Raw genomic sequence first — 55,205 nt, forward strand, 5'->3', positions numbered from 1 at the left:
CCCCCTCGACGGGGGAGGCTGGGTGGGGGCGCCGTTTGGCCCACATATTGCGGCCAGCCCACCCCCCCCTTTGATCCCTCCCCGCAAGGGGGGAGGGTGTCGACTGCTAAATCGCTGCCAAGGCTGGCCGCCGTGTCGTGGTCACGATGAAAGTCACGATGAACGTCGCGCTCATCAGCAGGACGATGGTCGGCGCGGGGGCTGAGTCGATGAAGAAGCTGGCGTAGATGCCGACTATCGAGCTCAGTACCGATACCGTCACCGCGATCAGCATCATCGGGGCAAAGCGCTTGGAGATGAGGTAGGCGATGGCGCCGGGGGCGACCAAGAGAGCGATGACCAGCACGATACCGACGGCAGTGAGGGCCGCGACGATGGTCAGCGACAGCAGTGCAAGCAGGCCATAATGCAGCCAGCGCACCGGCAGGCCGATGGCGCCGGCCTGTTGCGGATCGAAGGTGAACAGTAGCAGGTCGCGCCATTTGGCGAGGACGATCAACGTGACGGTCAAGGCGATGATGCCGGTCTGGATCAGGTCGCCCGCGCTGACGCCGAGAATGTCGCCGAACAGGATATGGTCGAGATGCACGTCGGTCTGAGTCGAGGTGTAGAGCACGATGCCGAGGCCGAACAGGCCGGCAAACACCACGCCCATCACGGTGTCTTCCTTGATGCGCGAGTTTTCCTTGAGATAGCCGACCGACAGCGCACAACCCATGCCGGCGGCGAAGGCCCCGACGCCGAGGGGCAAGCCGACGATATAGGCCAGCACGACGCCCGGTAACACCGCATGGGAGATGGCGTCGCCCATCAGCGACCAGCCCTTGAGGACGAGAAAGCAGGAGAGCAAGGCCGTCGGGATTGCCACCATAACAGCGATGGTCATGGCCTGGGTCATGAAGGGGAAGGTGAAGGGCCAGAAAGCGTAGGTGAGAAACTCGCTCATGCCGCGATCTCCGCTTTGGCCTTGCGGCGCGATGCCAGCAGCCCGTGCTTGGGGGCCAGGAAGAAGGCGGTGAGGAACACCAGCGTCTGCAGCACCACGATGACGCCGCCGGTGGCCCCATCGAGGAAGAAGGAAATATAGGCGCCAAACAGCGACGACAGCGTGCCCACGGCAATGGCGATCAGGATCAGCCGCGGAAAGCGGTCGGTGAGCAGATATGCCGTGGCGCCGGGTGTCACCACCATGGCGATGACCAGGAATGCCCCGACGGTTTGCATGGCGGCGACGGTGCAAGCAGCCAAGAGGGTGAAGAAAATCACCCGCAGCAGCGGCGGATTGAGCCCGATCGAGCGCGCATGGCTCTCATCGAAGAAGGTGACCATCAGGTCCTTCCAGATGAAGAACATGACGATCAGCGTCACTACGGAAATGATCACCAATTGCAGCGTATCCTCGGGCGTTACCGCGAGGATGTTACCCATCACGATGGTCTGGATATTGACCGAGGTCGGCGACAGCGAAATCATGAACAGGCCGAGGCCGAAGAAGGCCGTGAAGATCAGCCCGATGACGGCATCTTCCTTGAGCTTGGTGCGCTGGGTCAGGAACAGCATCGCCGCCGCAGCGAGGCCGCCGGAAAAGAAGGCGCCGATGGAAAAGGGGAGTCCCAGCATATAGGCGCCGGCGACGCCGGGGACGATCGAGTGGCTGAGGGCGTCGCCGATCAGCGACCAGCCCTTGAGCATCAGATAGGCCGAGAGGAAGGCACAAACGCCGCCGACGAGGGCCGAAACCCACATGGCGTTGATCATATAGTGGTAGTTGAAGGGCAGCAGCAGGTGTTCGATCATTCCTCGATCCTGTCCGACTGCTTGGTGGTCATCTTGCCCTTTTCGCCATACATAACGAGCGGCCGCTCATCGTCGGTCAGCACCGAGATATGGCGCGGATCGTCGTCATCATGCAGCCCGGCACCGGCCAGCACGAAGTGGCGCAGCGCGCCGCCGAAAGTCTCTTCAAGCCACTCGCGGGTGAACACTTCCGAGGTCGGGCCGGAGGCGATGACCGTACCTTTGACCAGCACGGTGCGGTCGCAAAATTCGGGCACCGAGCCGAGGTTGTGGGTCGAGACCAGCATCACCTTGCCCTCGGCGCGCAGGGCGCGCAGCAGGGCGATGATGGCGTCCTCGGTGCCGACATCGACGCCGGTGAATGGCTCGTCGAGCAGGATCACTTCGCTCTGTTGTGCCAAGGCGCGGGCGAGGAAGACGCGCTTCTTCTGCCCGCCGGACAGTTCGCCGATCTGGCGGTGACGATATTCAACGAGGTTCACCCGTTCCAGCGCCTGCGTGACCGTGTCGTGGTCGATTTTCCTGGGGCGGCGCAGCATGCCCATGTGGCCGTAGCGGCCCATCATCACCACGTCTTCGACCAGCACCGGAAAATTCCAGTCGACGTCTTCGGACTGCGGCACGTAGGCGACGAGATTGCGCTTCAGCGCCTGCTTGCCGGGCACGCCGAGGATTTCGACCGAGCCACCGGCCAGCGGCACGAAGCCCATGATGGCCTTGAACAGGGTGGACTTGCCCGAGCCGTTGACCCCGACCAAAGCCGTGATCGAGCCGCGCGGGATGGTGAAGCTGGCGTGTTTAATGGCGGTGGTGCCGTTGCGATAGGCCACGGTGATGTCACTCACCGCAAGGCCGGGCGCGCCAGTGATCTGCGTCATGTCGTTCATTGAGTAAGGCCTTGCACGATGGTGTTGGCGGTGACGGAGAGCAGATCAAGATATGTCGGCACCGGGCCGTTCGGTTCCGACAGCGAATCCACATACAGCACGCCGCCATATCTGATGTCGGTCTCGCGGGCGACCTGTTGGGCCGGCTTGGCCGAGATGGTGCTCTCAGAGAAAATGGCGGGGACGGCGTTTTCACGCACCGCGTCGATCACCAGACGCACCTGCTGCGGCGTTCCCTGCTGGTCGGCGTTGATCGGCCAGAGATAAAGCTCCTTGAGTCCGAAATCGCGCGTCAGGTAGCTAAAGGCGCCTTCCGAGGTGGCGAGCCAGCGGCGCTGCTCGGGAATGGCATCGATGGCAGCACGGATCGGCGCCACGGTCGCCGTGATCTGCGCCGAGTAGGCGGCGGCATTGGCGGCATAGGTCGCGGCATTAGCCGGGTCGGCTTCGGCGAAGGCGGCGCGGATATTTTCGACATAGATCAGCGCATCGGTCGGGGACATCCAGGCATGCGGATTGGGCTTGCCGGCATACGGCCCTTCGCCAATGCCCATCGGCTCGATACCGTCGGTGACAATCGCCGACGGCACGTCGCCGAGATTGGACAGGAACTGCTCGAACCACTGTTCGAGGTTGAGCCCGTTCCACAGGATCAGGTCGGCGTCCTGCGCGGAAATCAGATCGCCCGGCGTTGGCTGGTAATTGTGGATCTCCGCGCCGGGCTTGGTGATCGAGACCACATCGGCCGCCTCGCCCGCCACGTTGCGCGCCATGTCGGCAATGATGGTGAAGGTGGTGACCACCTTGAAGCGGTCCTGGGCGGCGGCAGGAAAAGCCGCAACCAGCGTCGCGGCGACGACCAAGGCAAAAAACTCACGACGGCGCATTACGCACTCCTGATCGAACGCGACCAGAGGTAGGCTAATTGCAAATCATTCGCAATAGCAAATTCTGGTGATGTGAATTTGCCCGATAGCCTCGCAAAGTGCGGCGGCCACCCTTATATCGGTCAATTACGATGGTAGGAGTTCGTCATGGTTGCCTTGTCCATTCTGGATCTCGTGCGGGTTAACGAAGGCTCGAGTCCCAGGGAGGCGCTGGACAACGCCCGCGATCTTGCCGCCCATGCCGAAAGCCTGGGCTACACCCGCTACTGGATTGCCGAGCATCACAACTTTCCCGGCATTGCCAGCGCCGCGACCTCCGTTGCCTTGGCGCATATTGCAGCTGGCACGAAAACCATCCGCGTTGGAGCCGGCGGCATCATGTTGCCCAACCATGCGCCCATGGTCATTGCCGAGCAATTCGGCACGCTGGCGCATCTCTACCCCGGACGTATCGATCTCGGCTTGGGCCGGGCGCCCGGCACCGACCAGATGACCATGCGTGCCCTGCGCCGCTCGCTGACCAATTCCGACAATTTCCCGCAGGACGTCTTGGAACTGCAGGCCTATTTCGCGCCGGCTGGCCCAGAACAGCGCCTGCAGGCGGTTCCGGCAGCAGGGACCGAGGTTCCACTCTGGATCCTGGGCTCGAGCACCTATGGCGCCCAACTCGCGGCCGAACTCGGCCTCCCTTATGCTTTTGCCTCCCATTTTGCGCCCGACTCGCTGATGGTAGCGCTCGAGGTCTATCGCAGCCGGTTCAAACCCTCTGAACAGCTGGCCGCGCCGCACGCCATGATCGGCGTCAACATCATTGCGGCCGAAACCGATGCAGAGGCGCGCCGGCTCGCCACCACCCAACAGATGTCCTTCGCCAATATTTTCCGCGGTGCGCGCGGCCTCAGCCAGCCGCCGATCGACAATATCGACGACTACTGGTCGCCCGCCGAAAAAGCCCAGGCAGCAAATATGCTCGCCAATTCCATCTATGGATCGGCCGATACCGTCCGCGAGGGCATTGCGGCCTTGGTGGCCCGGACCGGTGCGGAAGAGTTGATGATTGTTTCGGACGTGTTCGACCACGAGAAGCGCCTGCGCTCGTTCGAGATTATCGCCGGCAGCCTGTAGGTTCCGTCAGACCGGCAAGTTCGCAGCGCTAGGGTCGGTGGCATCAGGCAAGGTTGACGCATCGCGGGGCCGGTGCCAAATCAGCGCACATATTGGCCCCACAATCCGCGCGGAGTTTCCGTGCCAACTGTGCGACGGTCGATCTGCAGTTTTGGGAACGACGAATGACGGACCGGTCTATCCATATCGCTTTGACCTTCGACGACAACTTCTGGGCACCGGCCTATGCGACGATGCGCTCGATCTGTCTGTTCAGCAAGCGGCGTTCGGATCTGGTGTTTCACCTGCTGCACCGGACGCTGACATCGCAGCACAAGGTCGACCTGGAGGCGATTTCCAGTGAATTCGGGGCGTCGCTGCGCTGGTATGACCTCGATCAGTCAACGCTGTTCAAGGACATTGCGGCCCGCATGCCCGAAAACAAGCGGCTGTCCAATATCGTCTATGCCCGCCTTATCATCGATCAGCTAATGGACCCCAGTATTGCGCGCACTCTCTATCTCGACTGCGACATGCTGGTGCGCGACGACATTGCGACACTTTATGACTGGGACATGCAGGGCGCGCCGATAGCCGCGGTGCGGGACTCGATCGGCGCCTGGCTTACCGCTGGGCGGGACGTCGCCAGCAATCGGGACATATTCGATGTCGCCGAGCCCTACTTCAACGCCGGACTGGTGCTGATCGACGTTGCCCAATGGCGCGCCGCCGATATCATCGGCTACATGGAGCGCGCCTATGCCGAAGGGGTGATGCAGCGCATCTACTACGATCAGGACCTGCTCAATCTGGTGTTTCGTGGTCGATGGCTGCAACTGCCGTGGCGCTGGAACACCATAGATGCGCGGCCGGTGCATGAAGGGCTCGATCCGGCCATCCTGCATTACACAGGCAAAGCCAAGCCGTGGTTTATCATCACCGGCATGAGGCGCTCCGTGGCGTTCACCCGCTTCTACCGTCACGTCATGACCAACAAGATATTCTACGACTTTGCACGTCATCGCCGTAACCGGTGGTGGCGCAGGATGTTGCGGCTGGATCGGTCGTAGAGGGGCGCCGAGGCCGCAATGGCTAGGGGTTTGACGCGCGACGCAATTTGCACTGGCGCGATGGCGGGCAATCTGCCTAACTGACCCGAACCCGCATCGGGCATGCTTGGAGGGGGCATGAAAGCGCCAAGCTTGTCGCTCAGCCAGAGATTGCTGCTGCTGACTGCCGTTGCCCTGCTGCCGGCCCTGGCTATTCTCGGCTTCAATGAATTTACCCTGCGCAAAGCCCGTGAGGCCGAAGTGCATAACTTTGCCCTGCGGCTCAGTGAACTGGCGGCGCTGGAAATGGACCGCGTTATCACCGGCGCCGGAGCGCTGATGGTCGCGGTGGCCAATGTGCCCGTGGTGCAGGACGGCGATAGCGGCTGCGAGACCTACCTCGATCGTCTGGGCGTGCTGCTGCCACAGGTGACGCTGATCAATATTACCGATCTCGACGGCAACAGCATCTGCGCCAACAGCAAAGTTGCAGGCGACCTGCGCCCCGAAGTCAGCACCAATGTTCGCGCAGAACTGCGCTCGGCCTTCTTCCGGGTCGGCGAGTATACCGAGAGTTCGCGCGGCCCGGGGCTGCTGATGGGCACGCAGCGCACCGCTGCCGACGGTACGATCAACGGTTACGTGCTGGCCACAGTCAGTCTCGACTATCTCGGTCAACTGCTCAAGGAGCGCCCGTTTGCCCAAGGTAGCGCCCTGACCATCGCCGACCGCACCGGCATGATCATCGCTCGCGAACCCTTCCCTGAAGATTTCGTGGGTACGCGGATACCGGATGCCTTCATGTCCCGGGTTACCGGAACCGAATCGGGCACCATGCAGGTGGTCAGCCAGGACGGTACCGAACGTATTCTCGGCTATCAGCCCGCCAGTCGTCCCCTGGGCCTCTATGTGAGCGCTGGATCAGGACTGACGGACGCCATGGCGCCGATCAATGACGCGACCGTTCGCGGCGTGATCCTGGCCGCGGTCGGCGGCTTGGTGGCGCTGTTGCTGGCGCTGAGTTTTGGCCGGCAATTCATCCGCCGCCCGGTGCTGCGCCTGCTGCGCACCATCCGTGCCTGGCGCTCGGGCGATCGTGGCGCGCGCACCGGCATGGTCGGCAAGGCGGAATTCCACCAGGTCGGCGAGGCCATCGACGAACTGCTCGATGAATTGAGCCAGCGCCAATTGGCGCAACAGGAGGCCGAGCAGCATCGAGACCTCCTGGCGCGTGAACTCGACCATCGCATCAAGAACTTGCTGGCTACGGTGCAGGCCGTGGCGCGACAGAGTTTCCGCAATTCCGACGTTGCCGAGGAATCCCTGCAAGCCTTCTATGCCCGGCTGGCCGTGATGGCCGATGCGCATAAGCTGCTGACCTCGAGGCATAGCGAGAGCGCTTCGGTCGACGCGGTGGTGGAAACGGCGATTGGGCCATTCTTTGGCAAGGAACACCCGCGCTTTATCGTGTCTGGCGCCGATGTAGAGCTGCATGCCAAGGCGGCGCTGTCGCTGGCCATGGCGCTGCATGAGTTATGCACAAATGCCAGTAAATATGGCGCCCTAAGCAATGAAAGCGGGCAGGTCAGTATCGGCTGGGCGCTGACCGAGGGTCACAAGCTGATCCTGACCTGGCGCGAAAGCGGTGGTCCGCCTGTCGTGCCGCCATCGGGCAAGGGTTTTGGCTCCCGCATGATCGAGCGGGCCCTGGCAGCCGACCTCGGCGCGAGCGTGACCTTCAACTATTCCCTGGCGGGGCTGACCTGCACCATAATCGCAGCTGAGACCGCCCTGCTGGATCGACAGGAGACCGGTTCCAGGCCGTTCCAGCCGGTACGCGCAGTGATGGATCGGACCTGATAAAAAACCACTAAGCCTTGCATGCCGCCGCGCCGGCAAAGGCGCGGCGGCATGCTGGAGGTCAGCTCAGTTGTCGTTGACGCGACGGCGGTATTCGCTGGCGACGTAGATGACGAAAATCGCAAACACCGCGCCGATGCCAACCTGGGTCCAGTCCATGTGGGCGATCAGGTCACTGGCAAAGGCGACGCCATTGAAACTCTCGGCTGAAACTGACCAGCTTTCGATGTAGGGCGTGGCGGGCAGTGCGCCGCGATATTCCACGAAGCGCCAGGTGTGGGTTTCGAAAGGGTGCAAGCCCCCCAAAGTGACCCATTCGAGGGTTGAGACCAGCGCCGGCACCAGCAGCGAAATCGGGATGGCCCAGCGGCCGATGGCTGTGGCCACTGCGCCGACCAGCGCCATCATCGGCAGATACCACAACAGGCCGCAGACGATGGCGACGAGAATGGCCAGCGCCACCTGACCATAGATCACGACGATGCTGCCCAGCGTGGCCACGGTGGCAGTGCCGTTGATCAGCATGGTGACATAGGCCACGCCGTAGAGCAGCAGGCCGCTCAGCAGGGCCACGGCGTAGACGGTGCCCGGCAGCACGGTAATGCCTGCCACCAGCTTGCTCAGCAGCACCTTAAAATCGGTGACCGGCATCGACTTCCAGAACAGCATGGCATTGTTGCGCTTGTCGGCGGCGAAGCCATCGGCGCAGTAAAAGAACAGCACCGAAATCATGTAGAGCGACCAGCCCAGCCCAAAGAACAGGAAGCCCAGTTCATAGACCCGCAACGGCGCAACGGTGAACAGGGCGCCCGAAAAGCGCGCATCGACGCGCCCCACGGTGAACGCGAGAATAGTGGCGCCGAACAGCACCGCTACCAGCAGCAGCGGCCCGATCAGGAAGGCACCGCGATGTTCGATAAACTCGCGATGGACGAGCGCGGTGAACGCCTTCATCGGGCAGCCTCCGGATTGGCGGTCGGACGCTGCATCAGCGCGACGAAGAGATCGGACAGGGTCGGCGTCGAGAGCCGGCCATAGGGTTCGAGCACTGCGCGGTCGATACCATCGAAGATCATCACGGTCTGGCCGAAACGGGTCTCCTCGTAGACCGGGCCATGGGCACGGGCCGCAGCGTGCTGCGCGGGATCATCGACCACCAACTGGGTGAACTTCTCGTTCACGGTTTCCATCTGCATGTGCAGGATCAGGTCACCATCGCGGATGAACATGATGTCGGAAAGCATGAACTCGATCTCGTCCACCTGGTGGGTGGTTATGATCAGCGTACGCTCCTCGGTCATGTAGTCTTCCAGGAGGCGCCGGTAGAAGCGCTTGCGATAGGTGATGTCGAGGCCGAGCGTCGGCTCGTCCAGCACCAGCAGCTTGGCATCGATCGCCATGACGACAGCCAGATGCAGCTGCGCGACCATGCCCTTTGACAGGTGTTTCACCTTCATCTCGGGCTTGATGTCGGTGCCTTCGAGAAAACTGCGCGCCTTCTCGGGCGAGAAATTCGGATGGATATTGGTCAGCAGCGCGAACAGCTCGCGCACCCGCAGGAAGCGCGGCAGGCTGGCGACGTCGGAGATGAAGGCGACGTTTTCCATCAGCTTGGCGCGCTTGGCGAAAGGGTCCTCGCCCAGCACCCGGATGGTGCCTTCGCAATGGGTCAGGCCCAGCATGGCATTGAGTGTCGTGGTCTTGCCGGCGCCGTTGTGGCCGATCAGGCCATAGATGCGGCCGGGCGGAATGTCGAAATCGAGGCCATGCAGGATTTCCTTGCGGCCGAACTTCTTGCGCAGGCCACGGGCGGAAACGATGGGTTGGACGGTGAGTTCGGTCGAAGCGGAAAGGTCGGTCATTGCTCGGCTCCCTGAGCAGTCGTGGACAGCAGCATATTGACGTCGAGGTTCAGCGCCTTGATCTGCGCCGCGATGCGCGGCCAGTCCTCTTTCAAAAACTTTTCGCGTTCATGGGCGAGCAGTTCGGCCCGCGCCCCGGTCTTGACAAACATCCCCAGTCCCCTTCGTTTCTCGACGACGCCGATATCGACCAGGGCTTCGAACGCCTTGGTGACGGTCAGCGGATTGACCGAAAGATCTGCAGCGATCTGGCGAACCGAGGGCAGAGCCTCGCCCTCGCCGACCGATCCGCGCAGGATCATCTCGGTTAGCCTCTGCCGGATCTGCACGAAGATCGGCTGGCCGGTGTGAAAATCATCCATCTATCATGCCTTGGTAGTGTGCTAGTTTTGTAGCACACTAAAGCAATGCGTCAAGCGGGATTTTTCAACGGGCTTTTCTCGACGCCCATGCGGCGCTAGAACCGCGCCATGGCCCGATCATTTCTCTTTGCACAAGACACCGGCGATGCCGCTACGACGCGGTTGATCGCGACGGCGGCGCAGCTCACCGGCTTCATGAAGGGTGAGCCCGGCGCCGCCCGGCCGGGCTGGTACGTACCGGGTGCCGACAATTCCGCTATAGTTGGTGAGTTGCATGCGGCTTTGGCCGCTGCCTATCCGCAGGCTAGCCCGGCGTTTCATGCCGTGCGGCTGTGGACCAACCTGCTGTGGCAGCCGGCCTATCTCGCGGTAGTCGCGGCCCATATCCATGGCGCCATGCCGGACCTCGGCACGCTCAGCCAGCAGAGGCGCGGAATCTATGTCGATGGCTATCGCCTGGTGCCGGGTGTGCAGACCTCAGGCAGTGCGGAAGAGTTGATCGCCGAGGCTGCGCGTCAACTCAAACCGATCACTGCCGCCCTGTTGGAGGAGGTCAATGCGCTGGCCAGGCTCAAGCCGTTGCCGGCCAAGCGCCTGTTCGCAGACCGGATGCTGAGCCTGATGGTCTGGCTGGGCCAGCGCCGCCGCGACATGTCGGCGGAGACAATACAAGCCTATTCAGAGCTATGGCTAGAGAGCTTGGGTCTGAGCGGGCAGGGCACGCTGGAACCGGTTATTGCGCCGTCTGGGCAACACCTGCTGATCGTCAAGCGCAAGGGTTGTTGTCTCGATTACCTGATCGACCCGGACCGGTTCTGTGCTACCTGCCCCAAGCAGGAAGATACCGTTCGCGTGGCGCGGCAGACTGCCAATGCATTGGCGGAGCTGGGCTGACACCTCCCCCAAAGAGCGAGGTGAAGAGCGTCTAATCGAACACTTCATCTGGATAGACGCCCCAGAGCTCCTCCTGGTGCATAAAGCCCGAATAGGTGGTCGAGCGCTGGCTGGGGTCGCTGGCGCTGACTTCGCACCAGGTGCCGTCGCATTCCTTGATGGTGACCTTGAACCCAGGCCCGAGCCGCGCGCGAACGCTGGCTTTGCTCGACTGATTGGCCAGCAGGGCAATCTCCCCATTGGCCATGATCGGTGTCACATAGCCTGCGCGAGTTCCCGCGAGCAGGTTCTGGTGGATCCAGCCTTCGCCACCGTCCATGTCGCGAATCTTGCGCCAGGTATCGAATTCCTGGACGATTTCGACCGGAATGCCGGATTTGAGATAGGTCCAGGCGATATCGTATTTCTGGCCCGGCCCGACGCGAACGTTGATTGGCTCCGACCGCGTGGTGACGAAGCGAGGTAGCGGCAGGCCGCTGGGATTGGTGGCTTGGGCAAATGCTGGCAGGGTCAGCAGCGCCGCCAAAACGGCGGGCCGCGACAGCAGGCGAAACATGGACTGGAAGGGTCGGGCGATGGGGCGGCTCACGGTCTCGTCAAACATGACTTTGCAGATAAATGGATTTGTCCTATCACTACCAAAAGATCCTTAATGGGCGCTGAAGGATGGGTTTTCATTCATCGCCCGCGCCCCCCGATCCCGGAACATATGGCCAGCCCAAAACCCAATATTCTCGTCACCAGGCGCCTGCCCGAAACCATCGAGGCGCGCATGGCGACACTGTTTGAAACCCATGTCAACGAAGGCGACGTGACGCTGACCGGCGATGACATCGTCGAGGGTCTCGACGGCAAGGACGTGCTGGTCTGCTCCATCACCGACCGCATCGATGCAGAGTTGATCGCCCGCCTGCCCAAGAGCGTGCGGCTGATCGCCCAGTTCGGCAATGGTGTCGACAATATCGACATCGAGGCCGCCTGGGCCGCCGGCCTGACAGTCACCAATACGCCGAGCGTACTGACTGAAGACACTGCCGACATGGCCATGATGCTGATGCTGGCCTTGCCGCGCCGGCTCGTTGAGGGCACGCAGATGCTGGTGCGCGATGGCGTATGGGCCGGCTGGTCGCCCACCTCGATGCTCGGTCATCGCCTGCGTGGCAAGGCGCTGGGCATTGTCGGCATGGGGCGCATCGGCACCGCCGTGGCACAGCGGGCCAAGGCCTTTGGGCTGAACATCCACTATTTTTCGCGTAACCGCCGCCCGCCCGGCGTCGAGGATCCGCTTGAAGCCACCTATTGGCACGATCTTGATGCGATGATCGAGGCGGTGGATATCATTTCGCTGCACACGCCTCACACGCGCGAAACCTTCCATATTCTCTCGGCCGACCGGCTCAAGCGGATGCGGCCGGGCAGCTTCGTGGTCAATGTCAGCCGGCCCGAACTGGTCGACGAAGCGGCGATGCTACACGAAATCGAATGCGGTCATTTGAGCGGCGCGGCGCTGGATGTGTTCGAAAATCGCAATGGCATCGACGCGCGGCTATTGGCGCTGGCCGAAGCCAACAAGGTGGTGCTGACCGCCCATATGGCCTCGGCGACGCTCGAGGCTCGCATCGAAATGGGCGAGACCGTCATCGTCAATATCCGTGCCTTCATGGATGGCCACCAGCCGCCGCATCGCGTGTTGCCCGAGAGCAGACATGGGCGGCCATCGCCCGCCTGACCGCCTCGCCGATTGACGGCAGGGCGCCAAGGGCTTAATTCCCGCCAATGAGCAAAGACAACAAACAAACCGGCCCCAACCAGCGCATGCTGCGCGTCGGCGAACTGGTGCGCCACGCGCTGGCCGCCATCTTCGCCCGGGGCGACGTCGACGACGATGCCTTGCGCGGCGCTGTGATCACCGTGCCCGAAGTGCGTATGACCAACGATCTCAAGATCGCCAACGCCTATATCATGCCGCTGGGCGGCCTGCATGCCGAGGAAATCGTCGCGGCGCTGAACCGCAATGCGAAGTTTATCCGCGGCCGCGTGGCGCCACAGGTCAACATGAAGTTCGCGCCCGAAGTGCGCTTCTTTGTCGATGACACCTTCGAGGAAGCCAGCCGCATCGATGCGCTGCTGCGCTCCGACAAAGTCCAGCGCGACCTCGATGAAGACGACGGCGAGACCGAGTGAACGATAAGCCCAAGCGTATCAAGCGCCCCATTTCCGGATGGGTGGTGCTCGACAAGCCATTCAACATGACCTCTACCCAGGCTGTCGGCAAGGTGCGGTGGCTGTTCAGCGCCGCCAAGGCCGGGCACGCTGGCACGCTCGACCCCCTGGCCACCGGCATCCTGCCGATCGCGCTGGGCGAGGCGACAAAGGCCGTGCCGCAGGTGCAGGACGGCACCAAGATCTATCGCTTCGCGATAAAGTGGGGCAGCGCCACCACGACCGACGACGCCGAAGGTGAGGTTGTCGCCTCCTCCGATGTGCGGCCTGATCGCGCCGCGCTCGAAGCGGTGCTGCCGCAGTTTGTGGGTACGATAATGCAGCGCCCGCCGATTTTTTCGGCTCTCAAGATCGATGGCGAGCGCGCCTATGACCTGGCGCGCGCCGGCGAAGTGGTAGACCTGCAGCCGCGCCCGATAGATATAGATGCGATCGAGCTGATCGAGCACGGTTCGGAAACCTCGACGCTCGAAGTCACTTGCGGCAAGGGCACCTATGTTCGCTCGCTGGCCCGAGACATTGGGGAAGTGCTCGGCACGCGCGGCCATGTCAGCCTGCTGCACCGCGCCGCGGTGGGACCGTTTCATGACCAAGACGCATTGACCATCGATCAGCTCGAGGCGCTGTCCCTCGAACAACGCGATGCGTTGCTCAAGCCTGTCGCGGCCGGATTTTCGGACCTGCCGGAAATCCGCCTCGACCCGCAGCAGGCCGCCGCCGTGCGTCATGGCAATGCAGTATTGTTGACCGGGGCCGGCTCGCCGGTGTCGCTCGACGAATGCTGGGTCAGTTTCAAGGGCGAAGTGCTGGCGACGGGGTGGGTGGAGTTTGGCCAGTTCAAATGCCGAAGAGTGTTTAACTGAGCAATAGAAAAAGGCGGGGATTGCTCCCCGCCTTTGCTCTTCCTAGCGCAGGAAGAACACGATGATGATGATCAGCCAGATCGGCACGCCCAGTAGCCAGAGTCCAATGCCACGAAACATGTTGTTGTCCTTTTCTGACTGTTAGAAACGGCGGAAAACGCCGGTCAATACGGTGTTTTCGTCGCGGTGGTTGCCGCCCTTCTGAGCTGCCCAGAATGCGCCGAGGGCCGAGACCAGCAGTGAGGCAGCGATCAGGAAGGCGCCGATGATTGCCGTGTTGCGGGCAATGCGGGCAGCTTCGATTGCTGTCTGACGCGCTTCTTCGACGCTGGCGATAGCCTGGTCGACGCGGGCTTCGGCTTCAGGCTGCGGGATGCCGGTATTGGCGGCAATGACGCTGGCCAGATAGGTACGATCGGCATCGGCAACGACGCCATCGCCAAGAGCTGCCTGGGCGAAGATGCGACCGGCTTCTCCCCGAGCGGCGTCAGCATCGACCGGCTGGGTCGTGCGGAACATGGTGTCGATGAAGTAGGCATTCGGATCGACGGCGTCAGCAGCGCCTTCCGCAACATTGGAAGCAGCCGTGGTCGCGGTAGCGGCAACGTTGCCGACAGCGTTTGCTGCTGCTCCGATGCCGCCGACGGCGATCATCACGCCAAGGATTGCGGCGCCGGCCCAGACCAGCAGCCCATGGGCGCCATCACGCAGGTCGCTTTCATGCTCATCGGCGTCGAAATGGCGGCGGCGCAGGCGACCAGTAAGGTAACCGCCAGCCATGAAGCTGGAAATTTGCACCCAGAGGAACCAGGTTGCGGCAGCGATACCGACGAAAATCGGGTTCGGACCGTCGCCATAGCCGAAGTCGAGGAAGTTCAGCCCGACAGCCGAGCCAAAGCTGATCAGCACCAAGCTGATGGCCGAGGCGAGGACAATGCCGGCAATAATGGCGGGCCAATCGACATAGGACGACTGGTCACGGTTGGTCGCTGATGTCTCGGCGACGATAACGCCCGCGGGCGCGTCAATGGTCATAGTGGCGACTCCTGTGGTTGTTGTTGTTGTTCTTGCCGCCGATGCTTAGGCGAGGCCGATGAACGACAGGATGGCCATGACGATGACAATGAGGCCGACGATATAGATGATGGAGTTCATAGGAAATGCCCTTCTTGGTTGACGCATAGAGTGTTGCATCAACATCGCGAAGGACGATTCGTTCCGGGGTTGCATCAAATTTTTGCACGGCCGCGTGAGCGTAGGTAAACAAAAAAAGGCAGGGATCGCTCCCCGCCTTTTAGATCGATATGAGAGGAGCTTACAGCCCGTCGGTGACCACGCTGGTGAATGCGCCTACTGGCTCGGCCTTGATGATCTTCTGGTCGAGCAGGGCCTTTACCGTGCGCTCATAAGTGGCTGGGTCGAGCTTGGCGTCTGCCGGGTCGACCAGCTTGGCGACTTCGCCGGTCATGTAGAGCTGGTGCTCGAGCGTTGCGGCGCCGGTGTCGTCCATGTCGACAACGATCTGGGCGGCTTCCTCAGGGTTCTCGGCAGCATAAGCCCAGCCCTTCATCGAAGCGCGGACGAAGCGGGTAAAGGCATCGACCTTTGCCGGGTCCTTGAGCGAGTCTTCAAGCACATAGAGACCGTCTTCGAGCAGGTCGTTGCCCATGTCGGTGTAGTTGAAGATGGTCAGGTTGTCGGGGCCGTAGCCGGCATCGAGCGCCTGGCCGTATTCGTTGTAGGTCATCACCGAGATGCAATCGGCCTGGCCCTGGATCATTGGCTGGATGTCAAAGCTCTGCTGCAACACGGTGACGCCGCCAGCCGAACCGTCGGTGGCAATGCCTTCCTTGTTCATCCAGGCAAAGAATGGGTATTCATTGCCGAAGAACCAGACGCCCAGCGTGTGGCCGGGGAAATCGGCGACTGTCTTGATTTCCTTTTCAGCCGGGCAAATCATCATCAGGCCCGACTTCTTGAACGGCTGGGCGATATTGACCAGCGGCACGCCGGATTCGCGAGCAGCCATGCCGGCTGCCATCCAGGTGACGATGATGTCGGCGCCGCCGCCGGCGATCACCTGCTCGGGCGCAATGTTGGGACCACCGGGCAGGATGGTGATGTCGAGGTTTTCCGCGTCATAGAAGCCTTTGGACTCGGCAACCAGGTAGCCGGCGAACTGCGCCTGTGTGACCCACTTGAGCTGCAGCGTCAGCGCGTCCGCAGCGAAGGCGGGCGCGGTCGAAAGCGCCAGGGCGCTGACGAGCAGACCTCCGATAATTTTGTTCATTTGTCGTTCCCTATTTCCCTGTTACGCCCGTCCACCACGGACAGACGGATGCCAGAAGGTGACGCCCCTCTCGATGAGGGCGATCACGCCGTAGAAGGCAGACCCCGCGACCGCTGCAACGGCGATCTCTGCCCAGACCAGATCGATGGCCAGCCGGCCAACGCCTGTCGATATCCGGAAACCCATTCCCACAATGGGCGTCCCGAAGAATTCCGCTACGATTGCGCCGATCAAGGCCAAAGTCGAGTTGATCTTGAGGGCGTTGAATATGAAGGGGCCCGCAGCGGGAAGCCGTAGCTTCATAAGGGTTTGCCAGTAGTCGGCGGCATAGGTTGCCATCAGGTCGCGCTCGATGGCGGAGCTGGCATTGAGGCCGGCAACGGTGTTGACCAGCATTGGAAAAAACGTCATCGCCACGACGACGGCAGCCTTGCTCTGCCAGTCGAAACCGAACCACATCACCATGATCGGCGCGATACCGATGATGGGAAGCGCCGACATGAAATTGCCGATCGGCAATAGTCCAGCCTTGAGGAAGGGCGACCGATCGACGAGGATCGCCACGACCAGCCCGGACAGGCAGCCGATGGCGTAGCCCGGCAGCACCGACTTGATGAAGGTCTGCACGAAATCGGCCCACAGGATCGGCGCTGAATTGGCCAATTGCGCGCCGATCATCGATGGCGCCGGCAACAGCACCGGCGGCACATTGGCGCCGCGCGTCACCACTTCCCAGATCACCAGCAGGGCCATTCCAAACACCATCGGGATCAGCAGGCCAAGCCCGGCATTGTCGCTCAATCGCGGCGCCAATGCCTTGCTCAGACGCTCGACGAACAGCCACGAAAACAGCCAGGCGCCTACCAGGGCCATCCAGAAGAAGGCCGGCGTCGGCCCGAACGCGCCGATCGTGGTCAGCAGGGCCACAGCGCCCAGCAGGGCTAAGGCCGCATCGGCCCATAGCCCGAGCGGCAAGAAGAAGCGGATCAGCGACATGAAGCCCAGCGCCAGGAACGCCTTGAGCAGCAGCCCCTGCTCGAACGGCGTGACGACGCTCAGGGCAAAGGCCGCCGCCGAAAGGCCACCGGCAACCAGAGCGAGGAAAAACTGCAACTGGCTCATGCCGGGCGTGCTCCCATCCGTCGGTTTACCGCAGTTTCGGCAAAACCGACCACCATCACCAGCACGGCGGCCAGCGCTGCGGCGATGAACAGGGCCGCCCATATCTGGATGGTCTGGCCATTATACGAGCCGGTGAGCAGGCGCACGCCGAGGCCGCCACCGGCAGCATTGGAAAGCTCGCTGACCACGGCGCCGATCAGCGAAATGGCGATACCCACCTTCATCGAGGCAAACAGCATCGGCATGGCGGCCGGCCAGCGCAGCTTCCAGAACGTCTGCCATGGGGAGGCATCATAGGTGCGCATCAGGTCGAGTTGGATGCCCTCCGGCGAGCGCAGCCCCTTGACCATGCCGACCACCACCGGAAAAAAGCTCAGATACATCGAGATCAGCGCCCGCGGCACGGTGCCGGTAATGCCGACGGCACCCAGGCCCACCACCACCATCGGCGCTATGGCGAGGATCGGGATGGTCTGGCTGGCGATGATCCACGGCATCAGCGAGCGATTGGAAGCTTCATTGTGGACGATGATTATCGCCAGCAGCACGCCAAGCGCCGTGCCGAGCACGAAGCCAAGCAGCGTCGAAGAAAGGGTAATCCAGCCGTGATAGGCTAGGCTGCGCTTCGAGGTGATCTCCAGCGCCACGGTAGCGTTCCAGATTTCGCCGATTACCTGATGCGGCGCCGGCAGCACCGGCCGATCCTGGGCCCAGGTCTGCTGCGCAAAATCGGTGAAGGGCACGTTGGTCAGTGCGGCGCGCGTGTTCAGCGTATTCTGCCAGTTCGCATTCATGCCGATGGCTGCGACGTACCAGATGACGACGATGGCCAGCAGCACAGTGAGAATGGGCAGGACGCGGTTCAAATGTGATCCTCGTCATAGCTGTGCCCAGCCCGCAGCCCGTCACGCACGCGCGCGGCAATGGCCAAAAATTCCGGCGTTTCACGGATATCCAGCGGGCGTTCGCGCGGCAGGTTGCTCTCGATGATGTCGGTGACCCGGCCCGGACGCGGTGACATCACCACGATCTTGGTGGAGAGAAACACTGCCTCGGGGATGGAATGGGTGACAAAGCAGATGGTTTTTTTGGTACGGTCCCACAGCTTCAGCAGTTCGGAATTGAGGTGGTCGCGCACGATTTCGTCCAGCGCGCCAAACGGCTCGTCCATCAACAGCAGGTCGGCATCAAACGCCAGTGCCCGGGCGATCGAGGCGCGCTGCTGCATGCCGCCCGACAATTGCCAGGGGTACTTCTTTTCGAAGCCTGAAAGGTTCACCAGGTCCATGGTGCGCTTGACGCGCTCGGCCTGCTGGCTCTTCGAGTGGCCCATGATTTCGAGCGGCAGCGCGATGTTTTTCTCTATGGTCCGCCACGGATACAGCGCCGGCGCCTGGAACACATAGCCATAGGCCCTGTCCTTGCGCGCATTCTCGGGGCTCTGGCCGTTGATGGTCAGCGTGCCCGAGGTCGGCTGTTCCAGATCGGCAATAGTCCGCAAAAACGTCGTCTTGCCGCAGCCCGAGGGTCCGATGAAGGAGACGAACTCGCCCTTGTCGATGGTCAGGTTGACGTCGCTGAGTGCGACCACGTCGCCGTCGTTGGTCTTGAAAGTCAGGCCGAGGTTCTGGGCGGAAACGACAGCGGTCAAATCGATCAAACTCCCGAGGCCGGGATGCCCGACCGTTCTACCTTGCGCGGCGCCACGATGTCTTTCCACTGGCTAAGGGCCCGGTTCACAGGGTTTTTCGCCTCGCGGCCGACAAACTTGCCATGGCCCGGCTCGGCATCGATGGAACTCTCGGTGACCGAGACCTTGCCGCGGCTCAAGACGAAGCGCGGCAGGCCGGTGACCTCGAAGCCTTCGAACACATTATAGTCGATGACCGACTGCTGGCCCTGGGCCGAAATGCTCTTCTTGCGCGCCGGGTCCCAGACCACGAGGTCCGCATCGGCGCCAACCAGCACGGCGCCTTTTTTGGGATAGAGGCCCAGGATCTTGGCGATGTTGGTCGAGGTGACGGCGACAAATTCGTTCATCGTCAGGCGGCCAGTATTGACGCCGGCGGTCCACAGCACGGGCAGGCGATCTTCGAGCCCGCCCGTGCCGTTGGGGATCTTGGAGAAGTTGCCGATGCCGTTACGCTTCTGCGCGGTGGTGAAGGCGCAATGATCGGTCGCGACACAGGACAGCGAGCCCGACTGCAGGCCCGCCCACAGCGAATCCTGATGCTGCTTGTTGCGGAACGGCGGCGACATCACGCGACGGGCGGCATGGTCCCAGTCGGCGTTGAAATATTCGCTCTCGTCCAGCGTCAGATGCTGCACCAGCGGTTCGCCATAAACCCGCATGCCCTTTTGGCGGGCCCGACGGATGGCCTCGTGCGCCTGCTCGGAGGAGACATGCACCACATACAATGGTACGCCGGCCATGTCGGCGATCATGATGGCGCGATTGGTCGCCTCGCCCTCAACTTCGGGCGGGCGGGAATAAGCGTGACCCTCGGGTCCATTATTGCCCTCGGCCAGCAGCTTGGCCGTCATCGCGGCGACGATGTCGCCATTTTCGGCATGCACCAGCGGCAGCGCGCCGAGGTCGGCACAGCGCGAGAACGACGAGAACATCTCGTCGTCATTGACCATCAGGCTGCCCTTGTAGGCCATGAAATGCTTGAAGCTGGTAATGCCGCGATCGACCACTTCGGCCATCTCGCGCCACACCTGCTCGCTCCACCAGGTGATCGCCATGTGGAAAGAATAGTCGGCCGAGGCCTTGCCGGTCTTGTTGTCCCACATCGAAAGGGCTTCGAGCAGGCTCTGGTTCGGACTGGGCAGGCAGAAGTCTACCACCATCGTGGTGCCACCGGCGAGGCCCGCGCGCGTGCCGGATTCGAAATCGTCGGCCGAATAGGTGCCCATGAACGGCATTTCGAGATGAGTATGCGGATCGACACCCCCCGGCATAACGTAACAGCCCGTCGCGTCGAGCACCTCGTCACCACTCAGGTTCTGCCCGATCTCGACGATGACATCGCCCTCGATCAACACATCCGCCTTGTAGGTGAGATCGGCGGTGACGATCGTGCCGTTCTTGATGACTTTGCTCATGTGCCTTATCCCAATTCTTCAATGTGCGCGGGGTATCTCGCCGCTGTAGATTTCGCTGATCGGCAAAGCAATGGATCGTGATAACGCCACTCGTTGCGATGACGCGGTTGCCCGTATGCCTCTTATTCCTCGCCCCATCGGGGAGAGGGTGGCCGGAGCGAAGCGGAGGTCGGGTGAGGGGGCGGCATCGATGACACTCAGGATGGCGCACGCGGCCTCATCGCGATTTTCGATGATCTCGTTGTTCCAGAAGCGCAACACTGCATAGCCCTGCGCGTTGAGGTAGGCCGTCCGAACTGCGTCACTCCTGCCGATTGAATGCTGGCCACCATCGGCTTCGACAACCAGTCCGACCTCACGGCAGACAAAATCGACAATGTATGGCCCGATAGGGAATTGCCGGACAAATTTTTGTCCGGCCAAGCTGCGATTGCGCAAAATGTACCAGAGCCGATTTTCGGCAATGGTCGCGTTCCTGCGCAACTGGCGGGGTCGGGTATTCACCAGCTATCCCCCTCATCCGGCGCTTCGCGCCACCTTCTCCCCGATGGGGAGAAGAATAGATCCTGCGATCGCCTAGAACTTTCTCCAACGGATAGAAGGTTGCTCAGCAGCAAGGGAAAAGACATAAGCGGGATGCCGATCACTCCACAATCTCCGCCGTTTCGAGCACGGCGTGGAACAGCACGTCGGCGCCTGCCGCGGCCCACTCTTTCGAAATCTCTTCCGCCTCGTTATGGCTCAAGCCGCCCACGCACGGGCACATGATCATGGTGCTTGGCGCGATGCGGTTGGTCCAGCAGGCGTCGTGGCCGGCGCCCGAAATGATGTCCATGTGGCTGTAGCCGAGCTTTTCGGCGGCGGAGCGCACGCGGGATACCAGCGTTGGATCAAACGCGACCGGATCGAAATGGCCGACGGCTTCCATGGCGTAGCCGACGCCGAGCTCGGCGCAGATGGCTTGGGCTTTTTCCTCAATCTGCTCGCGCATCGAGGTGAGCTTGTCGAGGCTCGGCGAGCGGATATCGACGGTAAACACCACCGTGCCCGGCAGCACATTGCGCGAATTGGGCGAGAACTTCATCTGGCCAACGCCACCGACCGCGCCCGGCTGGTGCGCCATGGTAATTTCCTGCACCGCCTCGATGATGCGGGCGGTGGCGAGGCCGGCATTGACGCGCATCAGCATCGGCGTCGAGCCGGTATGGGCTTCGCGGCCGGTCAGCGTAAATTCGACCCACCACAGGCCCTGGCCATGGGTGACGACGCCTATTCTCTTGTTCTCGGCCTCAAGGATCGGGCCCTGCTCGATGTGATATTCGAAATAGGCATGCATCTTGCGGGCGCCGACCACTTCATCGCCGCGCCAGCCGATGCGGGCCAGCTCGTCGCCGTAGGTCAGCCCCGCCGGGTCTTTGCGTGAATAGGCGTAGTCCTGCGTGTGGATGCCGGCAAACACGCCCGAGGCCAGCATGGCCGGGGCAAAGCGCGCACCCTCCTCGTTGGCCCAGTTGGTGACGACAATCGGATGCTTGGTCTTGATGCCGAGGTCGTTCATCGAGCGCACCACTTCGAGCGCCGCCAGCACCCCGAGCACGCCGTCATACTTGCCGCCGGTCGGCTGGGTATCGAGATGGCTGCCGACATAGACCGGCAGCGCATCGGGGTCCGTGCCCGGGCGGGTCATGAACATGGTGCCCATCTGGTCGATACCCATGGTGAGGCCCGCATCATCGCACCAGCGCTGAAACAGCCGGCGGCCTTCGCCGTCCTCGTCGGTCAGGGTCTGACGATTATTGCCCCCGGCAATGCCGGGGCCAATCTGCGCCATGTCCATGAGGCTGTCCCAGAGCCGATCGCCATTGATACGAAGGTTTTCTCCTGGGGCAGACATATGGGCTAGTTCCTATTTGACGCTGGGAAACGAGAATTCCGCGCCGCCTTTGATGCCGGCGGGCCAGCGGGTGGTGACCGTCTTGAGGCGGGTGTAGAAGTGGACGCCTTCGGGGCCATAGATGGAGTGGTCGCCGAACAGCGAGCGCTTCCAGCCGCCGAAGGAGTGATAGGCGACCGGCACCGGGATCGGCACGTTGATGCCCACCATGCCGACTTCGATCTTGTCGGCGAATTCGCGGGCGGCGTCGCCGTCGCGGGTGAAGATGGCGGTGCCATTGCCATATTCGTGGTCGTTGATCAGCTTGACCGCCTCGGCAAAGTCATTGGCACGTACTACCGACAGGACCGGGCCAAAGATTTCTTCCTTGTAGATGGTCATCTCCGGCGTGACATTGTCGAACAGCGTGCCGCCGACATAATAGCCGCCTTCATAGCCCTGCAGCGTGAAGCCGCGGCCATCGACCACAAGGTCGGCGCCCTGTTCGACGCCTGAGTCGATGTAGCCGAGGATCTTGTCGCGATGCATCGCGGTGACCACCGGACCCATTTCGGCGTCCTTGTCGGTGGCCGGGCCGATCTTGAGCGATTCGACGCGCGGCTTGAGCTTGGCGACCAGGGCATCGGCGGTTTCCTTGCCCACCGGCACCGCAACCGAAATTGCCATGCAGCGTTCGCCGGCCGAGCCATAGCCGGCACCCATCAAGGCATCGGCGACCTGATCGAGATCGGCGTCGGGCATTATGACCATGTGGTTCTTGGCGCCGCCGAGTGCCTGGACGCGCTTACCGGCCTTGACGCCGCGCTGGTAGACATATTCGGCAATCGGGGTCGAGCCGACGAAGCTCACCGCCTTGATATCGGCATGGTCGAGAATGCCATCGACCATTTCCTTGTCGCCATGCACAATATTGAGAATGCCTTCGGGCAGCCCCGCTTCCATGAACAGGTTCCACGACAGCATCGAGGCGGACGGATCGCGTTCGGAAGGCTTGAGGATGAAAGCATTGCCGCAGGCGATGGCCGCCGGGTACATCCACATCGGCACCATAGCCGGAAAGTTGAACGGGGTGATACCTGCCACCACGCCGAGCGGCTGGCGGTCGGAATAGGTATCGATACTCGGGCCGACATTGCGGCTGAATTCGCCCTTGAGCAGTTGCGGAATACCGCAGGCGAAATCGACGCAGTCGATGCCGCGCGCCACTTCGCCCAGCGCATCGTCATGCACCTTGCCATGTTCGCGCGAAATCTCGCGAGCGATATCATCGGCATATTGATCGAGCAGCGCCTTGAACTTGAACATGACGCGGGCGCGCTTCATTGGCGGGGTATTGCCCCAGGCAACCTGCGCCTTTTTTGCCGAAGCCACGGCGTCGTTGAGCTCGCTCAGCGTCGACAGCGGCAGCTCGGCGGACACTTCGCCCGTCGCCGGATTGAACACCGGCACGCGACGGCCGGTGGAGACATAGCGCTTGCCGTCAACTGCATTTTCGATGGTCAGCATGAGACCCTCCCCTTCAGGATAGGAACGATAATTCTATTTTCGAAGATATAGAACAATTGTTCCATTTTACTCAAGCGTCTTGAGGATGTCGGCAAGCGTGCCCACGATGTGGTCGATATGGCTTTTTTCAACGATCAGCGGCGGCGACAGCGCGATAATGTCGCCGGTCGTGCGGATCAAAACGCCGGCTTCGAAGGCCTTGAGGAAGGCCGAAAACGCCCGCTTGGTCGGCTGTCCGGCGATCGGCTGCAGCTCGATCGCGCCGACAAGCCCGATGTTGCGCACGTCGATCACATGGGGCAGGCCCTTGAGCGAATGCAGCGCTTCCTCGAAATAGGGCGCCATTTCTGCGCCGCGCGTCAGCAGGCCCTCTTCCTTGTAGGTTTCGAGTGTCGCAAGGCCGGCTGCCGAAGCGATCGGATTGCCGGAATAAGTGTAGCCGTGGAAAAACTCGATGACATGTTCCGGGCCGCCCATGAAGGCGTCGTGGATTTCCGAGCTGACCAGCACCGCGCCCATCGGGATCACGCCATTGGTCAGGCCCTTGGCGGTGACCATGATGTCAGGCGTCACGCCAAAATAGTCGGCGCCGAACGGCGTGCCGAGGCGACCGAAGCCGGTGATGACCTCGTCGAAAATCAGCAGGATGCCGTGCTTCTTGGTGATGTCGCGCAGGCGCTGCAGATAGCCGGCCGGCGGGATCAGCACGCCGGTGGAGCCAGCGACGGGCTCGACGATGACGGCGGCAATGGTCGAGGCATCATGCAGCGTGACGATGCGTTCCAGCTCGTCGGCCAGCTCCACGCCATATTCCGGCAGCCCCTTGGAAAAGGCATTCTTGGCAAGGTTATGGGTATGGGGCATGTGGTCGACGCCGCCGAGCAGCGTGCCGAACATCTTGCGGTTGGTGACAATGCCGCCCACCGAAATGCCGCCGAAATTGACGCCGTGATAGGCGCGTTCGCGACCGATCAGGCGGGAGCGGGCGCCCTCGCCCTTCACCCGGTGATAGGCCAGCGCCACCTTGAGCGCGGTCTCGACCGACTCGGAGCCCGAGTTGGTGAACAGCACATGATTAAGACCGTCGGGGGCGATATCGACGATGCGGTTGGCCAGCTCGAACGCCTTGGGATGGCCCATCTGGAAGGCGGGGGCGTAATCGAGTTCAGCCGCCTGCCTGGCGATCGCTTCGACGATCCTGGGGCGGGCGTGGCCGGCATTGCAACACCACAGGCCGGCCGTGCCGTCCAGCACCTGGCGGCCGTCGCTGGTGGTGTAATGCATGTCCTTGGCCGCGACGAACATGCGCGGGTTTTTCTTGAACTGCCGGTTGGCGGTAAACGGCATCCAGAAGGCGCTCAGATCGTTCGGCACCACGGCATCGGAAATGGACAAGAAAACCTCGCTCCCCTTGATTCTGCGCTGGTTGGTCTTTTGGCTCTTGACGGCGACGCGTTAAGTCCAGAAATTTTGACCAGTTGGAAAAATGTTAGCACTCCCAAACTTTCTAGCAAGGCGAAAATGCCGCCGACCAAAGTGAAAAGTGCCGAAGTCCCGATCGCTGCCACGCGCCAGCATAAGGCCGACGCCAAGGCAGCGGTGCATCCGCCGGCCAAGCCGCGTCCGATCACGCGCATCCAGCGCGAAAAGCAGGACCTCATTCTCGAGGCCGCGCTCGAGGTATTTTCGCTGCATGGCTTCCGTGGTGCGACGATCGACCAGATCGCCGAAGTGGCGGGCATGAGCAAACCCAACTTATTGTATTATTTTCCGCGCAAGGAAGAGATTCATCGCCGTCTGATGGGGGAATTGCTGGTCACCTGGCTGGCGCCGCTGCGCGAAATGGACGAGAACGGCGATCCCTTCTCCGAAATCCGCTCCTATATCCGCCGCAAGCTTGAAATGGCTCGCGACTTCCCGCGTGAAAGCCGGCTGTTTGCCAATGAAATGCTGCAGGGCGCGCCGCGCATCATCGAAATGATCGAGGTCGACCTCAAGAACCTCGTCGACGAAAAGGCGAAGGTTTTGCTGACTTGGATGGACCAAGGCAAGCTGACCCGCACCGATCCCTATCACCTGATTTTTTCGATCTGGGCCACCACCCAGCACTACGCCGATTTCGACGTCCAGGTCCGCGCCGTGCTCGGCCCTGGCCGTGGTGGCGAAGGTCGCTTCGAGGACGCAGCCCGCTATCTGGAACAGTTGTTCATGTTTGGCCTGACACCGAAAACCCGCGCCTGAGCGTTGATCAGCCAGTTGACATCGCTGCCGCGAATCCAAATACTTAAGCGATCGACTAAGTTAATGGAGACCCGTGATGACCCAGCTTGTGAACGCCCATATGATGCTCTCGCTGGACGGGTTTGGCACCGGGCTCAACCAGACGCGGGAACGCCCGTTTGGTACTATCGATCCGCGACAGCTGGGTCGCTGGATGTTTGAGGACGCCGAAAACAATCGTGCCGAGATCGACGCGATCACCGATCATGGTGCTTTCATCATGGGCCGCAATATGTTCGCTGCGCCCGGACCAGATGTGTGGGAAGAGGAATGGAAGGGCTGGTGGGGCCCCAACCCGCCCTATCATGCGCCGGTATTCGTACTGACCCATCACGCCCGACCGTCGATCGAGATGGACGGCGGCACCACATTCCACTTTGTAACCGAAGGCCCGGAAGTGGCGCTGGCCAAAGCTAGGGCGGTTGCCGGCGAGCGAGACGTTGCCATAGCCGGGGGCGTCAGCACGCTGCGGAGTTATCTGAACGCCGGGGCTGTCGATACTCTCCACCTCAAGATTTCGCCCCTGGTGCTTGGCCAAGGCGAGCGGCTGTGGGATGGGCTGGCGGCTCGGCTTGAACCCATTGGCGCACGCGCCACCAAGTTCACCACCCATATGGATTATCGCGTGGTCAACGCCTGACGCGCATTGCTGGCGGCACGAGATGAGTGTGCCGCTAGCCACCGAGCGCGAATAGCCTCTTCAATATCAGTGGCAGTACCTCGAGGGTAACGCGGCAACGAAACCTTTCCGTAGGCATTGCGTCCACGCCCAACATTGAGGTCTTCCATGCCATCCTGGCTCTTCAGCCTACCCGCTCTTGCCGATTTCGCGCTTTTGGTACTCCGCCTGGTCATTGGACTGATGTTCGCCATGTCCGGCTTTTTCAAGCTGACCAATCCCGAGCGACGCCAAAAGATGCGCGCGTCGCTGCAAAAGGCCGGCGTGCCGATTGCGCTGACGCCGATCCTCTCCAGTGTGGAACTGGTGGGCGGCGTGCTTGTCGTGCTGGGTCTGCTGACCACGGTTGGCGCGCTGGCACTGTTGGCAGTCGGCCTTGGCGCGCTGCTCACCACAGGCATTCCCAAGGCCGAAGGGCAGGGCGTGCACAAGCTGGAGAATGTGTTGTACGCGCCCGAGGCCATTCTTGCGGCCGGTCTGCTGGTGCTTTTGGCCATGGGTGCCGGTGGCTGGAGCGTGGACGCTTTATTGCGTTAGCGCTCGATCCAGGTTCCAAGCTGCCATAATCGCGTCACAATTAGCCCATGTGCGCCGCTAAATCGTGGAAATTTTCAGGGGAACCGAAGAAAAACGCACATAAGTTAAGGTTGACGTGGAACCGTGGCATCATGGCCACATCGGGCAAGATGAATCCATAAACCTGCTCAATCCGCCGCCGTACCGAATAGATTTGCGCTGATCATGGATTCATTTACTCAAGTCGGCCTGGATCATTCATCAACAAGGCCAGATTACCGCCAGAAAATCTGCGACATCTGGGCAACAGGCATAAGGCTGAGGGCCCCAATGCGGATATGGGCACATTGTGGCCGATCATGCCCCTTAGATAACAGCTCACATCAATTGAAGTGAGTTTGGTAATTTGATTAGAAAAGCCGTATCCGTGGTCGCAGTTGCTGCAGCCCTATTCTCCTTTTCCACTGTAGCCTATGCCCAATGTGGCGGTGCTTCCTGGTATGGACCTGGCTTTAATGGCAAGCGAGCCGCCTCCGGACAGGTCTTCAACGAAAACGCCATGACGGCAGCCCATCGCTCGCTGCCCTTCGGCACCAAGGTCACCGTGACCGACCAGAATACAGGTAAGCATATCGAGGTCACGATCAACGATCGCGGCCCGTTCCACGGCAAGCGCATTATCGATCTCAGCAAGGCCGCAGCCACAGCTCTCGGCTTCCGCAATCGCGGCACCACCTCTGTCTGTCTCGCTCAAAGCTGATTTATTCGCGACACCTCCTCCCGTTGTCGCCATAGGCCGCCTCACGGGGCGGCCTTTTTTGTTGCTCGATTAGGTTTCTCGATGGCGGCCCGACGGCACAAATGCAACGTTGCAAAATTCAAAGGAAAACGTTTTCACTCGCCCTTTGCGAGCCGCTGATTCTCGCATAGCTTCGCCCGCATTGATTTTGCGAGTAGTGCAGCCATGAAGTTCGGCCTCGACCTCCCTCCCCAGTTCAAAGTGTTCGGCGCCTTCTTTGTTTATTCGTTCTGCATGGGCTCGATGTTTCCCCGCCTGCCCGACATCCAGCGGGCGATGGGCGTCGGCGAGGGCCAACTCGGCTTGGCGCTGATCGGTTCGGCCGTCGGTACGCTGATTTCGCTGACCTTTGCCGGCCGCTTCATCGAGGCCGTGGGCTATCGTCGTGTGCTGCTGACCGCCATTCCCCTGCTCTCGGTATTTTATGCGCTATCGATGTGGGCCCAGGGCCCGCTGATGTTCTTCCTGTTGCTGGTGCCGGTCGGACTGACCATCGGCTGCATCGAGGTCATCATCAATATCGAGGCCGATCGTGTCGAGCATGCTATCGGCCGTCGCATCATGAGCCGCGCGCACGCCTTCTGGAGCCTCGGCTTCTTCGCCGCCGGACTGGTCGGCTCCTTCATCGCGCAGGCCGGCCTGTCGCCGCAGCTGCACCTGATGATCATGATCCCGGTAATTCTGGTCGCTACTATGGTATTGCTTGGCCGCTTCGAGCCGGCGCCGCATCGGACCGGCTCCAGCACCGACGAAACTCCGCATTTCGCCCGCCCGACAAGTACCATCATGATGCTGGTGGCGGTCTGCCTGTCGGCCATGCTGATGGAAGGCGCCGGCATCGACTGGTCGGCTATCTATATGCGCGATATGTTCGACGCGGCACCATTCTGGGCCGGCATCGCGGTGGCGACCGTCGCCGGCTCGCAGGCCTTTGCCCGCTTCTTCGCCGATGGTCTGGTGGATCGCTTCAACCCGGTCGTGGTGGCCCGCGCCCTGCTGAGCGTGCTCGGTATCGGCGTGCTTCTGGTGTTCTTTGCCCCGCTTGCCTGGTCGGCCTATCTGGGCTTCGCGCTGATCGGCATCGGCTCCAGCGCCCTGTTCCCGCTCGCCATGTCGGCTGCCGCACAGCAGACCGACCGCCCCGCCGCCATTAACGTCGCAGCTCTGGCGCAATTCTCTTTCACTGCCTTCCTGCTTGGACCGCCGCTGCTGGGCTACGTCGCGGAGCATTTCGGCATCCAGTGGACCTTCGGTGTCGGCCTGCCGCTGGTTGTGCTGGGCCTCGCCACCACTCACGTGCTGGCGCCCCGTTCGGCCAGCAAGGTCGTCACGTCATGAGGATCGAGCAGCAACACCGGCTTTATGCCTGCTTCTTCCTGTTCGCCCTGTCGACGGGCGCGCTGATGGCGCGGCTGCCCGATATCCAGACCCATCTGCAGGTCAGCGAGAGCCAGCTTGGCTTGACCATGATCGGCATGTCGATCGGTTCGCTGATCTCGCTGACCTTCGGCGCGGCGATTATCGGACAGCTCGGCGTGCGCACCGTCGCCTTCTTCACCGTGCTTGGGCCTTCGCTGCTGTTCGCAACCATTCCCTGGCTTGGCGTGGCGCCGGCGGTTTTTGGCGTGCTGTTCGTGGCTGGCGTTCTAGCCGGGGCCTTGGAAATCAACCTCAATGTCGAGCTGGATCGGCTCGAAATGCACACCGGAAAGCGCTTCATGAACCGCGCCCATGGGTTCTGGAGCGTTGGCTTTTTCGTTACGGCGTTTGCCGGCGCCGGCATTCGTCAATCCGGCCTTTCGGTCGAAGCCCATCTCGGCATCATCGCCGCGATCATCGTGCTGGTCGGCGGCTACATGATTTCCGGCATCAGGCCGGCTCCGGCGCCCAAGCGCACGATCGGCGAAAATACCCATCGCATCGCCTTTCCCAATCTGGGGCTGGTGCCGCTATGCATAATCGGCTTTGCCGCCTTTCTGGTCGAGGGCGCCGGCATCGACTGGTCGGCCATCTATATGCGCGACGTGTTTTCGGCCCAGCCGTTTGTCGGCGGGATGGGCCTGACGCTGTTTGCTTTCTTCATGGCGGTGATGCGCCTGAGCGCCGATCCAGTGGTCGCCCGGTTCGGCCCGCGCAATGTGGCCATGGTGCTGCTGAGCCTAGCGGCCGTCGGCGTGCTGATGGTCGGCTATGCGCCCGCCCCGGAAATCGCGTTGGCCGGTTTTGCCCTGATGGGCATTGGCTGTTCGGCGGTGTATCCACTGGCCGTCTCGGCCGCTGCGCAGCGCACCGACCGTCCCGCCGCCGTCAACGTAGCCGCGCTGGCGCAGGTTAGCTTCGTGGTGTTCTTCATGGCGCCGCCTTTACTCGGCTTCGTCGCCGAATACCTCGGCATCCGCAATTCCTACCTGATCTGCCTGCCGCTGCTAGTGGCGGGGCTTTGGGCCTCGAGCTTTGCGCTGGGCAAGCGCAAAGTTCCGGATGCGCCTGTTCGAACCCCGGAGCCGATTAAGCCTCATGGCTGATCTGGGGCCGATCGTCGATCTGCGCCAATCGCCGACCGCGCTGCGTGTGCAGCGCGGCGTAATGCGGCTGCTGCGCGAGACCTACGACATGGCCTGCTTCGCCGAAGTGACCCTGCGCAGTGGACGGCGCGCCGATGTGCTGGGCGTCGGGCCCAAGGGCGAAATCTGGATCGTCGAGATCAAGTCGAGCCTGATCGACTTCCAGGTCGACAAGAAGTGGCACGAGTATCGCGAATTCTCCGACCGCTTCTTTTTTGCCAAGCCGCCTGAACTGGATGGAGATATTTTTCCCGACACCGAGGGAATGATTGTCGCCGATGGGCATGATGGCGCGATCTTGCGGGACAGTCCGTTGACGCCGATGGCCGGGGCGCGGCGCAAGGCGCTGATGCTGAAACTGGCGCGAATGGGGGCCAACCGTATCCATATGCTGATGGATCCCGGCCCCAAGTGAGTCCCATTCCGGTAACGCGTTGGCGCATCGTCGCGCTGTTCTTCGTGCATGCGCTGTCGCTGGGTGCAATCCAGACGCGTATCCCCGATATCCAGCTGCTTAACGGGCTGAGCGAGGCGCAGCTTGGGCTTGTGCTGATCGGGCAACCGCTCGGCGGGCTGGGCATGTTCCTGTTTTCCAGCCGCATCATCGAGCGCTTCGGGCCACGAAAAACCATTCTCTACATGCTGCCGTTGGTGACTATCAGTGCGGCGCTGATCACCGTGTTGCCCAGCCCGTTCGCGATGTTCGCGCTGCTAGCGGTGAACGGCGTCGGTTTTTCGCTGACCAATATCGCCATCAATGTCGAAGCGGACCGGATCGAGGCGGCTTCGGGCCAGCGCATCATGAACACCTGCCACGGCGCCTGGAGCATCGGGTTCCTGATGACCTCGCTGCTTGGTGCTGCCCTGCGCGGCTTCGATATTTCGCCCGCCGTCCACCTCTGGACGCTGGTGCCGATTTTTGCCGCCTTGACCTGGTTTGTCGTGGCACCGATGCCGCCGACCCCGCCACGGCCCCATACAGGCGAGGTCAAGAACAGGCTGGCCTGGCCGACGCTGGCAACGCTCGGCCTTGTGGCTTTCGGACTGGGCGCCGGACTGACCGAGGGCGCGGCGCGTGCGTGGTCGATCATATTCCTGCGCGACAGTTTCGACGTCGCCGCCTGGATCGAGTCGCTCGCCCTGCCGGCTTTGCTCATCACCATGGCGCTGGGGCGGTTGGTGGCAGATCGCTGGATCGACCGTTTCGGCCCGGTGCCGGTGGCACGCGTGCTCGCCGGCATCGCCATTGCAGGCTTGGTTTTGCTGGTGTTTTCGCCCAATGCCGGCACCGCACTGGCCGGCCTTGGGTTGGTGGGCCTGGGTATCTGCGTGCTCTATCCGCTGATGCTGTCGGCAGCCGCACGGTTGGGTGACCGTCCGGCGAGCCAGAATGTCGCCGCGACGACGCTGATCTTTCAGTTCGTCAACCTGGGTGCGCCGGTGCTGATTGGGGTGGTGGCGCAGGGGCTCGGCATCCGCGTCGCCTTCGCTATGTTGTTGCCACTGCTGGCTTTAACCTGGGCGATGGCGGGCAAATTGTCGCCTAGCACACCGTCGCCACGCGCTGCTTGATCACGGCAAGAACCTCGTCGCCATCGCGTTTCCACCAATTGTCCTGGCTGAAGATTTCAACTTCCTGCGGGCCGAAAAACCCAGCATTTTCAATCATCTGGCGAATACCGGGCAGGTCGATGACCCCGTCGCCCATCATGCCGCGGTCGAGCAGCATGTCCTTGGTCGGGACCAGCCAGTCGCAGATGTGATGCGCGAAAATGCGGTTCATTTTGCCAGCGCGCGCAATGGCTTGAGCCAGTTTCGGATCCCACCAGACGTGGTAGACGTCGATCGCAACGCCGACGGTTTCGCCGAGTTGCTCGCAGATATCGAGCGCCTGGTCCACGGTGTTCACGCAGGCGCGGTCGGCGGCGTACATCGGGTGTAGGGGCTCGATGGCAATCTTGACGCCGGAGGCATTGGCGTGGGGCAACATGGCTGCGATGCCGTCGGTGACCATCTGGCGGGCCCCGGGTAAGTCCTTGGAACTGCCGGGTAATCCGCCAACCACCAGCACCAGGCAATCGGCATTGAGCGCGGCAGCCTGGTCGATGGCGCGCAGATTATCGTCGATCTGGGCCTGTCGTCCGGCGGCCGATTCGGCGGGAAACATGCCGCCGCGGCAGACGCCGCTGACTGTTAACTTGTTGTCACGCACGATGCGGGCGGCTTCGTCCAAACCGATGGCTTCGATCTGGTCGCGCCATGGCGATATCGCAGTGATTCCGGCCCGCAGGCAGCCATCTACCGCCTCCTTGAAGCCCCAGACCTGACGTGTGGTAGCGAGGTTGAGCGAGATCTCGCGGGTTCGCACTGTGTTAGCCATTGTGTACCCTCATCACCGCATTCATGCGCGCCACTGCCAAGTCTGGATCGCCGAGCACCCGCGCCTTGTCGGCGAGCCGGAACAGCTCGCTCAGATGCTGCAGCGAGCGCGTCGATTGCTGGCCGCCGATCATCTGGAAATGGTCCTGCAGACCATTGAGGTAGGCGAGGAACACGACGCCGGTTTTGTAAAAGCGAGTGGGCGCCGCGAAGATATGCCGGCTGAGCGGCACGGTGGGTTCGAGCAGGTCGAAGAACGCTTTGTTGTCGCCGCTGCCGAGTGCCGCGAGACCGGCCGAGGCGGCTGGCGCGATGGCGTCGAAAATGCCGAGCAGGGCGTGGGAATAGCCTTGCTCGTCGCCAGCGATCAGTTCGGCATAGTTGAAATCGTCGCCGGTATACATCTTGACCGATGCGGGAAGCCGCCGGCGCATGGCGATTTCCTTCTCGGCTGAGAGCAGCGAGATCTTGATGCCGTCGACCTTGTCCGCATTGGCGACGATGACGTCGAGGCAGACGTCCATTGCCCGGTCGTGGTCGATATTGCCCCAATACCCTTGCAGGGCCGGATCGAACATTTCGCCGAGCCAGTGCATGATCACCGGCTGTTTGACCTGGTTGAGGATGCGGCCATAGACCTTGGCGTAATCGTCGGCGGATTTCGCCGCCGCAGCGAGAGCGCGCGAGGCCATCAGGATGACGCGGCCGCCCTGAGCCTCGACGAACCCGACCTGGTCTTCATAGGCGGCGATGATGTCGTCGATTGTCACGTCCGGTCCGGGCGCAAGATGATCGGTGCCGGCGCCATAGGCGATCAGTGCATCGTCGCGGGTTCTGGCCTCGGCCTGGGCGCGGCGGATCAGCTCCTGCGCATCGGTCCAGGTGAGACCCATGCCGCGCTGGGCGGTGTCCATTGCTTCGGCGACGCCGAGGCCGAGATCCCAGAGGCGGTGGCGGAATTTAAGGGTCGTGTCCCAGTCGATTGCCGGGGTCAGCCAGGGATCGTTATTGGCCAGCGGATCGGCCACCACATGGGCCGCCGCATAGGCGATGCGATTGAAGTCGCTGGCGCGATGTTTGACGAAGGGGATGGGCTCGCCGGTCAGTGTGTAGGGTGTGATGGATCGGTCGGCGTTGGGTAGGTTGATAATGGGCATGTTCGACTTTCTCAAAAGTCTCAACAGGTTCGATGTCACCCCGGCTCAAGGCCGGGGTGACATCGTGGGTGGGGTGAGTGTGTGCCACACGATGTGTGTCAGAACTCCAGCTTCGGCACATCGAGCCAGCGGCGTTCGGCCCAGCTCTTGAGGCCGAGTTCGGCCAGTTGTACGCCCTTGGCGCCGGCTTCGAGGCCGTATTCCCAGGGGGCGTCCTCAGCCACGTGGCGCAGGAACATTTCCCACTGCACCTTGAAACCGTTGTCGGCGGGCCAGTTGTCCGGCACTTCTTCCCAATCGGCAAAGAAGTTCATGGTCTGCGGCTGGTCGGGGTTCCACACCGGCTTGGGCGTGTTGACGCGGTGCTGGGTCCAGCATTTGTGCAGCCCCGCAACGGCTGAGCCATGCGTGCCATCGACATGGAAGGTGACGAGGTCATCGCGGCGGACGCGGGTGGTCCAGCTTGAGTTGATCTGGGCGACGATGCCGCCTTCCAACTCGAAGGTGGCATAGGCGGCGTCGTCGGTATCGGCCTTGTAGGCGACGCCGTTCTCGTCGACCCGGTTCGGAATGTGGGTGGCGCCGAGGCAGGACACCGCCTTGACCTCGCCGAACAGGTTATCGAGCACATAGCGCCAGTGGCACAGCATATCGAGGATGATGCCGCCGCCGTCCTGCTTGCGGTAATTCCAGCTTGGGCGCTGCGCCTTCTGCCAGTCGCCTTCAAACACCCAATAGCCGAACTCGCCGCGCACCGAGAGGATTTTGCCGAAGAATCCGCTGTCGGCCAGCATCTTGATCTTCATCAACCCGGGCAGGAACAGCTTGTCCTGCACCACGCCATGCTTGAGGCCCGAGGCGCGGGCCGTCCTGGCGAGATTGACCGCGACTTCGAGATCGTCGGAGGTCGGTTTTTCGCAATATACATGCTTGCCGGCGGCCAGCGCCCGTTCGATCAGCCCGGCCCGCATCAGCGTCGTGCCGGCATCGAAAAACACCGTGTCTTCAGGATTGGCCAGCGCCGCATCGAGGTCATGGCCCCAGCGCGCAATGTTGTGCTTCTTGGCCAGCCGCTCGATCTTGGCGGCGTCGCGGCCGACAATGATTGGATCGACCACGAGGCGGTCGCCATTGGCCAGCGCTATGCCACCCTGGTCGCGGATGGCAAGGATCGAGCGCACCAGATGCTGGTTGTAGCCCATGCGCCCGGTGACGCCGTGCATGATGATGCCAATTCGCCTGTCTGCCATCTCGATTTCCTCCCGCGCCGCGTAGGGCGTGTAACTGATTGGTTACTTAGCTACACGCCGCAAAGGGGAGCCGTCAAGTGTCGTGCGAGGCATTGAGCCACGGACGCTGGCGGAAGCGCCTTTACCCTCGTGAGGGTGACTGCTATCTGGGAAAGATCAGCATTTATGCAGTAACCGCGGCGTTCGCCGCATGAGGGGCAATGGACGAGGCTCTCGCGGATAAGCCGGCGGTAAAGCGCGCCAGGAATTCGGAAAAGACCAAGGCGGCTATTCTGGTCGCCGGTCGGGCCGAATTTGCCGAGCGCGGCTTCGAGGGTGCACGGGTGGACGCCATCGCGGCCCTCGCGGGTGCCAACAAGCGGCTGCTGTACCACTACTTCGGCAACAAGGAAGACCTGTACCGCGCGGTGCTGCTCGATGCTTATCAGGAGATTCGTCGCGGCGAACGGGCGCTGTCGCTGGACCAGTTCGGGCCGGTCGACGCCATGGACCGGCTGGTGCGGTTCACTTTCCGCCATTTCCTCGCCAACCCGTGGTTTCCGCGCCTGCTCGGCACCGAAAATATCGAGAATGCGCGGTTTCTCAAAACCCTGCCGGATATCCAGGCGTTGCATTCGCCCCTGGTCGGGCAGATCAAGACCATCATGGATCGTGGCGCCGATACGGGCATTTTCCGCCGCGATGTCGATCCGGTGCAGCTGTATATTTCCATCGCTGCGCTGGGGTTTTTCTACGTGTCCAACATGGCGACGCTGTCGGTGATTTTTGCCCGCGATCTATCGGCCATCGACATGGTGCAGGAGCGCGAAGCCCAGGCCGTGCAGATGGTGGTGGATTATCTGAAGACCCGGGCGGGGTAGGCGGCGAAGGTGAGTTTTTGTTGGGGTACCCCCCACCTGCCATTCGGGCGTAGCCCTCATGGCCTTCTCACCTAAAATCACGCCACTGGCGTGATTTTGCCTGCGGCCGGTTCGAAGTCCCCCTGATAGGGGAGGGACTTCATCGAGTTTTGGGCGTCATGGTGCCAAAACCACTGGCCAGATTCCTCCCCATTTTCAGGGGGAGGCTAGGTGGGGGTATTGTTCCTGCTGTTCTAACTTCTACTCCAACTCCGGCAGCACCGGCTTGGCTGCCTCACTTATCCGCCGAACCATGTCGCGCAGACGCTCGTCATTCTTCTGCTCGGTGAGCAGGTAAATCCCCATGCGGCTGATCCGGTGCGGGTCGGTCTGCTCCACTTCCACCAGCCCGCGCCGGGCGAAGTCGTCGCGCATGATGTGGGTGTGGCGCAGCACGGCGTCGGTGGCGCAGGTGTAGTCGACGCAAGCGGCGAGCGAATTGGAGGCAAAGGCCGAGCTGGTGCGGTCGAACACCGTCTCGATTCGGGTGCGGCGCTTGGCGCTGTCGAAATAGCGCTGGTGCCGGCTTTCGGGCGGGGAGCTGCTGACCTGCGGGTAGGAATCGATCTCGGCGACGGTCCGGGTCTTGGCTAGCAGAGGGTGGCCCTGCCTGACGAAATAGGCGTGATAGACCGTGCTGAGCGGGATGAATTCGGCCCCGACGCTGGGGCTGAGGCCTTCGATTTCATGGGCCAGGAACATCGAGATATCACCCGAGATCAACTGGTCCATGCAGCGCAACTGGTTGCCGAGGCTGACCTGGGCCGGCGCGTTGGGGAATTCCTGCTGATAGGCCACCACCATGTCCTTGAGGAACATGGTCCACCATGAATAGCCCGAGCCGATGGAAATGCCGCGTTCGCTGCGCTGGCGCTGCTCGGCAATGGCGCCCAGCATGTTGTGATGCAGACGCCGCATCAGCCGGGCATTTTCGTACAGCGTCTCGCCGTAGGGCGTCAGCGTCACCCCGCGCGATGAGCGCAGCAGCAGTTGGACGCCAAGCTCTTCCTCAAGCTTGCGCATGTTGAAAGTGAGCGTCGGTTGGGTGACCAAAAGTGCCGTGGCAGCGGCGCTGATCGAGCCGGCATCGGCAATGGCGAGGAACTGGGTAAGTATCTTGTCCATGGCTGACCATAGATTTTATCTATGGCAAGGGCCAGCATTTCATATTTTTCTTTTGTGCCAAACTGCGTAATGCTGGCCTTGAGAAGTGCCAACAAGGAACAGGTCTGCGCCGCTCCAATCTTCCATACAAGTCAGTTGCACCCGCGCGCAGCGGCGTGTTAGATCGTAACCGGCCAGTTATTTGTTCGCATCGACGACATTCCAATCACGAAAACGAGCAGAGCAGGCGGATTGACAACGCGACTAAACCAAATATCGTTGTAACTAGTTGGTGACTTAGCGGCGGGGAGGCCGCTGTCACGTCGGTTCCAAAATTCGGAACAGCTAAATTTTTTGGGAGGAAAACCAATGACCGTTCGTATCGACCGTCGAAAGTTTCTGATGGGCACTACAGCCTTGGTTGCCGCTGGCGCCGCCGGCGTCATGCCAGCCTGGGCCCAGGCATCCAGCCTGCGCCTGACCTTCTGGGGCGGCCAGGCCCGCGCCGATCGCACCTATGGCGTGACCGATCTCTATAAGGCCGCCAAGGGCACCGACGTCGAGGGTGAATTCCTCGCCTGGAACGATTACTGGCCCAAGCTGGCGACCCAGACCGCGGGTGGCAATGCCCCCGACATCATCCAGATGGATTATCGCTACATCGTCGAATACGCCAAGCGCAACGCCATCGCCCCGCTCGACGAATTCGTTGGCGGCGTGCTCGATCTTTCCAATTTTGACGCCGACCAGCTCGAAGGCGGCAAGGTCGATGGCAAGCTCTATGGCATTTCGCTCGGCGCCAACTCGGTTGCCATGCTGATCAACACCGCGGCCTTCGAAGAGGCCGGTATCGAGGCGCCCACCAATGCCTGGACCTATGACGACCTGATCGCCATCGGCGAGGCCTTCAAGACCGCCAATATTCGCGGTGGCATGAAGGCCATCATGGACGGTTCCTACTCCGAGCCAATGCTGGACAACTGGCTGCGCCAGCGCGGCAAGGCGCTTTATACCGCCGAGGGCAAGCTGGGCTTCGACGAAGCCGATGCCGTGGAATGGTATGCAATGTGGGCCAAGCTGCGCGAAGCCGGCGTTTGCGTGCCCGCTGAAGATCAGGCGCTCGACACCGGCCCGCTCGAAACCACCATGCTGGTATCCGGCAAGGCTGCAATGATCCCGTCCAACTCCAACCAGCTCGTCGGCTTCCAGGCCATCGTCCAGGACAAGCTGGCCATGGTCGGCTATCCGCGCATCGCGGCCGGCGTTGGCGGTGGTCACTATCGCAAGCCGTCGATGTTCTTCTCGGTTGCCGGCTCCTCCGCCAACAAGGAAGCGGCAGCAGAATTCCTCAACTTCTTCATCTCCGATCCCGAAGCCGTCAAGGTCCTCGGCGTCGAACGCGGCATTCCCTGCATCGCCGCATCGCGTGACGTCGTGGCGCCAACCCTCGACGAGCAGAGCCAGATCGCCCTGAACTTCGTCGCAAATCTGGGCGACCTGCTTGGGCCGTTGCCGCCATCCCCGCCGGCCGCTGCCGGGGAAATCTCGGAATCGCTGCTCCGTACCCTGGGCCAGGAAGTCGGCTTTGGTGCCAAGTCTCCTGAACAGGCTGGTGGCGAGCTGATTACCGGCGCCAACGACATCCTCGGCCGAGTTTAAAACCATGACCGCGCGCTCCCTTGAATCGGGCGCTCCCGCAAGGGAGCGCGCGGCCTCTCCATCCCTGTGGTCCCGGATCTGGCAAAACCATGCCCCCGGCTACCTGTTCCTGTTGCCCTGGCTGATCGGCTTTTTCGGCCTCACCATCGGGCCTATCGTCACCTCGTTCTATCTCAGCTTCACCGACTTCGACCTGTTGACCTCTCCCGACTGGGTGGGTGCCAACAACTATGTCCGCATGTTCACCGCCGACCCCAAGTTCTGGGCGTCGATGCGGGTGACCGTGATCTTCGTGATCTTCTCGGTGCCGCTCAAACTGGCCTTCGCGCTGGCCGTCGCCCTGCTGCTCAACCGGGGCATGCGCGGCCTGCCGCTGTATCGCGCCCTGTTCTATCTGCCGAGCCTGCTCGGCGCATCGGTGGCCATCGCCATCCTGTGGCGCCAGATTTTTGCCCGCGACGGCCTGGTCAATGATTTCCTCTCGGTCTTCGGCATTGCCGGTCCGAGCTGGATTTCCAATCCGCAATATTCGCTGTGGACCATCATCATCCTGGCGGTCTGGCAGTTCGGCTCGCCGATGATCATCTTCCTCGCCGGCCTGCGCCAGATTCCGCAAGACATGTATGAGGCGGCCAGTCTCGACGGCGCCGGCAAATGGCGGCAGTTCATCAAGATCACGCTGCCGCTGCTGACCCCGGTGGTGTTCTTCAACGCCATCATCCAGACCATCGAGGCGTTCAAGAGCTTCACGCCGGCTTTCATCATTTCGGGCGGCACCGGCAATCCGATCAATTCGACGCTGTTCTATACGCTCTACCTGTACCAGGAGGCCTTCGGCTTCTTCCGCATGGGCTATGCCTCGGCGCTGGCCTGGGTGTTGCTGGCGCTGGTCGGCATGTTTACGGCGTTCTCGTTCCTTACCAGCAAGTACTGGGTGCACTACGATGAGTGATGTTTCCAACAGGCTCACCGTGGTCGGCGAGCGTCAATTGACGCCAATGCAGCGCAAGCTCATCTCGGTGCTGACCCATGTCGCGCTGCTCGCGGTCTCGGTGCTGATGCTGTATCCGCTGCTGTGGTTGCTCGCGGCCTCGTTCCGGCCGGAAAACGAGATTTTCACCTCGGCCAGCATCTGGCCGTCGTCGTGGAGCATCGACTCCTACATCCGCGGCTGGAACGGACTGCGCACCAGTTTCGGCACTTTCTATATCAACAGCTTCATCATCTCGGGCCTGTCGGTGCTGGGCAATGTGATGGCCTGCTCGATGGCGGCCTACGCCTTTGCCCGGCTCGATTTCAAGTTCAAGAACTTCTGGTTCGCCATGATGCTGATGACGCTCATGCTGCCCTACCAAGTGACGCTGATCCCGCAATATGTGCTGTTCCGCCAGCTTGGCTGGGTCAACACCTTCCTGCCGCTGGTGGTGCCGAAGTTTCTTGCCGCCGACGGGTTTTTCATCTTCCTGATGGTGCAGTTCTTCCGCGGTCTGCCGAAAGAGCTCGACGAAGCTGCCCAGATGGACGGCTGCTCGCCCTGGCGCATCTATTGGAAGATCATCATTCCGCTCTCCATGCCGGTGCTGGCGACCGCCGCCATCTTCACCTTCATCTGGACCTGGGACGATTTCTTCGGTCCGCTGATCTACCTCAGCGAAATGAAGACCTACACGGTGATGCTGGGCCTGCGCACCTTCACCGACAGCACCGGCGAAAGCGATTATGGCGGGCTGTTTGCCATGAGTGTGCTCTCCATCGTGCCTATTTTCCTGTTCTTCCTGTTCTTCCAGCGACTGCTCATCGAGGGCATCGCCACCACCGGTATGAAACGCTAGACCCATGACTGACATCAAATTCGCCGCCATTGGCATCAATCACAGCCACATTTATGGCCAGGTCGATTGCCTGCAGGAGGCCGGGGCGCAGTTCGTCTCGTTCCACGCCGTCGAGGACGATCTTGCCGAGGCGTTCGGCGCGAAATACCCCGAGGCGAAGCGTGTTGCCGATCCGCGGGCGATCCTCGAAGACGCCAATGTAGCCGTGGTGATCACCTCGGCCATTCCGGCTGACCGCGCGGCGATTTCCATTGCTGCCATGCAGCATGGCAAGGACGTGCTGACCGACAAGCCGGGCATGACCACCTTCGCCCAGCTCCACGAGCTGCGGCGCGTGCAGGCCGAAACCGGCCGCATCTATTCGGTGCTGTATTCCGAGCATTTCGAAGTGCGCGCCACGGTGGAAGCCGGCAATCTGATTGCGCAGGGCGCCATCGGCAAGGTGATCAATACCGTTGGTCTCGGGCCTCATGCCATCCGCAACAACCAGCGGCCGGACTGGTTTTATGATCGCCAGCGCTACGGCGGCATCCTCTGCGATATCGCCAGCCACCAGTTCGAGCAGTTCCTGTTCTTTTCCGATGCCATGGATGCCGAAGTGACCGCGGCCACAGTCGCCAATCGCGGCAATCCGGACCGGCCGGGGCTGCAGGATGTCGGCGACGTCCACCTCAAGACGCCCAATACCTCGGGCTATATCCGCGTCGACTGGTTCACCCCGTCGGGTCTCCCCACCTGGGGCGATGGGCGCCTGACCATTCTCGGCACCGAGGGCTATATCGAGCTGCGCAAATATATCGACATTGCCGGCAAGCCGGGCACCGATCACCTCTACATCGTCAACCACGAGGGGCCGCGCCATATCGACTGCTCAACAGTCGATCGGCCGTTTGGCCGGCAGTTCCTCGATGACGTTCTCAACCGCACCGAAACCGCCATGCCGCAGGAGCGGGCCTTCAACGCCATGAAACTGGCGCTGACGGCGCAGCAATTGGCCGAACGCGGCACGGAGTGGGCGCAATGAGCCGTATTTTCAACGTCGCAGTCGTCGGTGTCGGCATCGGCCGCAGCCATATCGTCGAGGGCTATGTGCCCAATGCCGACAAGTTCAAGGTGCTGGCGCTATGCGATCTCAACGTCGAGCGCATGACGCCCATCGCCGATGAATTTGGCGTCGAGCGTCGCGTCACCAGTTTCGATGATGTCCTCGCCATGGACAATATCGACGTGGTCGATATCTGCACGCCACCGGGCCTGCACTATTCCATGGTCATGGCCGCGCTCAAGGCCGGCAAGCATGTGATCTGCGAAAAGCCGCTGGTCGGATCGCTGGCCCAGGTCGACGAGGTCATTGCCGCTGAAAAGCAGAGCAAGGGCATGTTGATGCCGGTGTTTCAATACCGCTTCGGCAATGGCATCGAGCAGGCCAAGGCGATCATCGACGCGGGCATTGCCGGCAAGCCCTTCATGGGCACGGTCGAAACGCTATGGCGCCGCGAGGCGGATTATTACGCAATTCCGTGGCGCGGCAAATGGGCCACCGAACTCGGCGGCGTGCTGATGGGCCACGCCATCCATCCGCATGACCTGTTCACTTATTTGATGGGCGACATCGATCGCGTTTTTGGCCGCGTTGCCACTCGCGTCAATCCAATCGAAGTCGAAGATACCATTGCTGCCTCGCTGGTGATGAAAAGCGGCGCGCTGGCCAGCCTGACGGCAACGCTGGGCTCCGCCGACGAAATCACCCGCATCCGATTGGCGTTTGAAAACGTCACCATCGAAAGCGATCATGCAGCCTATAATCCGGGCGAAAAGCCCTGGACCATCAAGCCGCGCAATGACGAGACCGCCGCCAAGATCGACGCGCTGCTCAAGGACTGGAAGCACGTCCCGTCGCGCTTCCAGACCCAGATGGCCCGCTTCCACGACGCGCTGATCGGCGCGGCGCCGCTGCCGGTGACCAGCGCGGACTCGCGCCGTTCGCTCGAACTGGTGACGGCCTTCTATCATTCCTCCGCCACCGGAGAAGACGTACCCCTGCCGATCGGCCCCGGCCACCCCCTCTACGAGAGCTGGGTTCCTGCCCAGTTCCGCGCTGCTTAGGAGATTCCATGGCGACCAGCATCCAGCTTCGGCAGCTCGTAAAAGCCTATGGCGACATGGAGGTCATCCACAATATTGACCTCGATATCGATCCGGGTGAGTTCACCGTATTCGTCGGTCCCTCGGGCTGCGGCAAGTCCACGCTGTTGCGCATGATCGCTGGTCTCGAACCGATTTCCGGCGGCGACCTGGTGATCGACGGCCAGCGCATGAACGACGTGCCGGCGGCCCGTCGCGGCATCGCCATGGTATTCCAGTCCTATGCGCTTTACCCGCATATGAACGTCTATCAAAACCTCGCCTTTGGCCTCGAAACCGCCAAGGCGCCCAAGGCCGAAATCCAGCAGCGCGTGCAGCGTGCGGCGGACATTTTGCAGATCGTGCCGCTGCTGCAGCGCAAGCCCAAGCAGCTCTCCGGCGGCCAGCGCCAGCGCGTCGCCATCGGCCGTGCCATCGTGCGCGAGCCCAAGATTTTCCTGTTTGACGAACCGCTGTCCAACCTCGACGCCGAACTGCGCGTGCAGATGCGCGTCGAGATCGCCAAGCTGCATAATGATCTGGGTAACACCATGATCTACGTGACCCACGACCAGGTCGAAGCCATGACCATGGCCGACAAGATCGTGGTGCTGCGGCTCGGCGTCATCGAACAGGCCGGCGCGCCGCTCGAGCTCTACAACAATCCGAAGAACCTGTTCGTCGCTGGCTTCATCGGCTCGCCCAAGATGAACTTCCTGACCGCCACAGCCGATGGCAGCGGCATTTCAGTGGCCGGCAATGCGCTGGCTCTGCCGCGATCCGCGGCAGGTACGGCGACGCTGGGTGCGCGTCCCGAACACATTACCCTGCAGCCCGGAACCGGCATCAAGCTGGCCGACGTGCGGGTCGATCTGGTCGAAAATCTCGGCGGCCAGACGGTGGTTTATGCCACCACGGCCAACGGCCAGCCGGTCAACATCGTATTGGAAGGCCAGCGTCCGGTCGAGCTGGGTTCGACGGTAACGGCCTATATCGACCCGGCGCGCGTGCATTTGTTCAATGCCGATGGCAATGCGCTCTAGGTTTTAGGAGGCAGGAACCCCTCCCTCCGTTCTCCCTCGGGCTTGACCCGAGGGCCGCTCCTCATTCGGCGCAAATGGTTATTGGCCCTCGGATCAAGTCCGAGGGAGAAAGAGGTCGGTGCGACGCCCTGTGCCGTAGCCCAACGGACCTATGCGGTTGAGTTGGATCGAACCCTAATCCTTCAGTTCATCTTCGACATCGGTCTCCGGCCGGTCGCCGCCGCTGGCCTGCTCTTCGTGCCATGCGCCCTTGGCATCCTGATACTGGATCGCCTCGTCATTGCCACCGACCTGTTGCCGGCGAGCGGCAGCCGCGGCTGCGTCATGGGCAGCCTGATGGCTAGGGAAGGTCTCGGAGAACACGTCTCCGACCTTGTAGGCAAAGCCGCCATCGTGCTCGACGACATCATAGGTAACATGGGACATCAGTATTCTCCTTGGTCGTTCAAAACACGCTGCGGGCGCAGAGGTTGCCCGGCAGGCACGGTGACCATACATGGGTATGGACAGTGACGGGGGCCAGAGTGGCGGATCAGGATCAGGGCACACGCGTGGCGCTCAAGCTCGACATCGTGGTCATCGGCGCTGGACAAGCCGGGCTGAGCGCGGCCTATCACCTCAAGCAATTGGGTCTGCAGCCGGGCCGTGATTTTATCGTGCTCGACCGGGCGCCCCAGGCGGGCGGCGCCTGGCAATATCGCTGGCCGTCGCTGACGCTCTCCACCGTCAACCGGGTGCACGACCTGCCGGGCATGAGCTTTGCCAAGATTGCCGGGGGCGACGACACGGTCAAGGCCTCGGTCGCGGTGCCGCATTATTTTGCTGCCTATGAGGGCCATTTCGGGCTGCAGGTGCTGCGACCGGCCACGGTCGGCGTGGTTTGCGAGCGCGGCGAGCGGCTGCGCGTCGAAGCTGACCGCGGCCTGTTTTCGGCGCGCGGCATTATCAACGCCACCGGCACCTGGGAGAAACCGTTCATCCCTGATTATCCGGGACGCGAGAGTTTCGCGGGCCGACAGTTGCACACCCACGATTTTTACCGCGCCGAAGACTTTGTCGGCCAGCATGTGCTGATTGTCGGTGGCGGTATTTCGGCGATCCAGCTGCTCGACCAGATTTCGCTGGTCACACGAACAAGCTGGGTGACCCGCGCGCCGCCGTGCTTTCGCGAAGGCCCGTTCGATCAGGATGCGGGTCGCGAGGCGGTGAAGCTGGTGGAGGACCGCGTGCGCGCCGGTCTACCGCCCAACTCGGTGGTGTCGGTGACGGGGCTGCCGCTCAGCCCGGCGATTATTGCCATGCGCGATCGCGGCGTGCTTGAGCGGCAGGAGATGTTCAGCGAGATCACCCCGACCGGCGTGCGCTGGGCTGATAGGCACTCGCTGGATGTCGATGTGATCCTGTGGTGCACCGGTTTCCGCTCGGCACTCGATCATCTGGCGCCGCTGCAACTGCGCGAAGAATCCGGCGGCATCACCATGACCGGCCGGCTGGCAACGCAAGTGGCGCGCGACCCACGGGTGCATCTGGTGGGCTATGGACCCTCGGCGTCCACTGTTGGGGCAAATCGCGCCGGTGGCGCGGCGGCACGGGAGCTGACGCAATTTCTGGGCGCGGTGGACGACTAGGAGTCCGATATTTGATTTGTCAAGTCGTGAATCTTGCCGCGACATGCTGTCGCTCCAGATGTTATCCATGACAAGCCGCATGGCTTATGAAGCCTTGTGCAGGCCGGAACTCCGGCTTCTATGGGAACCTGTTGATGCACAAATTTGCGAAAGTGCTTGTCCTGACCGCAGCCGCCATTCATCTGGCGGCCGCCCCGATCGCCTACTCGACACAGTCATACGCCCTTGCCGGCGATGTTATGCTACCCGCCCCCTATATCTCCCGCGCGCTCGGTGCCGTACTGCTCCCGATCGATGACACCGTACGGTCGATATTTGCTCTTGCTGCGGCCGATACCGGTGTTCTGGTCATTGCGACCGAGCCCGGCGGCGTGGCCGATAGCCAGGGCATACTGCCCGGTGATGTCATCTCCAGGGTCCGCGGCCACGCCATCGTCAGTCCAATCGATCTGGACGAGGTGGTGTATTACTGGATCCTACAGAACGATTTTGATTTCGGCTTCGACTACTATCGCGATGGCGTGCTGGCCGCGACGCTGTTCACCATCACGCTGGATCTTTACGAGAGCAGTTTTGATATGGCGAGCGTCTCCAGTTGGAGCTCTTGGACCACTGAAACCAGCTTCTCCTATGAGGAATTTTACGAGGAGTATTCGGTCGAGATGACCGAGAACTATGAAAGCTCGGAATCCATCATCGAGGAAACCGTCAGCAGCGAAGAATATGCCGCCGAACTCACCAGCGAAGCAGCCGAGGAGGATTCCGAAGGTGCTGACAGCGACGGTGATGGCATCGACGATGCAGAAGACACCGACGATGATGGTGACGGCATCGACGACGCCGACGATAACGACAGCGACAATGATGGCATGGACGATGCCGAAGATACCGACGACGATGGTGACGGCTTCGATGACGCAGATGACACCGATGACGATGGCGATGGCATCGATGACGCGGACGACTCCGACGATGGCGGCGACGACGAGTAATCGGCTTTGCGCATCAAAGTGCTTTGACTAAGCTATCGGGGCGGGTGCAAGCCTGCCCCATTTGTTTGAACGGCGGCCTATTCGATGAAAACCTACCAAATGCCCCATAGCGGGCGCAGCGTCTCCAGCGTCGTGCTCGGCCTGATGCGCATTCCAAAGATGAGCGACGGCGAAATCCAGGCGCTGTACGGCGCGGCCCGCGATGCCGGGATCGATGTGTTCGACCATGCCGATATCTATGGCGGCGAGCGTCATCTGTGCGAGAAGCGCTTTGGCGATGCGATCAAGCTCGATGCGGCCGAACGCGACGCGATTTTCATCCAGTCCAAAGTCGGCATTCGCAACGGCTTCTTCGATTTTTCCAAGGAGCACATTCTCAAGACCGTCGACGAATCGCTGGCGGCGCTGAAGACCGATTATCTCGACCTGCTGCTGCTGCACCGTCCCGATACGCTGGTCGAGCCGGAAGAGGTCGCCGAGGCGTTCGAGCAACTGGTCGCGGCTGGAAAAGTGCGCAGTTTCGGCGTGTCCAACCACACGCCGGGACAGATCGAGGTGCTCAAGACCGCGGTCAAGCTACCCCTGGTCGCCAATCAGGTGCAGCTCTCCATCACCCATGCGCCGCTGATTGCGCAGGGCGTTGCCGCCAATATGGCCGGACTCGACCAGTCGATCTCGCGCGACAATGGGCTGCTGGATTATTCGCGCCTCAACAACATGCTGCTGCAGGCCTGGTCGCCGTTCCAGAAGGGCTTCTTCGATGGCGTCTTCCTCGGCGATCGCGAGAATTTCGCCGCGCTGAATGACGCCATCGATGCGCTGGCCAAGCAATATGGCGTCACCCCGACCGGCATCGCCGTGGCCTGGATCACCCGCCACCCCGCCAATATCCAGGTCGTGCTCGGCACCACCAACCCGACCCGCGTTAAGGATTCGGCGGCCGGCTCGGCCGTACCGCTGACCCGCGAGGAATGGTACCGCCTGTTCACCGCAGCCGGGCACACGCTGCCGTAGCAGAAAAAGAAAAAAGGCCAGACTTGCGTCTGGCCTTTTGATTTTCGGGCCGATCAGCCGACGGCGCGGGGATCGACGTCGGCGCTATAGTCGACGCCGCCGAGGCCGAAGCCGAACAGGCGGAGGAATTCTTCGCGATATTTCGGCAGGTCGGCCAGTTCGGCCAATGTTTCGGTGGTGAGCGCAGCCCAGCGCTTGGTTAGTTCGGCCTGCATGGTCTCGGACAGTTCCCAGTCGTCGACGCGAATGCGGCTTTCCTCGTCCACCAAGAGCTCGCCCGCAAGCTTGTGGCGGAACAGGCGGTCGATCTGCTGGATCGGACCTTCGCCCAGGCCCATTTCGTCTTCGACCTTGATCAGCAGGGTGCCATACAGCGGCACCACCGGAATGGCGGAGCTGGCCTGGGTTACCACCGCCTTGAGGGCAACGACGTGGGCTGCATGTGCCCCGTGCTGGCCGCGAATGACAGCGGCGGCGCGATCGAGATCGCCCTTGGCCTTGCCCAGCGTGCCCTTGTGATAGATCGGCCAGGTCAGTTTGCTGCCGAGATAGGTGTAGTTGAGCGACTGGAAACCGTCAGCCAGCACACCGGCTTCGGCCAGCGCGGCGATCCACAGCTCCCAGTCCTCGCCCCCCATGACCTTGACGGTCGCCGCAGCTTCTTCCTCGGTGGCGGGCTCGACCGAAATTTCGGAAACTTCGCCGGTGCCGGTGTTGAGCGTTTTGGAGGTGACCGCAGCGCCATAGGGCTTGATGGCCGAGCGATAGCTGACACCGTCCTTGGGATCGGTACGCACCGGTGAGGCCACCGAATAGACGATCAGGTCGACCTGACCGAGACTCTGGCGGATCGCCTCAATGGCTTCGGCCTTGACCGCGTCGGAAAAAGCGTCCCCCTCGATCGTCACGGCCACCCGGCCAGCGGCCTTGGCGCGGATCTCGAAAGCACGGTTATTGTACCAGCCGGCACTTGCCGTCTTGCCTTCAGCGGGCGGTCGCTCGAACGACACGCCGACCGTATCGGCATCGCTGCCGAAGGTCGTGACGATGCGCGAGGCGAGGCCATAACCGGTCGAGCAGCCGAGCACCAGCACGCGCTTGCGCGATGATTCGATGAGACCCTTGACCACCACGTGATCGATCTGGCGCTGCACATTGGTGGCGCATCCGATCGGGTGGGCGGTGGTGCAGATGAAACCACGGATTTTCGGTTCAATAATCACAAGGCAACTCCACACTGGTTTATTGCCGGCAGCGCGCCGGGCTTTTAACATAGCGGATTTCTAATGCGATGCGGATCAGAGCACCAGTGTCGCAGCAAAGCAAATTGCATGCGGCGGGCGTTTTAAGGCCATCAGGCGGCCTTGTTGTCATGATCGGTAAAAAACGAAAGGCCGAACCCGAAGGTCCGGCCTTTTGATCGTTTCTTCCTGGGTAGGAAGATTGGAGCGGGCGAAGGGATTCGAACCCTCGACCCTAACCTTGGCAAGGTTATGCTCTACCCCTGAGCTACACCCGCGCTCCGTTTGTTGCCGGGACAGTCTTGTTGTCTGGCGACGAGGCGCTATATGCCCAATCGAAACCCCGATTGCAACCCACAATTTGACCAGACCGTCATCTTCGTGCCGCGTTGTGGATAGAGGGGCTTGTCACACCACCATTTGCGGGCGCAAGAAGGTCCGCAAATTTCCCAGTTTGCCTCGCTGAAGGGTCCAGTTTTCCTCATGTCCACTCCGTTCAAAGGCGTTGCCGCAGCCCCCCAGTCCAGCGTTCCTGTCGGCGCGCTGATCAAGGATTCCACCGACGCGGCATTCAAGACCGACGTCATCGATGCGTCCCTTGATACCCCGGTGCTTGTCGATTTTTGGGCGCCCTGGTGCGGTCCGTGCCGTGCACTGACCCCGGCGCTCGAAAAAGTCGTCAATGAAAAGGCCGGCGCAATCCGGCTGATCAAGATCAATATCGACGAAAATCCGCAGATTGCCGGCCAGCTCGGCATCCAGTCGATTCCGGCGGTGTTCGCTTTTTCGGGCGGTCGCCCGGTCGACGGCTTCATGGGCGCCATGCCCGAGGGCGAAGTGCGCCGCTTCGCCGACAAGGTGATTGCCGCCGGGCCGGTGGCTGCGCCCGCCGAACTCTCGATAGAAGACAAGATCGCCGAGGCCGTAACTGCCGCCGAGGCTGCGCTGGCGGCTGGCGACCTCGGCCAGGCCGCGCAGATCTTCGGCATGGTGATCCAGCAGCAGCCGGATCACGCCGTTTCCCTGATCGGCCTCGCCAAGGTTTATCTGGCTGCCGGTGAAGCCGATCAGGCCCAATCGACGCTGGATATGGTGCCGGAGGCCGAGCGCAAGGGCGATGCCTATACGACCGTCGCCAATTCGATCCGCCTGCTCGCCGAGGCCGCCAATCTCAGCGAAACCACAGCGCTCGAAGCGGCGGTGGCCGCTGATCCAGATGACCACCAGGCGCGTTATGATCTTGCGCTGGCTTTCAATGCCGAGGGCAAGAAGGTCGAGGCCGCCGAGGCGTTGATCGCCGTGTTCAAGCGCGACCGTACCTGGAACGACGACGGCGCACGCAAGAAGCTGCTGGAATTTTTCGATGCCTGGGGTCCGCGAGACCCGGCGACCAACAAGGGCCGGCGCATGCTCTCGGCGGCTCTGTTCTCGTAGGAACACACGACAAGCGAAGGCGACAAAATGCCAAAACGTCCCGCCAGCCCGGCCGACCTGCCCAAGTCCGTCCCGATCTTCCCGCTGTCGGGCGCCTTGTTGCTGCCTTTCTCGCATCGCCCGCTCAACGTATTCGAGCCGCGCTATATCGAGATGGTCGATGCGGCGTTGCGGAGCGACCGCATGATCGGGCTGATCCAACCCGAGGATACCAGCGAGGAAAGCCCCAAGGGCCGCAGCCCGCTGCAGACGGTGGGTTGTCTGGGGCGGATTACGCATTTCGAGGAAAGCGGCGAAGGCCGCTATTTTATTATCCTCGAAGGGGTGACCCGCTTCCGGCTGGCGCATGAACTGACGGTGATGACACCCTATCGCCAGGGCGTCATTGCCGGCGAGGATTATGCCAGCGATTTCACCCGCGACTTCGGCGAGGACACGGTGGACCGCGAGCGCTTCGTCCGCATGATGCGCGACTATGCCGAATTTGCCAGTATCGAGCTTAACTGGGACGAGATCGAGCGCACCGGCACCGCGGACCTGGTCAATTTTTGCTGCATGGTCGGCCCCTATGGCCCAGCCGAAAAGCAGGTGCTGCTCGAGGCGCTAACCCTGGAGCAACGCGCCGAAACGCTGATCGCTATGACCGAATATGAAATCGCGCGCGGCGCCGCCGGCAGCCCTTCGCCGCTGAACTAGGCATGGTCGCCACCCCGTCGATCAATCCGCGCCATGTCATCGACGTGAAGTCGCTCGAAATGCTGGTCTGCCCGCTGACCAAGACGCGGCTGACGCTATCGGCAGACAAGACCGAACTGATCTCGGTTGCCGCGCGCCTGGCTTTTCCGATTTTGAAGGGCGTGCCCTTGCTCAGCCTGGATGAGGCGCGAAATGTCGATCCGGAGGAGATCAGGCGGCTCCCGGAGTTGAAGGGGTAGGGGTCCCTTCCACTCATCCGAGCTAAACAACCCCCACCCTTGATCCCTCCCCACAGGTGGGAGGGAGACGATGAACACGGCCTTCAGGTCTGGCGCCTCCCTCCCCTGAATGGGGAGGAATTGAGGGTGGGGTGATGGGAGCCCCAATGCCTAAATCGGCAAGCCGCTGAGTAGCTTCGGCCCCTTGCCTGAAATACCCGACGCCGTGCGGATCAGCGCCGCCTTGACCGGGCCGGCCCGATCCACCAGCCCCAGCCCGAAATCGCGGATTGCCCGCACCGGGGCTACGTCGTTGGAAAACAGCCGGTTGAGCGTATCGGTCATTGCTGCCATGCCGGCGGTATCGAGGCGGCGCCAGGCCTGATAGCGGCCCAGCACGTCGTCGCTGCCGTGATCGAGGCCCAGCCGGATCGCGTCGACAACCACTTCGGCCAGTGCGGCAACATCCTTGAGGCCGAGATTGAGCCCCTGGCCGGCGATCGGATGCACCACATGGGCCGCATCGCCCACCAGCGCCAGCCGCGGCGCCACGAAGTCGCGCGCGATCTGCAGGCGCAATGGAAAACCCTGCAGTTTTTCTTCCAGCGTCACGGCGCCCAGCGTCGAGCCCATCACAGCCTCGATCTCGGCGGCCAGTGTATTATCGTCCATGGCGAGGAAGCGCCGGGCGTCGTCCGTCCGCTCGGTCCAGACCAGTGACGAGCGATTGCCCGGCAGCGGCAGGCTGGCAAACGGACCCGCGGGGCGGAAGTGCTCATAGGCAATGCCGTCATGCGGCAGTTCATGAGCGATGGTGGTGACCAGCCCGGTCTGGCGATAGTCATGGCCGGTAACGCCAATGCCCGCCATGCCGCGCAAGACCGACTGGCCGCCATCGGCCGCAACCACCAGCGGCGCTGCGAGCACGCGGCCATCGGCCAGAGTCAGCCGGCCGGCATTGCCCTCGGTGACGAAGCCGGTGATTGTTGCCGGAGCGATAACCTCGATCTTGCCGGCGATGGCCTCAAGCAAGGCTTGGCCGCTGATGCTATTGGGCACCATGTGGGCGAATGGCTCGCCCGGGACTACGTCACCGTCGAAGGCCAGGAATAGCGGGCGGGAAATATCGCCTTCGCCAGAATCGGTAATCCGCATGGCACTGATCGGCTGGCTTGCCGACAGCATGCCAGGCCAGACGCCGAGCGCATCGAACACCCGGCGCACGCCGGCGGCAATTGCCGAGGCACGGGCGTCGCGCGGCGCCGACAGTGGGCGCCGATCGACGAGCCCGACCCTGATGCCACGTGCTGACTGCACCAGCGCAAGGGCAAGCGTCAGCCCCACCGCGCCGCCGCCAACAATCAACACGTCAAATGATTCAAGGTTGTCGTTCATGCCGCGATCTCCTTGCCGGCATTTGCTCCCGCAGGGCGGCTTGACGCAAGCGCACCAAACGCCGCGGTCTGTGCCTTATTTGTGCCCAGATCGCCCCGGATTTGCACAATAAATGTGCATCAACCTGCTTCGGCGACGGCGGATTTGCTTAGGCTATTTTTAAAGCATTGAAAATGCATGAAATTTCGGCGTGTAGCCGAGTTGGCACGGGTCTTGAGTCTATCGGAGCATTCCAGACCAAGCGCCAAGTCGCAAAGGGGCTCACATGAAACTGGTGATAGCAATTATCAAGCCATCACGCCTCGAAGAGGTTCGCCAGGCTCTCAACTCACTCGACGTTCACGGCATGACCGTGACCGAGGTTAAGGGCTACGGACGCCAAAAGGGCCATTCCGAAATCTACCGCGGCACCGAATATGCCGTGCATTTCCTGCCCAAGCTGAAAGTCGAGATCGCCGTTGATGACGCGCTCGCCGACGCCGTCAGCACTGCCATCCGCGATAGCGCCCAGACCGGTCGTATCGGCGATGGCAAAATCTTCGTGCTCGATCTGCTCGCCGTCACCCGTATCCGTACCGGTGAAACCGGCGCGGCTGCCCTCTAAGCGTCATCGGGAGAAAATAGATGAAGACGTCAAAAATCCTGGGATGCACCGCTCTTGCTTCCCTCCTGCTGGCCCTGCCGGCATTCGCCCAGGAGGCCGTCGCGCCTGCTGTCGAAGCCGTGGGGGAAGTCGTCCCCGTGATCGACAAGGGTGACGTGGCCTGGATGCTGGTATCGACCATGGTCGTCATCGTGATGACCGTTCCGGGCCTCGCCCTGTTCTACGGCGGTCTTGTCCGCGCCAAGAACATCCTGTCGGTGCTCACCCAGGTGTTCCTCGGCTTCTCGATGATCTCGATCCTGTGGGTGGCCTACGGTTACTCGCTGGCTTTTGCCGGCCCGACCGAAGGCGGCCTTTCGGCATTCGTCGGCGACTTCTCGAAGTTCTTCCTCAACGGCGTAACGCTTAAGTCCACCGCTGCCACCTTCTCGGCCGGCTTCGTGCTGCCTGAAATGGTCTTCGTGGTGTTCCAGCTCACCTTCGCCTGCATCACCTCGACCCTCATCATCGGCGGCATCGCCGAGCGCATGAAGTTCGGCGCGCTGATGGCGTTCCTCGCCATCTGGTTCACCTTCTCCTACATTCCAATGGCCCACATGGTCTGGTCGAGCCCCGGCCTGCTGTTCGGCCTCGGCGCTTATGACTTCGCCGGCGGTACCGTGGTTCACATTAACTCCGGTGTGGCCGCACTTGTCGCCGCCATCGTGCTTGGCCCGCGTCTCGGTTACATGAAGGAGCCGATCGCTCCCCACAACCTGGTCTGGACCTATGTCGGTGCCGGCCTGCTGTGGTTCGGTTGGTTCGGCTTCAATGCCGGCTCCAACCTCGAAGCCAACGCCTTGACCGCCGTCGCCCTGATGAACACCGTCCTGGCTCCGGCCGCCGGTGCACTGGCCTGGGCACTGGGTGAAAAGATCACCCGTGGTCACTCCTCGACCCTGGGTGCTGTCTCGGGTGCCGTCGCCGGCCTCGTCGCCATCACCCCGGCTGCCGGCTTTGCCGGTGTCGGTGGCGCCATCGTGCTCGGCGCCATCGCCGGCGTGGTCTGCCTCTGGGCCGTCGTCAACCTCAAGCCGCTGCTCAAGTATGACGACTCGCTCGACGTGTTCGGCATCCACGGCGTCGGCGGCATCGTCGGTGCTCTCGGCACCGCAGTCGTCGCCATGCCGTCGCTCGGCGGTTACCCGCTGGGCGTTGCCGAGGAATACTCGGTCGGCAGCCAGTTCATGATCCAGCTCACAGCCGTGGCAATCGCCATCTCCTGGTCCGGTGTCGTGGCATTCGTCGCCATGCTGATCGTCAAGGCGATCTTCGGCGGGGTCCGCGTCCCGGAGTCGAGCGAAAGCGATGGTCTCGATCTCTCGAGCCACGGCGAACGCGCCTACAACAACTAAGCTTGATTTCACCCGGCGGTGGTCACCTGCCGCCGGGTCCCTTTAATGACCAAAAAATTGATCGTGGCGTGCGGCTCGTGTCCCTCTTGGCCCGCCACAGAGGCTTCCCACTCGCAAAACTGCACGGGCCGCACTCCACGATCAATTTACCTCGAAACGCATCGCTTCGCGCAGTCTCGCTCCTCCCTCGCGACCCTAACAGCAAACTCGGCCCGCCCTTCCAGGCGGGCCTTTTCTATGGGGTTACCCTCATACGGCATCGTCAAATTGGGGCCAAACCACCCCCACCCTTGATCCCTCCCCACAAGGGGGAGGGAGACGATGAACACTGAAAATCCAGCTGGCGCCCCCTCCCCTGAGCAACCGTGTTTGATGTCAATCGCTTTTGCCCTTCCATGGTGCATCGTTGGCGATGACGGCGTTGGCTGTGGTGATGAGTTTGCGCATGGCGGCGACGATGGCGAGCTTGCCGGGTTTTCCCTGGTCGCGCAGGCGCTGGTAGAAGTCTCGGATCGGGGGATTGGCGCGGATGGCGGAGAGGCTCGCCATGTAGAGGGCGCAGCGTACCGAGAGACGGCCACCGGCAATATGGGCCT

Annotated in this window: 55 protein-coding genes, 1 tRNA gene and 1 pseudogene; 30 read left to right on the top strand and 27 right to left on the bottom strand. The window is 61.8% G+C overall.

Annotated elements, in window-relative coordinates; genetic code table 11:
• Window positions 1-106: 106 nt before the first annotated feature.
• Genes WH91_RS10720 through WH91_RS10735 form a run of 4 tightly spaced genes read right to left on the bottom strand, consistent with a single transcriptional unit; the run spans window position 107 to window position 3,571 of the window.
• On the bottom strand, window positions 107-946 hold the full coding sequence (locus tag WH91_RS10720) for a metal ABC transporter permease (protein ID WP_046171012.1): 840 nt from the start codon (window positions 944-946) through the stop codon (window positions 107-109).
• On the bottom strand, window positions 943-1,797 hold the full coding sequence (locus WH91_RS10725) for a metal ABC transporter permease (RefSeq protein ID WP_046171013.1): 855 nt from the start codon (window positions 1,795-1,797) through the stop codon (window positions 943-945). Before WH91_RS10725 ends, WH91_RS10720 begins: the two co-directional genes overlap by 4 nt.
• Window positions 1,794-2,684 carry a manganese/iron ABC transporter ATP-binding protein gene (locus WH91_RS10730; RefSeq protein ID WP_046171014.1) on the bottom strand — a complete coding sequence of 297 codons (891 nt, stop codon included), beginning with the start codon at window positions 2,682-2,684 and terminating at the stop codon, window positions 1,794-1,796. Before WH91_RS10730 ends, WH91_RS10725 begins: the two co-directional genes overlap by 4 nt.
• Window positions 2,681-3,571: a metal ABC transporter substrate-binding protein gene (locus WH91_RS10735; RefSeq protein WP_046171015.1), complete on the bottom strand. Its 891-nt coding sequence runs from the start codon at window positions 3,569-3,571 to the stop codon at window positions 2,681-2,683. Before WH91_RS10735 ends, WH91_RS10730 begins: the two co-directional genes overlap by 4 nt.
• Window positions 3,572-3,718: 147 nt before the next feature.
• Here WH91_RS10735 and WH91_RS10740 point away from each other — a divergent pair, with 147 nt between their 5' ends.
• The 3 genes from WH91_RS10740 (at window position 3,719) to WH91_RS10750 (ending at window position 7,584) form a co-directional block, all read left to right on the top strand.
• Window positions 3,719-4,696 (top strand): LLM class flavin-dependent oxidoreductase, encoded by a 978-nt coding sequence (locus WH91_RS10740; RefSeq protein ID WP_046171016.1) that lies wholly within the window; start codon window positions 3,719-3,721, stop codon window positions 4,694-4,696.
• Window positions 4,697-4,860: 164 nt separating this feature from the next.
• Window positions 4,861-5,745 (top strand): glycosyltransferase family 8 protein, encoded by an 885-nt coding sequence (locus tag WH91_RS10745; protein WP_046171017.1) that lies wholly within the window; start codon window positions 4,861-4,863, stop codon window positions 5,743-5,745.
• A 117-nt stretch (window positions 5,746-5,862) separates the two neighbouring features.
• Window positions 5,863-7,584 carry a sensor histidine kinase gene (locus WH91_RS10750; protein ID WP_046171018.1) on the top strand — a complete coding sequence of 574 codons (1,722 nt, stop codon included), beginning with the start codon at window positions 5,863-5,865 and terminating at the stop codon, window positions 7,582-7,584.
• 66 nt (window positions 7,585-7,650) lie between these two features.
• On the opposite strand, the gene WH91_RS10755 is transcribed toward WH91_RS10750, so the two are convergent.
• Genes WH91_RS10755 through WH91_RS10765 form a run of 3 tightly spaced genes read right to left on the bottom strand, consistent with a single transcriptional unit; the run spans window position 7,651 to window position 9,808 of the window.
• Window positions 7,651-8,538 carry a hypothetical protein gene (locus WH91_RS10755; protein WP_046171019.1) on the bottom strand — a complete coding sequence of 296 codons (888 nt, stop codon included), beginning with the start codon at window positions 8,536-8,538 and terminating at the stop codon, window positions 7,651-7,653.
• A complete protein-coding gene (locus tag WH91_RS10760; RefSeq protein WP_046171020.1) occupies window positions 8,535-9,446 on the bottom strand; it encodes an ABC transporter ATP-binding protein in 912 nt (303 codons plus the stop codon). The genes WH91_RS10755 and WH91_RS10760 overlap by 4 nt, the downstream gene beginning before the upstream one ends.
• Window positions 9,443-9,808 carry a GntR family transcriptional regulator gene (locus WH91_RS10765; RefSeq protein WP_046171021.1) on the bottom strand — a complete coding sequence of 122 codons (366 nt, stop codon included), beginning with the start codon at window positions 9,806-9,808 and terminating at the stop codon, window positions 9,443-9,445. Before WH91_RS10765 ends, WH91_RS10760 begins: the two co-directional genes overlap by 4 nt.
• Window positions 9,809-9,916: 108 nt before the next feature.
• On the opposite strand from WH91_RS10765, the gene WH91_RS10770 reads away from it, so the two are divergent.
• On the top strand, window positions 9,917-10,702 hold the full coding sequence (locus WH91_RS10770) for a siderophore ferric iron reductase (protein ID WP_046171022.1): 786 nt from the start codon (window positions 9,917-9,919) through the stop codon (window positions 10,700-10,702).
• Between the two features lie 31 nt (window positions 10,703-10,733).
• Here the strand turns inward: WH91_RS10770 and WH91_RS10775 are convergent, their stop codons facing one another.
• Window positions 10,734-11,291: an SH3 domain-containing protein gene (locus tag WH91_RS10775; RefSeq protein WP_244542291.1), complete on the bottom strand. Its 558-nt coding sequence runs from the start codon at window positions 11,289-11,291 to the stop codon at window positions 10,734-10,736.
• Window positions 11,292-11,411: 120 nt separating this feature from the next.
• Between WH91_RS10775 and WH91_RS10780 the strand changes: the two genes are divergently transcribed.
• From WH91_RS10780 to truB, 3 genes are read left to right on the top strand one after another with little or no spacing between them, the layout of a single operon-like run.
• On the top strand, window positions 11,412-12,431 hold the full coding sequence (locus tag WH91_RS10780; RefSeq protein ID WP_046171023.1) for a 2-hydroxyacid dehydrogenase: 1,020 nt from the start codon (window positions 11,412-11,414) through the stop codon (window positions 12,429-12,431).
• Between the two features lie 47 nt (window positions 12,432-12,478).
• Window positions 12,479-12,886 (top strand): 30S ribosome-binding factor RbfA, encoded by a 408-nt coding sequence (rbfA, locus tag WH91_RS10785; protein ID WP_046171024.1) that lies wholly within the window; start codon window positions 12,479-12,481, stop codon window positions 12,884-12,886.
• On the top strand, window positions 12,883-13,788 hold the full coding sequence (truB, locus tag WH91_RS10790) for a tRNA pseudouridine(55) synthase TruB (protein WP_046171025.1): 906 nt from the start codon (window positions 12,883-12,885) through the stop codon (window positions 13,786-13,788). The genes rbfA and truB overlap by 4 nt, the downstream gene beginning before the upstream one ends.
• Before the next feature lie 141 nt (window positions 13,789-13,929).
• On the opposite strand, the gene WH91_RS10795 is transcribed toward truB, so the two are convergent.
• From WH91_RS10795 to aptA, 10 genes are all read right to left on the bottom strand, one after another.
• Window positions 13,930-14,823, bottom strand: a complete 894-nt coding sequence (locus tag WH91_RS10795; RefSeq protein WP_052952751.1) for a hypothetical protein — start codon at window positions 14,821-14,823, stop codon at window positions 13,930-13,932.
• A gap of 280 nt (window positions 14,824-15,103) precedes the next feature.
• Window positions 15,104-16,078 (bottom strand): ABC transporter substrate-binding protein, encoded by a 975-nt coding sequence (locus WH91_RS10800; protein ID WP_046171026.1) that lies wholly within the window; start codon window positions 16,076-16,078, stop codon window positions 15,104-15,106.
• 21 nt (window positions 16,079-16,099) lie between these two features.
• Entirely contained in the window at window positions 16,100-17,074 is a 975-nt protein-coding gene (locus WH91_RS10805) for an ABC transporter permease (protein WP_425285330.1), read from the bottom strand.
• A gap of 122 nt (window positions 17,075-17,196) precedes the next feature.
• A complete protein-coding gene (locus WH91_RS10810) occupies window positions 17,197-18,066 on the bottom strand; it encodes an ABC transporter permease (RefSeq protein ID WP_046171027.1) in 870 nt (289 codons plus the stop codon).
• The gene (locus WH91_RS10815; protein WP_171910544.1) at window positions 18,063-18,851 is read right to left on the bottom strand and encodes an ABC transporter ATP-binding protein; all 789 of its coding nucleotides are present in this window, start codon (window positions 18,849-18,851) and stop codon (window positions 18,063-18,065) included. Before WH91_RS10815 ends, WH91_RS10810 begins: the two co-directional genes overlap by 4 nt.
• A gap of 5 nt (window positions 18,852-18,856) precedes the next feature.
• Window positions 18,857-20,308, bottom strand: coding sequence for a dihydropyrimidinase (gene hydA / locus WH91_RS10820; RefSeq protein ID WP_046171029.1), 1,452 nt, complete (start codon window positions 20,306-20,308; stop codon window positions 18,857-18,859).
• Between the two features lie 18 nt (window positions 20,309-20,326).
• Complete coding sequence (locus WH91_RS10825; protein WP_082102111.1) at window positions 20,327-20,812, bottom strand: endonuclease domain-containing protein; 486 nt, start codon at window positions 20,810-20,812, stop codon at window positions 20,327-20,329.
• Between the two features lie 139 nt (window positions 20,813-20,951).
• On the bottom strand, window positions 20,952-22,202 hold the full coding sequence (locus WH91_RS10830; protein WP_046171030.1) for a Zn-dependent hydrolase: 1,251 nt from the start codon (window positions 22,200-22,202) through the stop codon (window positions 20,952-20,954).
• 12 nt (window positions 22,203-22,214) lie between these two features.
• Window positions 22,215-23,708 carry a CoA-acylating methylmalonate-semialdehyde dehydrogenase gene (locus WH91_RS10835; protein ID WP_046171031.1) on the bottom strand — a complete coding sequence of 498 codons (1,494 nt, stop codon included), beginning with the start codon at window positions 23,706-23,708 and terminating at the stop codon, window positions 22,215-22,217.
• A gap of 66 nt (window positions 23,709-23,774) precedes the next feature.
• Window positions 23,775-25,103, bottom strand: coding sequence for an omega-aminotransferase AptA (aptA, locus tag WH91_RS10840; RefSeq protein WP_483088809.1), 1,329 nt, complete (start codon window positions 25,101-25,103; stop codon window positions 23,775-23,777).
• A gap of 126 nt (window positions 25,104-25,229) precedes the next feature.
• Between aptA and WH91_RS10845 the strand changes: the two genes are divergently transcribed.
• The 8 genes from WH91_RS10845 (at window position 25,230) to WH91_RS10880 (ending at window position 32,118) form a co-directional block, all read left to right on the top strand.
• The gene (locus WH91_RS10845) at window positions 25,230-25,949 is read left to right on the top strand and encodes a TetR family transcriptional regulator C-terminal domain-containing protein (RefSeq protein WP_082102112.1); all 720 of its coding nucleotides are present in this window, start codon (window positions 25,230-25,232) and stop codon (window positions 25,947-25,949) included.
• A gap of 76 nt (window positions 25,950-26,025) precedes the next feature.
• Window positions 26,026-26,628, top strand: a complete 603-nt coding sequence (locus WH91_RS10850; protein ID WP_046171032.1) for a dihydrofolate reductase family protein — start codon at window positions 26,026-26,028, stop codon at window positions 26,626-26,628.
• Between the two features lie 147 nt (window positions 26,629-26,775).
• Window positions 26,776-27,204 (top strand): DoxX family membrane protein, encoded by a 429-nt coding sequence (locus tag WH91_RS10855; RefSeq protein WP_052952753.1) that lies wholly within the window; start codon window positions 26,776-26,778, stop codon window positions 27,202-27,204.
• A gap of 406 nt (window positions 27,205-27,610) precedes the next feature.
• Window positions 27,611-27,943: a septal ring lytic transglycosylase RlpA family protein gene (locus WH91_RS10860; RefSeq protein ID WP_244542296.1), complete on the top strand. Its 333-nt coding sequence runs from the start codon at window positions 27,611-27,613 to the stop codon at window positions 27,941-27,943.
• 204 nt (window positions 27,944-28,147) lie between these two features.
• A complete protein-coding gene (locus WH91_RS10865) occupies window positions 28,148-29,320 on the top strand; it encodes an MFS transporter (RefSeq protein WP_046171034.1) in 1,173 nt (390 codons plus the stop codon).
• Entirely contained in the window at window positions 29,317-30,507 is a 1,191-nt protein-coding gene (locus WH91_RS10870; RefSeq protein WP_046171035.1) for an MFS transporter, read from the top strand. Before WH91_RS10865 ends, WH91_RS10870 begins: the two co-directional genes overlap by 4 nt.
• Entirely contained in the window at window positions 30,500-30,961 is a 462-nt protein-coding gene (locus WH91_RS10875) for an MmcB family DNA repair protein (RefSeq protein WP_082102113.1), read from the top strand. Before WH91_RS10870 ends, WH91_RS10875 begins: the two co-directional genes overlap by 8 nt.
• Window positions 30,958-32,118 carry an MFS transporter gene (locus WH91_RS10880; protein WP_052952754.1) on the top strand — a complete coding sequence of 387 codons (1,161 nt, stop codon included), beginning with the start codon at window positions 30,958-30,960 and terminating at the stop codon, window positions 32,116-32,118. Before WH91_RS10875 ends, WH91_RS10880 begins: the two co-directional genes overlap by 4 nt.
• On the opposite strand, the gene WH91_RS10885 is transcribed toward WH91_RS10880, so the two are convergent.
• The 3 genes from WH91_RS10885 to WH91_RS10895 form a co-directional block, all read right to left on the bottom strand.
• Window positions 32,090-32,926 (bottom strand): sugar phosphate isomerase/epimerase family protein, encoded by an 837-nt coding sequence (locus tag WH91_RS10885; protein ID WP_425285329.1) that lies wholly within the window; start codon window positions 32,924-32,926, stop codon window positions 32,090-32,092. The genes WH91_RS10880 and WH91_RS10885 overlap by 29 nt on opposite strands.
• Window positions 32,919-34,082 carry a dihydrodipicolinate synthase family protein gene (locus WH91_RS10890; RefSeq protein WP_046171037.1) on the bottom strand — a complete coding sequence of 388 codons (1,164 nt, stop codon included), beginning with the start codon at window positions 34,080-34,082 and terminating at the stop codon, window positions 32,919-32,921. The genes WH91_RS10885 and WH91_RS10890 overlap by 8 nt, the downstream gene beginning before the upstream one ends.
• A 98-nt stretch (window positions 34,083-34,180) precedes the next feature.
• On the bottom strand, window positions 34,181-35,332 hold the full coding sequence (locus WH91_RS10895) for a Gfo/Idh/MocA family protein (protein WP_046171038.1): 1,152 nt from the start codon (window positions 35,330-35,332) through the stop codon (window positions 34,181-34,183).
• A 200-nt stretch (window positions 35,333-35,532) separates the two neighbouring features.
• Between WH91_RS10895 and WH91_RS10900 the strand changes: the two genes are divergently transcribed.
• A complete protein-coding gene (locus WH91_RS10900) occupies window positions 35,533-36,192 on the top strand; it encodes a TetR/AcrR family transcriptional regulator (protein ID WP_046171039.1) in 660 nt (219 codons plus the stop codon).
• Between the two features lie 240 nt (window positions 36,193-36,432).
• On the opposite strand, the gene WH91_RS10905 is transcribed toward WH91_RS10900, so the two are convergent.
• Window positions 36,433-37,356, bottom strand: coding sequence for a LysR family transcriptional regulator (locus WH91_RS10905; RefSeq protein ID WP_046171040.1), 924 nt, complete (start codon window positions 37,354-37,356; stop codon window positions 36,433-36,435).
• A gap of 348 nt (window positions 37,357-37,704) precedes the next feature.
• Here WH91_RS10905 and WH91_RS10910 point away from each other — a divergent pair, with 348 nt between their 5' ends.
• From WH91_RS10910 to WH91_RS10935, 6 genes are read left to right on the top strand one after another with little or no spacing between them, the layout of a single operon-like run.
• Window positions 37,705-38,994 (top strand): ABC transporter substrate-binding protein, encoded by a 1,290-nt coding sequence (locus WH91_RS10910; RefSeq protein ID WP_046171041.1) that lies wholly within the window; start codon window positions 37,705-37,707, stop codon window positions 38,992-38,994.
• 4 nt (window positions 38,995-38,998) lie between these two features.
• On the top strand, window positions 38,999-39,946 hold the full coding sequence (locus tag WH91_RS10915) for a carbohydrate ABC transporter permease (RefSeq protein WP_046171042.1): 948 nt from the start codon (window positions 38,999-39,001) through the stop codon (window positions 39,944-39,946).
• Between the two features lie 46 nt (window positions 39,947-39,992).
• A complete protein-coding gene (locus tag WH91_RS10920) occupies window positions 39,993-40,826 on the top strand; it encodes a carbohydrate ABC transporter permease (RefSeq protein ID WP_143077998.1) in 834 nt (277 codons plus the stop codon).
• 4 nt (window positions 40,827-40,830) lie between these two features.
• Window positions 40,831-41,850, top strand: a complete 1,020-nt coding sequence (locus WH91_RS10925) for a Gfo/Idh/MocA family protein (protein WP_046171044.1) — start codon at window positions 40,831-40,833, stop codon at window positions 41,848-41,850.
• Window positions 41,847-42,932, top strand: coding sequence for a Gfo/Idh/MocA family protein (locus tag WH91_RS10930; RefSeq protein WP_046171045.1), 1,086 nt, complete (start codon window positions 41,847-41,849; stop codon window positions 42,930-42,932). Before WH91_RS10925 ends, WH91_RS10930 begins: the two co-directional genes overlap by 4 nt.
• Before the next feature lie 8 nt (window positions 42,933-42,940).
• A complete protein-coding gene (locus tag WH91_RS10935; RefSeq protein WP_046171046.1) occupies window positions 42,941-43,993 on the top strand; it encodes an ABC transporter ATP-binding protein in 1,053 nt (350 codons plus the stop codon).
• A gap of 174 nt (window positions 43,994-44,167) precedes the next feature.
• Here WH91_RS10935 and WH91_RS10940 read toward each other — a convergent pair whose 3' ends face one another.
• Window positions 44,168-44,419, bottom strand: coding sequence for a hypothetical protein (locus tag WH91_RS10940; protein ID WP_046171047.1), 252 nt, complete (start codon window positions 44,417-44,419; stop codon window positions 44,168-44,170).
• Between the two features lie 98 nt (window positions 44,420-44,517).
• Between WH91_RS10940 and WH91_RS10945 the strand changes: the two genes are divergently transcribed.
• The 3 genes from WH91_RS10945 to WH91_RS10955 all read left to right on the top strand — a co-directional run bounded on the left by WH91_RS10945 (window position 44,518) and on the right by WH91_RS10955 (window position 47,627).
• Window positions 44,518-45,621 (top strand): FAD-dependent oxidoreductase, encoded by a 1,104-nt coding sequence (locus tag WH91_RS10945; RefSeq protein WP_244542292.1) that lies wholly within the window; start codon window positions 44,518-44,520, stop codon window positions 45,619-45,621.
• 134 nt (window positions 45,622-45,755) lie between these two features.
• Window positions 45,756-46,613 (top strand): PDZ domain-containing protein, encoded by an 858-nt coding sequence (locus tag WH91_RS10950; protein WP_046171049.1) that lies wholly within the window; start codon window positions 45,756-45,758, stop codon window positions 46,611-46,613.
• An 84-nt stretch (window positions 46,614-46,697) separates the two neighbouring features.
• Window positions 46,698-47,627: an aldo/keto reductase gene (locus WH91_RS10955; protein ID WP_046171050.1), complete on the top strand. Its 930-nt coding sequence runs from the start codon at window positions 46,698-46,700 to the stop codon at window positions 47,625-47,627.
• 53 nt (window positions 47,628-47,680) lie between these two features.
• On the opposite strand, the gene fabV is transcribed toward WH91_RS10955, so the two are convergent.
• Together fabV and WH91_RS10965 are read right to left on the bottom strand one after the other, a co-directional pair.
• Entirely contained in the window at window positions 47,681-48,850 is a 1,170-nt protein-coding gene (gene fabV, locus WH91_RS10960; protein ID WP_046171051.1) for an enoyl-ACP reductase FabV, read from the bottom strand.
• Window positions 48,851-49,071: 221 nt separating this feature from the next.
• Window positions 49,072-49,146: transfer RNA gene (locus tag WH91_RS10965), tRNA-Gly, on the bottom strand.
• A gap of 205 nt (window positions 49,147-49,351) precedes the next feature.
• On the opposite strand from WH91_RS10965, the gene WH91_RS10970 reads away from it, so the two are divergent.
• The 3 genes from WH91_RS10970 to WH91_RS10980 are packed head-to-tail and all read left to right on the top strand — an operon-like array spanning window position 49,352 to window position 51,237.
• Window positions 49,352-50,302: a thioredoxin family protein gene (locus WH91_RS10970; protein ID WP_046171064.1), complete on the top strand. Its 951-nt coding sequence runs from the start codon at window positions 49,352-49,354 to the stop codon at window positions 50,300-50,302.
• A gap of 27 nt (window positions 50,303-50,329) precedes the next feature.
• Complete coding sequence (locus tag WH91_RS10975) at window positions 50,330-50,998, top strand: LON peptidase substrate-binding domain-containing protein (protein ID WP_046171052.1); 669 nt, start codon at window positions 50,330-50,332, stop codon at window positions 50,996-50,998.
• A gap of 2 nt (window positions 50,999-51,000) precedes the next feature.
• Complete coding sequence (locus tag WH91_RS10980) at window positions 51,001-51,237, top strand: Trm112 family protein (protein ID WP_046171053.1); 237 nt, start codon at window positions 51,001-51,003, stop codon at window positions 51,235-51,237.
• A gap of 150 nt (window positions 51,238-51,387) precedes the next feature.
• Here WH91_RS10980 and WH91_RS10985 read toward each other — a convergent pair whose 3' ends face one another.
• Window positions 51,388-52,611 (bottom strand): FAD-dependent monooxygenase, encoded by a 1,224-nt coding sequence (locus tag WH91_RS10985; RefSeq protein WP_046171054.1) that lies wholly within the window; start codon window positions 52,609-52,611, stop codon window positions 51,388-51,390.
• Window positions 52,612-52,876: 265 nt separating this feature from the next.
• On the opposite strand from WH91_RS10985, the gene WH91_RS10990 reads away from it, so the two are divergent.
• Complete coding sequence (locus WH91_RS10990; protein WP_046134535.1) at window positions 52,877-53,215, top strand: P-II family nitrogen regulator; 339 nt, start codon at window positions 52,877-52,879, stop codon at window positions 53,213-53,215.
• A gap of 20 nt (window positions 53,216-53,235) precedes the next feature.
• Entirely contained in the window at window positions 53,236-54,609 is a 1,374-nt protein-coding gene (locus WH91_RS10995; protein ID WP_052952755.1) for an ammonium transporter, read from the top strand.
• A gap of 375 nt (window positions 54,610-54,984) precedes the next feature.
• On the opposite strand, the pseudogene WH91_RS23410 reads toward WH91_RS10995, so the two are convergent.
• A pseudogene (locus WH91_RS23410) lies at window positions 54,985-55,205 on the bottom strand (IS110 family transposase); the annotation flags it as partial.

Source organism: Devosia psychrophila (assembly GCF_000971275.1).
Lineage (GTDB): Bacteria > Pseudomonadota > Alphaproteobacteria > Rhizobiales > Devosiaceae > Devosia > Devosia psychrophila.

Bases quoted from the DNA above. Each gene is read 5' to 3' on its own strand.
- WH91_RS10720 (WP_046171012.1), bottom strand. From the start codon at position 946: ATGAGCGAGTTTCTCACCTACGCTTTCTGGCCCTTCACCTTCCCCTTC.
- WH91_RS10725 (WP_046171013.1), bottom strand. From the start codon at position 1,797: ATGATCGAACACCTGCTGCTGCCCTTCAACTACCACTATATGATCAAC.
- WH91_RS10730 (WP_046171014.1), bottom strand. From the start codon at position 2,684: ATGAACGACATGACGCAGATCACTGGCGCGCCCGGCCTTGCGGTGAGT.
- WH91_RS10735 (WP_046171015.1), bottom strand. From the start codon at position 3,571: ATGCGCCGTCGTGAGTTTTTTGCCTTGGTCGTCGCCGCGACGCTGGTT.
- WH91_RS10740 (WP_046171016.1), top strand. From the start codon at position 3,719: ATGGTTGCCTTGTCCATTCTGGATCTCGTGCGGGTTAACGAAGGCTCG.
- WH91_RS10745 (WP_046171017.1), top strand. From the start codon at position 4,861: ATGACGGACCGGTCTATCCATATCGCTTTGACCTTCGACGACAACTTC.
- WH91_RS10750 (WP_046171018.1), top strand. From the start codon at position 5,863: ATGAAAGCGCCAAGCTTGTCGCTCAGCCAGAGATTGCTGCTGCTGACT.
- WH91_RS10755 (WP_046171019.1), bottom strand. From the start codon at position 8,538: ATGAAGGCGTTCACCGCGCTCGTCCATCGCGAGTTTATCGAACATCGC.
- WH91_RS10760 (WP_046171020.1), bottom strand. From the start codon at position 9,446: ATGACCGACCTTTCCGCTTCGACCGAACTCACCGTCCAACCCATCGTT.
- WH91_RS10765 (WP_046171021.1), bottom strand. From the start codon at position 9,808: ATGGATGATTTTCACACCGGCCAGCCGATCTTCGTGCAGATCCGGCAG.
- WH91_RS10770 (WP_046171022.1), top strand. From the start codon at position 9,917: ATGGCCCGATCATTTCTCTTTGCACAAGACACCGGCGATGCCGCTACG.
- WH91_RS10780 (WP_046171023.1), top strand. From the start codon at position 11,412: ATGGCCAGCCCAAAACCCAATATTCTCGTCACCAGGCGCCTGCCCGAA.
- rbfA (WP_046171024.1), top strand. From the start codon at position 12,479: ATGAGCAAAGACAACAAACAAACCGGCCCCAACCAGCGCATGCTGCGC.
- WH91_RS10795 (WP_052952751.1), bottom strand. From the start codon at position 14,823: ATGACCATTGACGCGCCCGCGGGCGTTATCGTCGCCGAGACATCAGCG.
- WH91_RS10800 (WP_046171026.1), bottom strand. From the start codon at position 16,078: ATGAACAAAATTATCGGAGGTCTGCTCGTCAGCGCCCTGGCGCTTTCG.
- WH91_RS10805 (WP_425285330.1), bottom strand. From the start codon at position 17,074: ATGTCGCTGATCCGCTTCTTCTTGCCGCTCGGGCTATGGGCCGATGCG.
- hydA (WP_046171029.1), bottom strand. From the start codon at position 20,308: ATGAGCAAAGTCATCAAGAACGGCACGATCGTCACCGCCGATCTCACC.
- WH91_RS10830 (WP_046171030.1), bottom strand. From the start codon at position 22,202: ATGTCTGCCCCAGGAGAAAACCTTCGTATCAATGGCGATCGGCTCTGG.
- WH91_RS10835 (WP_046171031.1), bottom strand. From the start codon at position 23,708: ATGCTGACCATCGAAAATGCAGTTGACGGCAAGCGCTATGTCTCCACC.
- WH91_RS10845 (WP_082102112.1), top strand. From the start codon at position 25,230: ATGCCGCCGACCAAAGTGAAAAGTGCCGAAGTCCCGATCGCTGCCACG.
- WH91_RS10850 (WP_046171032.1), top strand. From the start codon at position 26,026: ATGACCCAGCTTGTGAACGCCCATATGATGCTCTCGCTGGACGGGTTT.
- WH91_RS10855 (WP_052952753.1), top strand. From the start codon at position 26,776: ATGCCATCCTGGCTCTTCAGCCTACCCGCTCTTGCCGATTTCGCGCTT.
- WH91_RS10865 (WP_046171034.1), top strand. From the start codon at position 28,148: ATGAAGTTCGGCCTCGACCTCCCTCCCCAGTTCAAAGTGTTCGGCGCC.
- WH91_RS10870 (WP_046171035.1), top strand. From the start codon at position 29,317: ATGAGGATCGAGCAGCAACACCGGCTTTATGCCTGCTTCTTCCTGTTC.
- WH91_RS10875 (WP_082102113.1), top strand. From the start codon at position 30,500: ATGGCTGATCTGGGGCCGATCGTCGATCTGCGCCAATCGCCGACCGCG.
- WH91_RS10885 (WP_425285329.1), bottom strand. From the start codon at position 32,926: ATGGCTAACACAGTGCGAACCCGCGAGATCTCGCTCAACCTCGCTACC.
- WH91_RS10890 (WP_046171037.1), bottom strand. From the start codon at position 34,082: ATGCCCATTATCAACCTACCCAACGCCGACCGATCCATCACACCCTAC.
- WH91_RS10895 (WP_046171038.1), bottom strand. From the start codon at position 35,332: ATGGCAGACAGGCGAATTGGCATCATCATGCACGGCGTCACCGGGCGC.
- WH91_RS10900 (WP_046171039.1), top strand. From the start codon at position 35,533: ATGGACGAGGCTCTCGCGGATAAGCCGGCGGTAAAGCGCGCCAGGAAT.
- WH91_RS10905 (WP_046171040.1), bottom strand. From the start codon at position 37,356: ATGGACAAGATACTTACCCAGTTCCTCGCCATTGCCGATGCCGGCTCG.
- WH91_RS10910 (WP_046171041.1), top strand. From the start codon at position 37,705: ATGACCGTTCGTATCGACCGTCGAAAGTTTCTGATGGGCACTACAGCC.
- WH91_RS10915 (WP_046171042.1), top strand. From the start codon at position 38,999: ATGACCGCGCGCTCCCTTGAATCGGGCGCTCCCGCAAGGGAGCGCGCG.
- WH91_RS10920 (WP_143077998.1), top strand. From the start codon at position 39,993: ATGCAGCGCAAGCTCATCTCGGTGCTGACCCATGTCGCGCTGCTCGCG.
- WH91_RS10925 (WP_046171044.1), top strand. From the start codon at position 40,831: ATGACTGACATCAAATTCGCCGCCATTGGCATCAATCACAGCCACATT.
- WH91_RS10930 (WP_046171045.1), top strand. From the start codon at position 41,847: ATGAGCCGTATTTTCAACGTCGCAGTCGTCGGTGTCGGCATCGGCCGC.
- WH91_RS10935 (WP_046171046.1), top strand. From the start codon at position 42,941: ATGGCGACCAGCATCCAGCTTCGGCAGCTCGTAAAAGCCTATGGCGAC.
- WH91_RS10940 (WP_046171047.1), bottom strand. From the start codon at position 44,419: ATGTCCCATGTTACCTATGATGTCGTCGAGCACGATGGCGGCTTTGCC.
- WH91_RS10950 (WP_046171049.1), top strand. From the start codon at position 45,756: ATGCACAAATTTGCGAAAGTGCTTGTCCTGACCGCAGCCGCCATTCAT.
- WH91_RS10955 (WP_046171050.1), top strand. From the start codon at position 46,698: ATGAAAACCTACCAAATGCCCCATAGCGGGCGCAGCGTCTCCAGCGTC.
- WH91_RS10970 (WP_046171064.1), top strand. From the start codon at position 49,352: ATGTCCACTCCGTTCAAAGGCGTTGCCGCAGCCCCCCAGTCCAGCGTT.
- WH91_RS10975 (WP_046171052.1), top strand. From the start codon at position 50,330: ATGCCAAAACGTCCCGCCAGCCCGGCCGACCTGCCCAAGTCCGTCCCG.
- WH91_RS10980 (WP_046171053.1), top strand. From the start codon at position 51,001: ATGGTCGCCACCCCGTCGATCAATCCGCGCCATGTCATCGACGTGAAG.
- WH91_RS10985 (WP_046171054.1), bottom strand. From the start codon at position 52,611: ATGAACGACAACCTTGAATCATTTGACGTGTTGATTGTTGGCGGCGGC.
- WH91_RS10990 (WP_046134535.1), top strand. From the start codon at position 52,877: ATGAAACTGGTGATAGCAATTATCAAGCCATCACGCCTCGAAGAGGTT.
- WH91_RS10995 (WP_052952755.1), top strand. From the start codon at position 53,236: ATGAAGACGTCAAAAATCCTGGGATGCACCGCTCTTGCTTCCCTCCTG.